Below are 57,671 nucleotides of genomic sequence, written 5' to 3' on the forward strand. Positions count from 1 at the left end.
GTGGCGACGCTGGCCCGCCAGGGTGTCTCAGTGTTCGTCGAGGTCGGTCCGGACGGGTCGCTCTCCTCGCTGGGCCCGGACATCGTGGCCGGTAGCGGGAGCGAGGGGGCGGTCTTCGTCCCGCTCCAGCGGCGGACCGACGAGAGCGTCACGAGCCTGCTGGCGGGGCTCGCCCGCGCGTACGTCAACGGTGCGGCGGTGGACTGGAGTTCGGTGCTGCCGACCGGTACGCCGGTCGAACTGCCCACCTACGCGTTCCGCCACCAGCGGTACTGGCCCAAGGGCGTGCAGACCCCGCCGAACGCCGGCGGGGACGGTACCGGCACGGCCGCCGAGGCGCAGTTCTGGTCCGCCGTCGACGGCGGGGACCTGGGCCGGCTCGCGGACACCCTGGCGATCGAGGACCAGCGGCAGCTCGCCGAGGTGCTGCCCGCCCTGGCGTCCTGGCGCCGCCGGGCGCAGGACCGCTCGGTGACCGCGAACTGGCGGTACCGGGTCGGCTGGGCGCCGGTGGCCGACCCCGCCCCGGCGGAGCTGGCCGGGCACTGGCTGCTGGTGGTCACGCCCGACCAGGCCGAGGAGCAGCTGACGCGGGACTGTGCGCGGGCGCTCGCCGCCCGGGGCGCGGAGGTGGTCACCATGGTGACCACGGAGACCACCGACCAGCAGCGGATGGCCGAGCGGATCGCCGCGACCCTGCCCGAGGCCGGAGTCGCCGGCGTCGTGTCCCTGCTGGCCCTGGACGAGACGCCGCTGCCCGGTCACCCGGTGCTGGCGAACGGCCTCGCCGGGACCCAGACCCTGATCCAGGCCCTCATCCTCCAGGGCGTCCACGCCCCGATGTGGGCGCTCACCCGCGGTGCGGTCGGTGCCACGCCGGACGAGGCGCCGACCAGCCCGGTGCAGGCCCAGAGCTGGGGCCTCGGCCGGGTCGCCACTCTGGAACACCCGGACCACGGCGGCGGGTTGATCGACCTCCCGGCCGAGTTCGACGAGCAGGCCGCGGCGCGGCTCTGCGCGGTGCTCGCCGAGTGCGGCGAGGACCAGGTCGCGATCCGGCCGGCCGGGATCTTCGGCCGCCGGCTCACCCGGGCCCCGCGACCCCGCGACGGCGCGGCGCAGTTCGTGCCGCGCGGCACCGTCCTGATCACCGGCGGGACCGGCGCGATCGGCGGCCACGTCGGGCGCTGGCTGGCCGGCCGGGGCGCCAAGCGGCTCGTCCTGACCAGCCGGTCCGGCGCCGGAGCGGCGGGGACGGCCGCGCTGGCCGCCGAGTTGGCGACGATCGGTGCCCAGGTCGACGTCTTCGCCTGCGACGCGGCCGAGGACGCCGCGCTGGCCGGGGTGATCGCCAGGATCGGTGCGGGCGGCCCCCCGCTGACCGCGGTCATGCACGCCGCCGGTCTGGCGCAGGCGACCGCGCTGGACGACGTCTCGGTGGAGGAACTGGCGACGGTCCTGGCCGCCAAGGCCGCGGGCGCCGCCAGCCTGGACCGGCTGACGGCCGGTCTGGAGCTGGACGCGTTCGTCCTGTTCTCCTCCATCGCCGCCACCTGGGGCAGTGGTCTCCAGGCCGGCTACGCCGCCGCCAACTCCTACCTGGACGCGCTGGCGGAGAACCGGCTGGCCCGGGGCCTGGCCGCCACCTCGGTGGCCTGGGGCCCGTGGGGCGGCGGCGGAATGACCGACGCGGAGGGCGCGGCCCAGATGACCCGCCGCGGTCTGCGCCTGATCGACCCCGACCAGGCGATCCGGGCGCTGGCCCAGGTGCTCGACGGCCGCGACCCGATGATGACCGTCGTGGACGTGGACTGGGCGCGCTTCGCGCCGCCGTTCACGCTGCGCCGGCCCAGCCCGCTGATCGAGAGCCTGCCCGAGGTCGTCGAGGTGCTGGCCGGGAAGGGTGGCGACACCGGTCCGGCCGAGTCGCCGGCCGGGAACGCGCTGGCACAGCAGCTGGCGGAACTGCCCCGGGTGGAACAGGACCGGTTGCTGACCGACCTGGTCCGGACCGAGGCCGCCGCCGTCCTGGGACACCCGAGCATCGAGTCCGTCGAGGCCGACCGGGCCTTCAACGACCTCGGAGCCGACTCGCTGACCGCCGTCGAACTGCGCGACCGGCTGGGCGCGGCCACCGGCCTGCGCCTGCCCAGCACCCTGCTGTTCGACTACCCCACCTCGGCCGCGCTCGCCGACCACCTGCGGGCCGGTCTGACCGAGGAGACCAGTCCGGCCCAGCCCGTGCTGGCCGAACTGGACAAGCTGGAGGGCATGCTCGCCGCACTCGCCGGCGACGACGAATCCACGCTGATCACGAACCGCCTCGAAGTCGTCCTTTCCAAGTGGAAGGAGGCTCGGGCACAGACCGCCGAGACCGGAGTTGCGGAGAAGCTCGAATCGTCAACCGACGACGAAGTCTTCGATTTCATCGGCAAAGAACTCGGAATCCACTGACTCGGCCAACGCCGCGACTTCTTCGACGAGGTGACGTAAGTGAGCGAAGAGAAGCTCCGCTACTTCCTCAAGCGGGTGACCGCTAATCTGCACGAGACCCGGCAACGTTTGCAGGAACTGGAAACGGCCGGTGGTGAGCCCATCGCCATCGTCGGCATGAGCTGCCGCTTCCCCGGCGGGGTACGCGACCCCGAAGCCCTGTGGGAACTGCTGGACGCCCAGCGGGAATCGGTGGCCGGACTGCCCCAGGACCGGGGGTGGGCCTTCGGCGACGCCGACGACCCCGGATCCGGCGCCGCGGAGGTGCAGGCGGGCAACTTCGTCTACGACGCCACCCAGTTCGACGCCGGGTTCTTCGGGATCAGCCCGCGCGAGGCGCTGTCGATGGACCCGCAGCAGCGGCTGCTGCTCGAAGCGGCCTGGGAGGCGTTGGAGCGGGCCGGGATCGACCCCGCGTCGCTGCGCGGTTCGGCGACCGGCGTGTTCGCGGGCGCCTCCGCCTCCGGCTACGGCTGGATCACGGGCAAGCAGGGCGAGCTCGACGGCCACGTGATGACCGGCAACGCCACCAGCATCCTGTCCGGCCGGGTGTCCTACACGCTGGGCCTGGAGGGCCCGGCGGTGACGATCGACACCGCGTGCTCGTCGTCGCTGGTCTCACTGCACCTGGCCGCGCAGGCGCTGCGCTCCGGCGAGTGCTCGATGGCCCTGGTCGGCGGCGCGTTCGTGGCGGCCACCCCGGTGCTGTTCACCGACTTCAGCCGCTCGCTGGGACTGTCTCCCGACGGGCGCTGCAAGACCTTCGGGGCCGGGGCGGACGGCATGGGCGTCGCCGAGGGCGCCGGGGTCGTGGTGGTGGAGAAGCTCTCCGACGCGCGCCGCAACGGGCACCGGGTGCTCGCGGTGGTACGCGGTTCGGCGATCAACCAGGACGGTGCGTCCAACGGTCTGACCGCTCCCAACGGCCCTTCGCAGCAGCGGGTGATCCGCGCGGCACTGGCCAGCGCCAAGCTGTCGACGGCCGACGTCGACGTGGTGGAGGCGCACGGCACGGGCACCCCGCTCGGGGACCCGATCGAGGCCCAGGCGCTGCTCGCCACCTACGGCCAGAACCGGCCGGAGGAGCGGCCGCTGTGGCTGGGGTCGGTGAAGTCCAACATCGGGCACACCCAGCAGGCCGCCGGTATGGCCGGGATCATCAAGATGGTGCTGGCGCTCCAGCACGAGCGGCTGCCGGCGACGCTCCACGTGGCGGAGCCGACCCCGGAGGTCGACTGGTCGGCCGGTGAGGTGGAGCTGCTGGCCGAGCCGGTCCCGTGGCCGGTCGGGGAGCGGGTGCGCCGGGCCGGTGTGTCGGCCTTCGGGATGAGCGGCACCAACGTCCACATCATCCTGGAGGAGGCCCCGACCGGGGACGCCGAGACGGCGGAGACGCCGGCCGGGGACGCCGACGAGGCGGACGCCCTGGACGAGCCGGCTGCGGAGGTGGCGGCGGCACCGGTCGCACCGGCCCTGCTGGAGCTCGACGGGTCCACCGCGTGGGTGGTGTCGGGTCGGTCGGCGCAGGGGCTGACGGCTCAGGCGGGCCGGTTGCGGGAGTGGGTGTCGGCGCGGTCGTCGGTGGATCCGGTGGGTGTGGCGTGGTCGTTGGCGGCGACGCGGTCGGTGTTCGAGCACCGGGCGGTGGTGGTCGGTGGCGGTCGTGAGGAGCTGGTGTCGGGGCTGGGCGGCCTGGTGGCCGGGTCGGGTGCGGCCGGGGTGGTGTCGGGGGTTGCCCGTTCGGGTGGTCGGACGGCGTTCGTGTTCGCGGGTCAGGGTGCGCAGTGGGTTGGCATGGGTCGTGAACTGGCCTTGTGCAGTCCGGTGTTCGCGGCGCGGTTGGCGGAGTGTGGGGCGGCGCTGGCGCCGTATGTGCCGTGGTCGTTGAGTGAGGTTCTGGCGGGTGCCGAGGGTGCGCCCGGTCTGGATGCGGCTGATGTGGTGCAGCCGGTGTTGTGGGCGGTGATGGTGTCGCTGGCGGCGGTGTGGGAGGCCGCCGGGGTTTCGCCCGATGCGGTGGTGGGTCATTCGCAGGGTGAGATCGCGGCGGCGACGGTGGCGGGGATGCTCAGCCTGGAGGACGGCGCGCGGGTGGTGGCGGTGCGGGCTCGGGCGCTGACGAGTCTGTCGGTGCAGGGTTCGATGGTGTCGGTGGTGATGCCGTCGCGGGCGGTGCGGGAGATCGTCGAGGGCTGGGGCGAGCGCCTGTCGGTCGCGGCCGTCAACGGCCCGGCTGCGGTGGTGGTGTCGGGTGAGCCGGAGGCGTTGTCGGAGTTCGAGCGTGAGTTGGCGTCGCGCAAGGTGCTGCGGTGGCGGATTCCGGCGACGGACTTCGTGGCGCATTCGCCGGCGGTGGAGCCGTTGGAGGCGGTGCTGGCGGCGGAGCTGGCCGGGATCGTGCCGCAGGCGGGCCGTGTCCCGATGATCTCGACGGTGACGGGCGAGTGGCTGTCCGGTACCGAGGTGGACGCGGGCTACTGGTTCGCGAATCTGCGGCGGATGGTCCGTTTCGAGGAGGCGGTCCGCACGCTGCTGGGTGGCGGTTACGGCTCGTTCGTCGAGGTCTCCACGCACCCGGTGCTGACGGCGGCGGTGGCGGAGACGGCCGAGGACGCCGGTGTCGCCGACGTCCTGACGGTGGGCACGCTGGAGCGCGACAACGCGGGCGCCTCCCGCCTCCTCACCTCGCTCGCCCAGGCCTACGTCGGCGGTCTCGCGGTGGACTGGAAGACGGTGCTGCCCGCCGCCGAGGTGGTGGAGCTGCCGACCTACGCCTTCCAGAAGCAGCGGTACTGGCTGGAGCCCTCGGCCGCGAGCGTCGTCCCGGTCGGTGGCGACGGTGCGAGTACGGCCGTCGAGGCCAGGTTCTGGGCCGCCGTCGAGGGCGGCGACCTGGCGCACCTCGCCGAGGAGCTGGAGCTGGACGACCGCCGCTCGCTCGGCGAGGTCCTGGAGGCGCTGACCTCGTGGCGCCGCCGCGAGCTCGACCGGTCGGCGACGGAGAACTGGCGCTACCGCGTCACCTGGGCGCCGGTCGCCGACCCCGCTTCGACCGCGCTCACCGGCCGCTGGCTGGTGCTCGCCGACCGGGCCGACGACGAGCTGACGCAGGACTGCGTCCGGGCCCTGACCGCCCGTGGCGCCGATGTCACGGTCGCCGAGGTACCGGCCGGTGTCACGGACCGGCAGGACATGGCCGCCGTCATCGGCGGGGCCCTGCCGGGCGACGAGGTGCCGGCCGGAGTGGTGTCGCTGCTGGCCCTGGACGAGACACCGGTGCCCGAGTACCCGGCGGTCACCCGGGGTTTCGCCGCCACGCTGGCCGTGGTGCAGGCGCTGGGCGACGCGGGCGTCGGCGCACCGCTGTGGGTGCTCACCCGCGGCGCCGTCGCGGCGACGCCGGAGGAGGCGCTGACGAACCCGCTGCAGACCCAGATCTGGGGCTTCGGCCGGGTCGTCGGACTGGAACACCCCGACCGCTGGGGCGGGCTGATCGACCTTCCGGCCGCGTTCGACGAGCAGACCGCAGGACGGCTGGCCGCCGTGCTGGCCGGGTGCGGCGAGGACCAGGTCGCGATCCGTCCGGCCGCGGTCTTCGGCCGCCGGCTCGGCCGGGCCGACCGGCCCCGCGCCCACGCCGAGCAGTGGACGCCCACCGGGACCGTCCTGGTCACCGGAGGCACCGGCGCGATCGGTGGACACGTGGCCGGCTGGCTGGCCGACCGCGGTGCGCAGCGGCTCGTGCTGACCAGCAGGTCCGGGGCCGGCGCCGCCGGTCTGGCCGCGAAGGTCGCCGGACTGGCGGCCCGGGGCAGCCACGTGGACGTCGTCGCCTGCGACGCGGCCGACCGGTCCGACCTGGCCGGGCTGCTCGACCGGATCGCCGCGACCGGCCCCGCGCTGTCCGCGGTGATGCACGCCGCCGGTGTCGTCCAGCACACCACCGTGCACGAGACCGACCTGGCCGAGACGGCCGCCGTGCTGGCCGCCAAGGCCTCGGGGGCCGTCCACCTGGACGAGCTGACCAGGGGCCTGGACCTGGACGCCTTCGTGCTCTTCTCCTCGATCGCGGCGACCTGGGGCAGTGGTCTCCAGCCCGCCTACGCCGCGGCCAACACCTTCCTGGACGGCCTGGCCGAGCACCGCCGGTCCCAGGGCCTGACCGCCACCTCGGTGGCGTGGGGTTCGTGGGGCGGCGGCGGGATGACCGACGAGGCGGGTGCCGCCCAGGGCAGCCGCCGCGGGCTGATCGTCATGGACAAGGACCACGCCGTCCAGGCGCTGGCCCAGGTCCTGGACGGCGGCGAGCCCCAGCTGACGGTCGCCGACATCGACTGGGCGCGGTTCGCCCCGCCGTTCACGCTGCGCCGGCCCAGCCCGCTGATCGAGAACCTGCCCGAGGTCCGGCAGGCCCTGGCCGGTGACCTGCCGGAGGCCGGCGGGGCCGACCCGGCCGCGGGCTCGGACGCGAGCGCGTCCTGGCGGCGGCAGCTGGCCGGCCTGTCGCGCATCGAGCAGAACCGGCTGCTGGTCAACCTGGTGCAGACCCAGGCGGCCTCCGTGCTGGACTACCCGTCGCCCGAGGCCGTCGAGGCCACCCGGGCCTTCAGCGACCTGGGCTTCGACTCGCTGACCTCGGTGGAGCTGCGCAACCGGCTCGGCGCCGCCACCGGTCTGCAGCTGCCCGCCACGCTGATGTTCGACGCGCCCACCCCCACGGCCGCCGCCGAGTTCCTGCTGGTGCAGCTGGCCGGCGTCCCCGACGGCGCGCAGAGTGCTCCGGTGGTGGCGGCGGCGAGTGACGAGCCGCTGGCGATCGTCGGCATGGCGTGCCGCTACCCGGGCGGGGTGACCGGCCCGGAGGCGCTGTGGGACTTGGTGACCGCCCGGACCGACGCCATCTCCGTACTGCCGGAGGACCGGGGCTGGGTCATCGAGGACACCGCCGACGCGGCCGACGGCGGGCCCGTCCGGGCGGGCGGCTTCGTCTACGACGCGACCGGCTTCGACGCGGGGTTCTTCGGGATCAGCCCGCGCGAGGCCGTGTCGATGGACCCGCAGCAGCGGCTGCTGCTCGAAGTGGCCTGGGAGGCGCTGGAGCGGGCCGGACTGGACCCGGCGTCGCTGCGCGGTTCGGCGACCGGCGTGTTCGCGGGCGCCTCCGCCTCCGGCTACGGCTGGAGCTCCGGGCTGGAGGGCGAGCTGGACGGGCACCTCGTCACGGGGATCTCGACCAGCGTGGTCTCCGGCCGGGTGTCGTACGTGCTGGGCCTGGAGGGTCCGGCCGTGACGGTCGACACCGCGTGCTCCTCGTCGCTGGTGGCGCTGCACCTGGCCGCGCAGGCGGTGCGCTCCGGGGAGTGCACACTGGCCCTGGCGGGCGGCGTCATGGTGGCGGCCAACCCGCTGCTGTTCGACCAGTTCAGCCGACAGATGGGGCTGGCGCCGGACGGCCGGTGCAAGCCGTTCTCGGCGGAGGCCGACGGCATGGGCCTGGGCGAGGGCGCGGGCATGGTGGTCGTGGAGCGGCTGTCGGACGCGCAGCGCAACGGGCACCGGGTGCTCGCGGTGATCCGCGGCAGCGCGACCAACCAGGACGGTGCGTCCAACGGTCTGACCGCGCCGAACGGTCCCTCGCAGCAGCGGGTGATCCGCGCGGCGCTGGCGAACGCCGGGGTCCGCGCCGACGAGGTCGACGTGGTGGAGGCGCACGGCACGGGGACCCCGCTGGGCGACCCGATCGAGGCGCAGGCACTGCTGGCCACCTACGGCCAGGAGCGGGGCGGCCAGGGGCCGTTGCGGCTGGGTTCGGTGAAGTCGAACATCGGGCACACCCAGGCCGCGGCCGGTGTGGCCGGGGTGATCAAGATGGTGCTGGCCCTCCAGCACCGGGAGCTGCCGGCGACGCTGCACGCCGCCGAGCGCTCGCCGCACATCGACTGGTCGGCCGGTGAGGTGGAGCTGCTGACCGAGGCGGTGCCGTGGTCGGCCGAGAACCGGGTGCGTCGTGCCGGTGTGTCGTCGTTCGGGATGAGCGGTACCAACGCGCACGTCATCCTGGAGGAGGCCCCGGCTCCGGTCGCCACCGAGGCGGCTCCGGCTCCGGTGGGTCCTGCGGTGGTCGTGCCCGGCGGGTCCACCGCGTGGGTGGTGTCGGGTCGGTCGGCGCAGGGGCTGACGGCTCAGGCGGGCCGGTTGCGGGAGTGGGTGTCGGCGCGGCCGTCGGTGGATCCGGTGGGTGTGGCGTGGTCGTTGGCGGCGACGCGGTCGGTGTTCGAGCACCGGGCGGTGGTGGTCGGTGGCGGTCGTGAGGAGCTGGTGTCGGGGCTGGGCGGCCTGGTGGCCGGGTCGGGTGCGGCCGGGGTGGTGTCGGGGGTTGCCCGTTCGGGTGGCCGGACGGCGTTCGTGTTCGCGGGTCAGGGTGCGCAGTGGGTTGGCATGGGCCGTGAACTGGCCTTGTGCAGTCCGGTGTTCGCGGCACGTCTGGCGGAGTGTGAGGCGGCGCTGGCGCCGTATGTGGACTGGTCGCTGAGTGAGGTTCTGGCGGGTGCGCCGGGTGCGCCCGCTCTGGACGCGGCTGACGTGGTGCAGCCGGTGCTGTGGGCGGTGATGGTGTCGCTGGCGGCGGTCTGGGAGGCCGCGGGCGTCACGCCCGATGCGGTGGTCGGTCACTCCCAGGGCGAGATCGCCGCGGCCACGGTTGCCGGGATGCTCAGCCTGGAGGACGGCGCGCGGGTGGTGGCGGTGCGGGCCCGGGCGCTGACGAGTCTGTCGGTGCAGGGTTCGATGGTGTCGGTGGTGATGCCGTCGCAGGCGGTGCGGGAGATCGTCGAGGGCTGGGGCGAGCGCCTTTCAGTCGCGGCCGTCAACGGCCCCGCTGCGGTGGTGGTGTCGGGCGAGCCGGAGGCGTTGTCGGAGTTCGAGCGTGAGTTGGCGTCGCGCAAGGTGCTGCGGTGGCGGATTCCGGCGACGGACTTCGTGGCGCATTCGCCGGCGGTGGAGCCGTTGGAGGCGGTGCTGGCGACGGAGCTGGCCGGGATCGTGCCGCAGGCGGGCCGTGTCCCGATGATCTCGACGGTGACGGGCGAGTGGTTGTCCGGTACGGAGGTGGACGCCGCCTACTGGTTCGCGAACCTGCGGCGGATGGTCCGCTTCGAGGAGGCCGTCCGCACCCTGCTGGGCGGCGGCTACGGCTCGTTCGTCGAGGTCTCCACGCACCCGGTCCTCACCGCCGCGGTGGCGGAGACGGCCGAGGACGCCGGTGTCGCCGACGTCCTGACGGTCGGCACGCTGGAGCGCGACAACGCGGGCGCCACACGCCTCCTCACCTCACTCGCCCAGGCCTACGTCGGCGGCCTCGCGGTGGACTGGAAGGTCGTGCTGCCCGCCGCCGAGACGGTGGAGCTGCCGACCTACGCCTTCCAGCACCAGCACTACTGGCTCCAGGCCGCTGCGACGGCGTCCCCCGTCGGTGGCGACGGTGCGAGCACGGCGGCGGAAGCGCAGTTCTGGGCCGCCGTCGAGGGCGGCGACCTGGCCCGGCTCGCGGACACCCTGGCGATCGAGGACCAGCAGCAGCTCAGCACCGTGCTGCCCGCCCTGGCGACCTGGCGCCGCCGGGAGCAGGACCGCTCGGTCACGGAGAACTGGCGCTACCGCGTCACCTGGGCGCCGGTCGCCGACCCCGCTCCCGCCCGGCTGTCCGGCCGGTGGCTGGTGGTGCTCCCCGCCGGGGAGACCGACGGCGATGTGGCCCAGGGCTGCACGGCGGCGCTGTCCTCCCGCGGCGCCGAGCCCGTCGTCCTGGAGGTCACGGCCGAGGCCGACCGGAAGCAACTGGCCGAGCGGATCCGCGCGGTGCGGCCGGAGTCCGGCTTCGCCGGGGTGCTGTCGCTGCTGGGCCTGGACGAGACGCCGGTGCCGGAGCACCCGGTGGTGCCCCGGGGCCTCGCCGCGACGCTGAGCCTGGTGCAGGCGCTGGGCTCCGCCGAGGTGGACGCGCCGCTCTGGGTGGTCACGTCCGGTGCGGTGGCCGGTGGGCCGGGCACCGGACCGGCGAGCCCGGTGCAGACGCAGGTGTGGGGTCTGGGGCGGGTCGTCGCCCTGGAACACCCGGACCGCTGGGGCGGGTCGATCGACCTCCCCGGGACGGTCGACGAGCAGGCGGCGGGACGGCTGGCCGCGGTGCTGGCCGGCTGCGGCGAGGACCAGGTCGCGATCCGTCCGGCCGGGATCCTGGCCCGGCGGCTGACCCGCGCCCCGCACCCCCGCCCGGCGGAGCGGCCGTGGACGCCGACCGGGACCGTCCTGGTCACCGGAGGCACGGGCGCGATCGGCGGGCACGTGGCCCGCTGGCTGGCCGGTCGGGGCGCGCAGCGGCTCGTGCTGACCAGCCGGTCCGGCGCCGGCGCCGCCGGGGTCGCCGCACAGGCGGCCGAACTGGCCGCCCGGGGCAGCCGGGTGGACGTCGTCGCGTGCGACGTGAGCGACCGGTCCGGGTTGGCCGGGCTGCTCGACCGGATCGCCGCGACCGGCCCCGCGCTGTCCGCGGTGATGCACACCGCGGGCCTCGGACAGGCCACCACGGTCGAGGACACCGACCTGGCCGAGACGGCCGCCGTACTGGCCGCCAAGGCCGGGGGTGCCGTGCACCTGGACGAGCTGACCAGGGGGCTGGACCTGGACGCGTTCGTGCTCTTCTCGTCGATCTCGGCGACCTGGGGCAGCAGCGTCCAGCCCGCCTACGCCGCGGCCAACACCTTCCTGGACGGCCTGGCCGAGCACCGCCGGGCGCAGGGTCTGCCCGCCACCTCGGTGGCCTGGGGGCCGTGGGGCGGCGGCGGGATGACCGACGCCGACACCGGCGCCTGGATGGCCCGGGGCGGCCTGATGGTCATGGACCAGGACCACGCCGTCCAGGCGCTGGCCCAGATCCTGGACGGCCGCGAGGGCTCCGTCACGATCGCCGACGTGGACTGGGCGCGGTTCGCCCCGCCGTTCACGCTGCGCCGGCGCAGCCCGCTGATCGAGGGGCTGCCCGAGGTCGTCGCGGCGCTGGCCGGGGCGGGGGCCGGTGCGGCCGCCGACCCGGACGCGGGCGCGCCCCTGCGGGAGCAACTGGCGGGCCTGACCCGGGCCGAGCAGAACCGGACGCTGGTCAAGCTGGTCCAGGCGCAGGCGGCCGCGGTGCTCGACTACGCGTCCCCCGAGGCCGTCGAGGCCACCCGGGCCTTCAGCGACCTGGGCTTCGACTCGCTGACCTCGGTGGAGCTGCGCAACCGGCTCGGCGCCGCCACCGGCCTGCAGCTGCCGGCCACGCTGCTGTTCGACTGCCCCACCCCGGCGGTGCTGGCCGAGTACCTCTGGAACGAGGAGTTCCGGGACGGGTCCGGTCCGGTGTCCCTGGTGGAGGAGGTCGACCGGCTCGGGTCGGTGCTGACCGGGGCGGCGCCGGACGAGAAGACGCATCAATTGATCACCGATCGCCTGCAGGAGCTCCTTTCCCAGTGGATGGAGGTTGGTGCTCCCACGGAAACCCAGGCGGTCGCGGAGAAGATCGGGTCCGCGACGGACGACGAGATATTCGAGTTCATCCACAAGGAACTCGGCAGGTAAGTGGTTGTCCGTGTGCGCGGATGGCAGGCATGCGTTTCACAGACTGGAATGGTGAGATCCGATGGCGAACGAAGAGACTCTCCGCGACTACCTCAAATGGGTGACGACCGATCTCTACAACACGCGTCAGCGACTGCGTGAGGTGGAGGAACGCAGCCACGAACCGATAGCGATCGTCGGAATCGGCTGCCGGTACCCCGGTGGAATCCAGGCTCCGGAGGACTTCTGGAATCTGCTCTCCACCGGCCGGGACGGGGTCGCCGGAATTCCGACCGACCGCGGCTGGAACATCGAGGAGCTCTACGCGGAGGACCCGGACGGCATATCGCAGGTGCGCGAGGCCGGGTTCATCGCGGACGCCAGCGGATTCGACGCGGGGTTCTTCGGTGTCAGCCCGCGGGAAGCGGTGGCGATGGACCCGCAGCAGCGCGTGCTGCTGGAGGTCTGCTGGGAGGCGCTGGAGCGGGCGGGCATCGACCCGACCTCGCTGCGCGGCTCGCTGACCGGTGTGTTCGCCGGCGCCGCGCTGTCCGGCTACGGCTTCGGCACGGACGAGGACCTGGACGTCCACCTGATGACCGGGACGTCGACCAGCGTCATCTCCGGCCGGGTGTCGTACTCGCTGGGCCTGGAGGGCCCGGCGGTGACGGTGGACACCGCCTGCTCGTCGTCCCTGGTGGCGCTGCACCTGGCCGCCCAGGCAGTGCGCTCGGGCGAGTGCACGCTGGCCCTGGCCGGCGGCGTCACGGTGACCGCCATCCCGATCATGTTCACCCAGTTCTCCAAGCAGCTCGGGCTGGCCCACGACGGACGCTGCAAGGCGTTCTCGGCGGAGGCCGACGGCATGGGCATCGCCGAGGGCGCGGGCATGGTCGTCCTGGAGAAGCTGTCCGACGCCCGGCGCAACGGGCACCCGGTGCTCGCGGTGATCCGCGGCTCGGCGATCAACCAGGACGGCGCCTCCAACGGCCTGGCCGCGCCGAACGGCCCCTCGCAGCAGCGGGTGATCCGCGCGGCGCTGGCCAACTCCCGGCTGTCGGCCGCCGACGTGGACGTGGTCGAGGCGCACGGCACGGGCACCACGCTGGGCGACCCGATCGAGGCCCAGGCGGTGATCGCCACCTACGGCCAGGGCCGCCCGGAGGACCGTCCGGTCTTCCTTGGCTCGGTGAAGTCCAACATCGGGCACACCCAGGCCGCGGCCGGCGTCGCGGGCGTCATCAAGATGGTGCTGGCGCTGCAGAACCAGCGGATGCCGCAGACCCTGCACGCGCAGGAGCCGTCGCCGCACATCGACTGGTCGGCGGGTGACGTCCGGCTGCTGAACGAGGCCGAGTCCTGGCCCGCCGGCGAGCGGGTGCGCCGCGGTGGCGTCTCCTCGTTCGGCGTCAGTGGCACCAACGCGCACGTCATCATCGAGGAGGCCCCGGCCGAGGAGGCCGAGCCGGCGGAGGCCGTCGACGCCGGCGCGCCGGCCGAGCCCGGCGCCCCGGAGGGCGGGGCGCCGGTCGTCGCGGAGGTCGTGGCACCGCTGGTGTCGGGCGCCGAGGCGTGGCTGGTGTCGGGCCGCTCGGCGGACGGGCTGGTCGCCCAGGCGGACCGGCTGCGCGACTGGATCGCCGCGCGACCGGCCCTGGAGCCGGCCGCGGTGGCGCGGTCACTGGTGACCACGCGCGCGGCCTTCGAGCACCGGGCCGTGGTGCTGGGCACCGACCGGGCCGGACTCATGGGCGGCCTGGGCCAGTTGGCCGGCGGTCAGCAGACCGCCTCGGTCGTCGCGGGGGTGGCGCACGCGAGCGCGCGGGCGGTCTTCGTCTTCCCGGGCCAGGGCTCGCAGTGGCTCGGCATGGCCACCGAACTGGCGGCCGGCAGCCCGGTGTTCGCCGCGCGGCTGGCCGAGTGCGCGGCGGCGCTGGCGCCGTACGTGGACTGGTCGCTCGCCGACGTGCTGGCCGGCGCCGAGGGCGCGCCCGCGCTGGAGGCGGCCGATGTCGTGCAGCCCGTGCTGTGGGCGGTCATGGTCTCGCTGGCGGCGGTCTGGGAGGCCGCCGGCGTGACCCCCGAAGCGGTGGTGGGCCACTCGCAGGGCGAGATCGCCGCGGCCACCGTCGCGGGCATGCTGAGCCTGGAGGACGCGGCCAAGGTCGTCGCGCTGCGGTCCCGGGCGCTGCGGGCGATCACCGGCATCGGCGGGATGCTGTCGGTGACCGAGCCGGCCGCCCGGGTGGAGGAGCGGCTCGGACGCTGGGCGGGCCGGCTCTCGCTGGCCTGCGTCAACGGCCCCTCGGCGGTGGTGGTCTCCGGCGAGGCGGCCGCCCTGCGGGAGCTCCAGGAGGAGCTGAAGGCCGACGGCGTGCGCGAGCGGATGGTCGCGGTCGACTACGCCTCGCACTGCGCGCAGGTGGAGCGGCTGGAGGAGGAGATCACCTCCCTGCTGGCCGGGGTGACGCCGCGCGCCGGGCGGATCCCGATGATCTCGGCGGTCACCGGCGAGATGCTGACCGGCGAGGAGCTGGGCGCCGGGTACTGGTACGCGAGCCTGCGGGCCACCGTCCGGTTCGAGCGGGCGGTGCGGACCCTGGCCGGCCTCGGCCACCAGGTGTTCATCGAGGTCTCCCCGCACCCGGTGCTGATCGCGCCGATCACCGACACCCTGGAGGAGGCCGCCGTCGACGCCGGCCCGGCCGTCCAGGCCGGGCGGGTCTGCGGCACCCTGCGCCGGGACGACGGCGGGGCGCTGCGCCTGCTCACCTCGCTCGCCGAGGCCTTCGTGGCCGGGGTGCCCGTTGACTGGGCGCGGGTGCTGCCCGCCGCCGACCAGGTGGAACTGCCCACCTACGCCTTCCGTCACGAGCGGTACTGGCCGAAGGGCATGCTCGCGCTGCCCGGCGCGGCCAGGGCCGGGAGCGGCGACCCGGCCTCGCTGGGCCTGGGCACCGTCACCCACCCGCTGCTGCGCGCCGTGGTCGAACTCGCCGGCGACGCCGAACTGGTGTGCACCGGACGGCTGTCGCTGCGCACGCACGCCTGGCTCGCCGACCACGCGGTCGGCGGCGTGGTGCTGCTGCCCGGCACCGGCTTCGTCGAGATGGTGGTGAGCGCCGGCCACCAGGTGGGCTGCTCGCTGCTGGAGGAGCTGACCCTGCAGTCGCCGCTGGTGCTGCCCGCGGACGGCGCCGGTGTCCAGGTCCAGGTGGTGGTGACCGCGGCCGACGCCGAGGGCCGGCGCCAGGTGGACGTGTTCTCCCGCCCCGACCGCCCCGAGGAGGAGCAGGTCTGGGTGAAGCACGCCGCCGCGGTGATCGCTCCCGCCCCGGCCGCCGCCGAACCGGAGGAGGACCTCACGGTCTGGCCGCCGCGCGGGGCCGAGGCGCTCGACATCAGCGACCTGTACACCGTGCACCTGGCCGACATCTACGGACCGGCGTTCCAGGGCCTGCAGGCCGTCTGGCGCCGCGGCGAGGACATCTTCGCCGAGGTGGCCCTGCCGGAGGAGGCCGGGGACCCGGCCTCCTACGGGCTGCACCCGGTCCTGCTGGACGCGGCGCTGCTCGCGGGCGTGGTCGCCGAGGCGGCCGAGGCGCAGGAGTCCGGCGACGCCCAGCAGGGCCAGATCCGGATGCCGTTCGCCTGGACGGGCGTCGCGCTGCACGCCGCCGGGGCGCCGGTCCTGCGGGCCCGGCTTCGCCGGGACGCCCAGGGCAGCCTGACGCTGACCGCGGCCGACGCCACGGGCCGGCCGGTGGTGACGGTGGACTCGCTGATCACCCGCCCGGTCTCGCCGGAGCAGCTGCAGAGCGCCGACGACTGGATCCGCGACGCGCTGTTCACCGTGGAGTGGGCGCCGCTGCCGCAGGGCGCGGTGCAGGAGGGGCCGTGGGCGCTGGTCGGCGCCGACCGCTTCGCCGTGGCCGAGCAGCTGGCCGCCGCCGGGATCCCGGTGCACGGCTACCCCGGCATCGCCGAACTGGCCGCCGCCACCGCCGAGGGGGAGGTCTCGCCCCGCGTGGTGATCGCCTGCGTGAGCGGCGAGGGCGTCGACGGGACGGCCGTGGCCGCCCGTCAGGTCGCCGGCGAGGCCCTGGAGCTGGCGCAGGACTGGCTGGCCGCGGCCGAGCTGGAGCCCGCGCAGCTGGTGGTCGTCACCCGTGGCGGCGTGGCCGTGCAGGCCGGCGACGCGGTGGCGGACCCGGCCGTGGGCGCGGTCTGGGGCCTGCTGCGCTCGGCCCAGCTGGAGAACCCCGGCCGGTTCGTCCTGGCCGACCTCCCCGCGGACGGCGGTGACGGCGAGGTGGCCGCGCTGCCGGCCGTGCTGGGCAGCGGAGAGCCCGAGGTGGCCGTCCGCGAGCGGAAGGGCTACGGCCGGCGCCTGACCCGCCCGGCGGGCGACCTGGTGGTCCCCGACCGGACGGCGGCGGAGCGGCCGGCCGACCAGGACCCGCGGACGGTGCTCGTCACCGGTGGCACCGGAACGCTCGGCGGTGTGGTCGCCAAGCACATGGTGGCCACCGGACGGGCCGGCGGGGCCGTGCTGCTCAGCCGCTCCGGCCCGGGCGCCGCCGGGGTGGCCGCGCTGGCCGCCGAGGTGGCCGAGCTGGGCGGGTGGGTCCGGGTGGTCGCGTGCGACGTGGCCGACCGGGACGCGCTGGCCGGAGTGCTGGACTCGCTGCCGGCCGACTGCCCGCTGGGCTCCGTGTTCCACGCCGCGGGCATCATCGACGACGGCATGGTCGACTCGCTGAGCGCCGAGCGCGTGTCGGCGGTCATGCGTCCCAAGGTGGACGCGGCCTGGCACCTGCACGAGCTGACCCAGGGCCTGGACCTCGACCACTTCGTGCTGTTCTCCTCGGTCGCGGCCGCGTTCGGTGGTGCGGGACAGGCCAACTACGCGGCGGCCAACGCCTTCCTGGACGCGCTGGCGGGCGCCCGGCGGGCCGCCGGACTGGCGGGCACCGCGCTCGCCTGGGGCCCGTGGATGCCCGAGGCCGGTATCGGCCGCGGCCTGGACGAGGTGATGCTCCGCCGGATGACCGGTTCGGGCCTCGCCGCGCTGAACGAGCAGGAGGGTCTGGTCCTGCTGGACCTCGCCCTGGAGCGGGCCGAGTCCATCCTGGTCCCGGCCCGGCTGGACAAGGCCGGCCTGCGGGCGCAGGCGGCCGCCACCGGCATCCCGCCGCTCTGGCAGGTGCTCGCGGACGACTTCATCCCGCGCCGGGCGGCCGTCACCTCGGCCGCCGGGGCGACCGGCGCCGGCGCCGCGGACGTGCTGCGCCAGCAGCTGGCCGGGCTGCCGGGCACCGAACGCGACCGGGTGCTGCTGGACCTGGTGCGCACCCACGCCGCGGCGGTGCTCGGACACGCCTCGGGCGACGCGATCGAGGCCGGCCGTCCGTTCACCGACCTGGGCTTCGACTCGCTGATCGCGGTCGAGTTCCGCAACCGGATGAACCCGGCGACCGGGCTGCGGCTGCCCGCCACCCTGGTCTTCGACTACCCCAACCCGGTCGCACTCGCCGCGCTGCTGCGCGAACAACTCGCCGGCGACCTGTCCGACGTCGTGGACCTCGGCGGTCCCGCGGCGACGGCGGCGCTCGCCATGGACGAGCCGGTCGCGATCGTCGGCATGGCCTGCCGCTTCCCGGGCGGCGCGACCAGCCCGGAGGAGCTGTGGCAGATGCTGGCCACCGGCACGGACGGGCTGTCGACCTTCCCGACCGACCGCGGCTGGGACCTCGACTCCCTCTACAACCCGGACGTGGACAACGTCGGGACCTCGTACACGCAGGTCGGCGGGTTCGTCCAGGAGGCCAGCGGCTTCGACGCCGGCTTCTTCGGGATCAGCCCCCGCGAGGCGCTGGCGATGGACCCGCAGCAGCGGCTGCTGCTGGAGACCTCCTGGGAGGCGCTGGAGCGGTCCGGCATCGACCCCGCGACGCTGCGCGGCAGCCAGACCGGCGCGTTCGTCGGCGGTTACGGCTCCTCGTACCTGGCCGTCACGATGGCCGACGAGGAGGAGGTGGAGAGCCTCGGGGCGCACCTGATGACCGGGAACGCGGCCAGCGTGCTGTCCGGCCGGGTCTCCTACGTGCTGGGCCTGGAGGGCCCGGCGGTGACCATCGACACGGCCTGCTCGTCCTCGCTGGTGGCCCTGCACCTGGCGGCCCAGGCGCTGCGCCAGGGCGAGTGCACGCTGGCGCTGGCCGGCGGCGTCACGATCATGGCGAGCCCGGACGGCTTCCGCGCGTTCTCGCACGCCCGCGGTCTCGCGGAGGACGGGCGCTCCAAGGCGTTCTCGGACGCGGCCGACGGCATGGGCATGGCCGAGGGCGCGGGCATGCTCGTGGTCGAGCGGCTCTCCGACGCCCGGCGCAACGGGCACCCGGTGCTCGCGGTGCTGCGCGGCTCGGCGATCAACCAGGACGGCGCGTCCAACGGTCTGACCGCGCCGAACGGCCCCTCGCAGCAGCGGGTGATCCGCGCCGCGCTGGCCAACTCCCGGCTCTCCACGGCCGATGTGGACGTGGTGGAGGCGCACGGCACGGGCACCACGCTGGGCGACCCGATCGAGGCGCAGGCGCTGCTGGCCACCTACGGCCAGGAGCGCGGCGACCGCGGGTCGCTCTGGCTGGGCTCGGTGAAGTCGAACCTCGGACACACCCAGGCGGCCGCCGGTGTCGCCGGGGTGATGAAGATGGTGCTGGCGCTCCAGCACGAGCAGCTGCCGCGGACGCTCTACGCGGACGTGCCCTCCTCGCACGTGGACTGGGAGGCCGGTGACATCAGGCTGCTGAACGAGCCGGTGCCGTGGCCGACCGGGGAGCGGGTGCGCCGGGCCGGTGTGTCGGCCTTCGGCATCAGCGGCACCAATGTGCACGTCATCGTGGAGGAGGCCCCGGCCGAGGAGCCCGAAGCGGTGGAGACCGTGGACGGGCCGGCCGAGGACGTCCGGTCCGCCGCGGTGGTGGAGCTGGACGGGCCGGCCGCGTGGCTGGTCTCTGGCCGGACGGCCGAGGGGCTGACCGCCCAGGCGGGCCGGCTGCGGGAGTGGGTCGCGGCGCGGCCGGACCAGGTGTCGGCCGAGGTGGCCTGGTCGCTGGCGACGACGCGGTCGGTCTTCGAGCACCGGTCGGTGGTGGTCGGTACTGACCGCGCGGAGCTGGTCGCGGGCCTGCAGAGCCTGGCCGCCGGTGCGCCGTCGGGTGCGGTGGTGTCGGGTGTGGCCCGCCCGGGTGCGCGGGTGGTCTTCGCGTTCGCCGGTCAGGGCTCGCAGTGGGTCGGCATGGGGCGTGAACTCGCCTCGTGCAGCCCGGTGTTCGCGGCGCGCCTCGCGGAGTGCGAGGCGGCGCTGGCGCCGTACGTCGAGTGGTCGCTGAGCGACGTCCTGGCGGGTGCCGAGGGTGCCCCCGCACTGGAGGCGGCGGATGTCGTCCAGCCCGCCCTGTGGGCGGTGATGGTGTCGCTGGCGGCGCTCTGGGAAGCCGCGGGCGTCACGCCGGACGCCGTGGTCGGTCACTCGCAGGGTGAGATAGCGGCGGCGACGGTGGCCGGGATGCTGTCGCTGGAGGACGGTGCCCGGGTGGTGGCGCTGCGTTCCCGGTCGCTGAAGGTGCTGGCCGGGCTCGGCGGGATGCTGTCGGTGAGCCGGAGTGCCGCGGTGGTCGAGGAGCGGATCGCCCGCTTCGGTGAGCGGCTGTCGCTGGCGGCGGTCAACGGCCCTTCGGCGGTGGTGGTTTCGGGTGAGCCCGAGGCCCTGGAGGAGCTGAAGGCCGAGTTCGAGGCCGAGGGCGTGCGCGCCCGGATGGTCGCGGTGGACTACGCCTCGCACTCGGCCCAGGTCGACCGCCTCGAAGCGGAGATCACCGAGGTCCTGGCCGGTATCACGCCGCGCCGGGGCCGGATCCCGATGGTCTCGGCGATGACCGGCGAGACGCTCACCGGTGAGGAGCTGGACCCCGCCTACTGGTACGGCAGCCTGCGCGCGACGGTCCACTTCGACCGCGCGGTGCGCACCCTGGCCGGTCAGGGCTACCAGGTCTTCGTCGAGTCCACTCCGCACCCGGTGCTGCTCGGTGCGATGAACGACACCCTGGAGGAGGTCGCCCAGGCGGCCGGGCCGGGCGCCGTGACGGCTGCCGTCTGCGGCACGCTGCGCCGCGACGACGGCGGCGCCCAGCGCCTGCTGGTCTCGCTCGCCGAGGCCTTCGTCCAGGGCGCGACCGTCAACTGGCGCGAGGTGCTGACCGAGGCCGAGCCGGTCGAGCTGCCCACCTATGCCTTCCGCCACCAGCGGTACTGGCCGCAGGGCGCCCTGGCGCTGGCGGCGGCCGGACCGGTCCTCGGTGGGGACGGGGCGAGCACGGCGGCGGAGGCCCAGTTCTGGGCGGCCGTCGAGGGCGGGGACCTCACGCAGCTGGCCGACACGCTGGCCTTCGACGGCGGTCGTCCGTTCAACGAGGTGCTGCCGGCCCTGGCGTCCTGGCGGCGCCGGGAGCAGGACCGGTCGGTGACGGCCGGCTGGCGCTACCGGGTGAACTGGGCGGCGATCGCCGAGCCCGATGCCCGGGTGCTGTCCGGCACGTGGGTGCTGGCGGTGCCGGCCGGTGCGGGCGAGCAGGCGTGCGCTGCCGCGCTGGCGGCGCGTGGCGCGGAGGTGGTCGTGGTCGAGGTCCCGGCGGGTGCCGTGGACCGGGCCGAGGTGGCCGCGCTGCTGGCCGGCGCGGTCGAGCCGTCGGCGGTGGCGGGTGTGCTGTCGCTGCTGGCGCTGGACGAGGCGCCGGTCGCGGAGTTCCCGGTGGTGGCCGGTGGTCTGGCCGGGACGCTGGCGCTCGTCCAGGCGCTGGGCGACGCCGGGATCGGCGCGCCGCTCTGGCTGGCGACGCGCGGCGCCGTGGCGGCCGGTCCGGGTGAGGCACTGGCCAGTCCGGTGCAGGCGCAGGTCTGGGGGCTGGGCCGGGTCATCGGTCTGGAACACCCGGAGCGCTGGGGCGGGTTGGTCGACCTGCCCGAGGTGCTGGACGAGCGTGCGGGTGTGCGGCTGGTCGCGGTGCTGGCCGGCTGCGGCGAGGAGCAGATCGCGATCCGGACGGCCGGGATCCTCGGCCGCCGGCTGTCGCGGGTCCCGCAGCGCGGCTCCGAGCGGAGCTGGGCGCCGCGCGGCAGCGTACTGATCACCGGCGGCACCGGCGCCATCGCCGGGCACGTGTCGCGGTGGCTGGCCGGCCTCGGTGCCGGGCGGCTGGTGCTGACCGGTCGCTCCGGTCCGACGGCCGCCGGGGTCGCGGCGACGGTCGCGGACCTCGCCGCCCGGGGCATGGACGTCGACGTGGTGTCCTGCGACGTGGCCGACCGCTCGGCGCTGGCCGGGCTGGTCGACTGGATCGGCGGGACCGGACCGGCGCTGTCCTCGGTGTTCCACACGGCCGCCGTCCTGGACGACGGCGTGGTCGACCGGCTGTCGGTGGAGCGGCTGGAGACGGTGCTGGCCGCCAAGGCGGCGAGCGCGGTCCACCTGGACGAGCTCACCGCCGGCCTGGACCTGGACGCCTTCGTGCTGTTCTCCTCGGCCGCGTCCACGCTGGGCGGGCCCGGGCAGGGCAACTACGCGGCGGCGAACGCCTTCCTCGACGCCCTGGCGGAGAACCGCCGCAGCCGCGGCCTGGCCGGTCTCGCGGTGGCCTGGGGCCTGTGGGGCGGCGGCGGACTCGCGGATTCCAACGAGGCGATCCGGTCGCGGATGCGCCGGATCCCGATGCCGCCGATGGACCCGCAGCTGGCCGTCCGGGCGCTGGCCGAGTCGCTGGACGGCCCGGAGGCCGTCGTCACGGTGATGGACGTCGACTGGCGGCAGCTCGGCACCGCGCCGGGCACGGCCGACGTGCTGGACATGCCGCTGGTGCGTGACATGCCCGAGATCCGCCGGCTGGCCGCCGACCGGGCGGGCGCCGCGGACACCACCCGCAACGACGGCGAACTGGCCCATCGGCTCGCCGGGTTGGGCCGGGCCGAGCAGGACCGGGTGCTCACCGACATGGTCCGGGCACAGGCCGCCGCCGTGCTGGGCCACTCCTCGGCGGAGATGGTGCAGGCCAGGCAGGCGTTCAAGGACCTGGGCTTCGACTCGCTGACCGCGGTCGAGCTGCGCAACCAGCTGAACGCGGCGACCAGGCTGCGGCTGCCCGCCACGCTGGTGTTCGACTACCCCACCCCGGTCGCCATGGCGGAGTTCCTGCGCGGCGAGCTGGTCGGGGAGCAGACGGGCGGGACTCCCGCCCCGGTGGCCGCCGTGGTGGCCCCGGTAGTGGACGAGCCGCTGGCGATCGTCGGGATGGCCTGCCGCTTCCCCGGCGGTGCGGGCACTCCGGAGGAGTTCTGGCAACTGCTGGCCTCGGGCGGCGACGCGGTGGGCGGCTTCCCGACCGACCGCGGCTGGGACCTCGACGGCTTCTTCGACCCGGACGGGGGGACGGCGGGGACGTCGTCCACCCAGTCGGGCGCGTTCCTGCGCGGCGCCGCGGAGTTCGACGCGGGCTTCTTCGGGATCTCGCCGCGCGAGGCGCTGGCGATGGACCCGCAGCAGCGACTGATGCTGGAGACCTCGTGGGAGGCGCTGGAGCGGGCGGGCATCGACCCGGCCTCGCTGCGGGGATCGTCGACCGGTGTGTTCGCCGGCGGCTTCGGGTCCGGCTACGCCATCGGCATGGCGTTGACGGGCCAGGACTCCTCGGGCGTCGAGGGCCACCTGATGACCGGCAACTCGACGAGCGTGCTGTCCGGCCGGGTCTCCTACGTGCTGGGCCTGGAGGGCCCGGCGGTGACCGTGGACACCGCGTGCTCGTCCTCGCTGGTGGCGCTGCACCTGGCGGCCCAGGCGGTGCGCTCGGGCGAGTGCTCGCTCGCGCTGGCCGGCGGTGTCACCGTGATGGCGACGCCGTTCTCCTTCGTCGAGTTCTCGCGCCAGCAGGGTCTGGCGACGGACGGCCGGTGCCGGGCGTTCTCCGAGGACGCCAACGGGACGGGCTGGGCCGAGGGCGCCGGCGTGCTGGTGGTGGAGCGGCTGTCGGACGCGCAGCGCAAGGGCCACAAGGTGCTCGCGGTGATCCGCGGTTCGGCGATCAACCAGGACGGCGCCTCCAACGGCCTGTCCGCGCCGAACGGCCCGTCGCAGCAGCGGGTGATCCGGGCGGCGCTGGCCAGTGGCCGGCTGACCGCCGCCGACGTCGACGTGGTCGAGGCGCACGGCACCGGTACGACGCTGGGCGACCCGATCGAGGCGCAGGCGCTGCTGGCCACCTACGGCCAGGAGCGGGCCGGCGGGCAGCCGCTGTGGCTGGGGTCGGTGAAGTCCAACATCGGGCACACCCAGGCGGCCGCCGGTGTGGCGGGCGTGATCAAGATGGTGCTGGCGCTGCAGAACGAGCGGCTGCCGCGGACGCTGCACGCCGAGGTGCCGTCCTCGCACGTGGACTGGACGGCCGGTGACGTCAGGCTGCTGACCGAGTCGGTGCCGTGGCCGTCCGACGGGCGTCCGCGCCGAGCGGGTGTGTCGGCGTTCGGGATCAGCGGGACCAACGCGCACGTCATCGTCGAGGAGGCGCCGCCTGCCGTCGAGGCTTCCGCGACGGTGTCGGCTCCGGTGGTGTCGGGTGCCGGCGCGTGGATCGTCTCGGGCCGGTCGGCCGAGGGGCTGACGGCCCAGGCGGGCCGCCTGCGCGAATGGATGTCGGTGCGCTCCGACCTGGCGCCGGTGGATGTCGCGTGGTCGCTGGCGGCGACCCGGTCGGCGTTCGAGCACCGGGCCGTGGTGCTCGGGGTCGGGCGCGACGAGCTGATGGCGGGGCTGGGGAGCCTGGCCACCGGGGCCTCTTCGGGTTCGGTGGTGTCGGGTGTGGCGCGGGCGGATGCCCGGGTGGGTCTGGTCTTCGCCGGTCAGGGCTCGCAGTGGGTCGGGATGGGCCGGGGCCTCTACGAGGGCAGCGCGGTCTTCGCCGAGGTCTTCGACCGGGTGTCCGGGCTGCTGGAGCTGGAGTTGGGCGTCTCGGTCCGGGACGTCGTGCTCGGCGCCGAGGGCGTCGACGAGGCGCTGGCGAACCAGACGCTGTACGCGCAGGCCGGGCTGTTCGCCTTCGAGGTCGCTGTCGCGGCGGTGCTGGAGGCCGCGGGCGTGACGCCGGACGCGGTGGTGGGTCATTCGGTGGGCGAGGTCGCGGCCGCGTATGTGGCCGGGGTGCTGTCGCTGTCCGAGGCCTCGCGGCTGGTGGCGGCGCGGGCGCGGTTGATGCAGGCGCTGCCGGCGGGCGGGGCGATGGCGGCGGTCAACGTCCCGGAGGCCGAGGTGCTGGCCGAGCTGGTGCCCGGTGTGGTGATCGCGGCGGTCAACGGCCCGGAGTCCGTGGTGGTTTCGGGTGAGGTCGAGGCCGTCGATCAGGTGGTGGAGCTGTGGCGGGAGCGGGGCCGCCGGGTGCGGCGGCTGCGGGTCTCGCACGCCTTCCACTCCCCGGCGATGGACCCGGTGATCGACGAACTCACCGCCGTCTCGGCCGGGTTGGAGTACCACCGCCCGAACATGATGTGGGCGGGCGCGCTCACCGGTGAACTGGTCACCGAGCCCGAGGCGGGCTACTGGCCGGCGCAGACCCGCCAGGCGGTGCGCTTCGCCGACGCGGTCGCCGCGCTGGCCCGCGAGGGCGTCTCGGTGTTCATCGAGGTCGGCCCCGACGGATCGCTCTCCTCGCTGGGCCCCGACGCCGTGGCCGGTATCGGGAGCGAGGAACCCGTCTTCGTCCCGCTCCAGCGGCGCGACGAGCAGGGGGTGACCGGCCTGCTGGGCGGTCTCGCCCAGGCCTTCGTCAACGGCGCCGGGGTGGAGTGGAGTTCGGTGCTGCCGACCGGTACGCCGGTCGAGCTTCCCACCTACGCGTTCCGGCACCAGCGGTTCTGGCCGGAGGGCATCCTGGCCCTGCCGGTCGCCGGTGGGGACGGCACCAGCACCGAGGCGGAGGCCCGGTTCTGGGCGGCCGTCGAGGGCGGGGACCTCACGCAGCTGGCCGACACGCTGGCCTTCGACGGCGGGCGTCCGTTCAACGAGGTGCTGCCGGCCCTGGCGTCCTGGCGGCGCCGGGAGCAGGACCGCTCGCTGACCGCCAACTGGCGTTACCGGACCGCCTGGTCGGCCGTCGCCGAGCCCGACTCCGGCGTGCTGTCGGGGACGTGGCTGGCGGTGGTGCCGGCCGGAGCGACCGAGCAGGCATGCGCGGCCGCGCTGGCGGCGCGTGGCGCGGAGGTGGTCGTGGTCGAGGTCCCGGCGGGTGCCGTGGACCGGGCCGAGGTGGCCGGGCTGCTGGGCGCGGCGGTCGAGCCGTCGGCGGTGGCGGGTGTGCTGTCGCTGCTGGCGCTCGACGAGACGCCGGTGCCGGGCCACCCCGCGGTGACCGGCGGCATGGCCGCCACCCTGGCACTCGTCCAGGCGCTGGGCGACGCCGGGATCGGCGCGCCGCTCTGGCTGGCGACGCGCGGCGCCGTGGCGGCCGGTCCGGGTGAGGCGCTGGCCAACCCGCTCCAGGCGCTCGTCTGGGGGCTGGGCCGGGTCGTCGGCCTGGAACAGCCGGACCGCTGGGGCGGGTTGGTCGACCTGCCGGAGGTGCTGGACGACCGGGCCGGTGCCCGACTGGTCGCCGTGCTCGCCGGCTGCGGCGAGAACGAGATCGCGATCCGGACGGCCGGGATCCTCGGCCGCCGGCTCACCCGGGCCGCCCAGCTCCGCGGCAAGGACCGCTGGGCACCGCGCGGCAGCGTGCTGATCACCGGCGGCACCGGCGCCATCGCCGGGCACGTCGCCCGGTGGCTGGCCGGTCGCGACGCGCCCCGCCAGGTGCTGACCAGCCGTTCCGGCCCCGCCGCGAGGGGGGCGGCGGCGCTCGCCGCCGAGCTCGCGACGGCCGGCTCCGCGGTCGACGTCGTCGCCTGCGACGTGACCGACCGCTCGGCGCTGGCCGGGCTGGTGAGCTGGATCGGCGGGACCGGTCCGGCGCTGTCCTCGGTGCTGCACACCGCGGCGGTGCTGGACGACGGTGTCGTGGACCGGCTCTCGGTCGAGCGACTGGAGACGGTGCTGGCCGCGAAGGCGTTGAGCGCGGCCCACCTGGACGAGCTCACCGCGGACCTGGACCTGGACGCCTTCGTACTCTTCTCCTCGGTGTCCTCGACGATCGGCGCCGCCGGTCAGGGCAACTACGCGGCGGCGAACGCCTACCTGGACGCCCTGGCGGAGAACCGCCGGGGCCGGGGGCTGGCCGCGCTCACCGTCGCCTGGGGTGCCTGGGCCGGCGGTGGCATGGCGGAGTCCAGCAGCGTGGTGCAGGCCCGGGTCAAGCGCGGCCCGATGCCGGCGATGGACCCGCAGCTCGCCGCCCGCGCCCTGGGCGAGGCCCTGGAGGGCCCGGACGCCCTGGTGACGGTGATGGACGTGGACTGGGCGCTGCTGGCGTCCGGGCCGGGCGCGGCGGACCTGCCGAAGCGCCCGCTCGTCCGGGACCTGCCGGAGATCCGGCAGCTGGCCTCGGCCGGCGGGAGCGCGGCGGCCGTGGTCCACGCCGAGGGAGAGCTGGCCCACCGGCTGGCCGGGCTCGCCCGGGCCGAGCAGGAGCGGGTGCTCACCGAGGTGGTGCGGGCCGAGGTCGCGGTCGTGCTGGGGCACGCCTCGGTCGACGCGGTCGAGGACCGGCGCGCCTTCAAGGACCTGGGCTTCGACTCGCTGACCGCGGTCGAGCTGCGCAACCGCCTGGGCGTGGCGACCGGCATCCGGCTGCCCGCCACGCTGGTGTTCGACTACCCGACCCCGGTGGTCCTCGCCGAGTTCCTGCGCGGCGAGCTGACCGGGAGGGTGGCGGACGCCGCCGCTCCGGTGTCCACCGCCGTGGCGGTCGCGGCGGCGGACGAGCCGCTGGCGATCGTCGGGATGGCCTGCCGCTTCCCGGGGGGTGCGGGCAGCCCGGAGGAGTTCTGGCGGCTGCTCGCCTCGGGCGGCGACGCGGTGGGCGCCTTCCCGACCGACCGCGGCTGGGACCTGGAGGGCTTCTACGACCCGGAGCGCGGCAACGCGGGGACGTCCTACACCCGGTCGGGTGCCTTCCTGCGGGACGCGGCCGAGTTCGACGCGGGCTTCTTCGGGATCTCGCCGCGCGAGGCGCTGGCGATGGACCCGCAGCAGCGGCAGCTCCTGGAGACCTCGTGGGAGGCGCTGGAGCGGGCGGGCATCGATCCGGCCTCGCTGCGGGGATCGTCGACCGGTGTGTTCGCCGGCGGCTTCGCCTCGGGCTACGGCTTCGGGGTGACGCTGGCGAGCCAGGGCGACTCCGGCTCCGAGGGCCACGTGATGACCGGGAACGCGACGAGTGTGCTGTCCGGCCGGGTCTCCTACGTGCTGGGTCTGGAGGGCCCGGCGGTGACGGTGGACACGGCGTGCTCCTCGTCGCTGGTGGCGCTGCACCTGGCCGCGCAGGCGGTGCGCTCGGGCGAGTGCTCGCTCGCGCTGGCCGGCGGTGTCACCGTGATGGCGACGCCGGGGACGTTCATCGACTTCTCGCGGCAGCAGGGTCTGGCGGCGGACGGCCGCTGCCGGGCCTTCTCCGAGGACGCCGACGGGACCGGCTGGGCCGAGGGCGCGGGCATGCTCGTGGTCGAGCGCCTGTCGGACGCGCGCCGCAACGGGCACAAGGTGCTCGCGGTGCTGCGCGGCTCCGCCGTCAACCAGGACGGCGCGTCCAACGGTCTGACGGCGCCCAACGGTCCGTCGCAGCAGCGGGTGATCCGGGCGGCGCTGGCCAGTGGCCGGCTGACCGCCGCCGACGTCGACGTGGTCGAGGCGCACGGGACGGGGACCACGCTGGGTGACCCGATCGAGGCGCAGGCGCTCCTGGCCACCTACGGCCAGGAGCGGCCGGAGGGGCGGCCGTTGCTGCTCGGCTCGGTGAAGTCCAACATCGGGCACACCCAGGCGGCCGCCGGTGTGGCGGGCGTGATCAAGATGATCCTCGCCCTCCAGCACGAGGAGCTGCCGCGGACGCTGCACGCCGAGGTGCCGTCCTCGCACGTGGACTGGTCGGCGGGTGAGGTCAGCCTGCTGACGGAGCCGGTGCCGTGGCCGTCGGACGGGCGTCCGCGTCGTGCGGGTGTGTCGGCCTTCGGGATGAGCGGTACCAACGCGCACGTCATCGTCGAGGAGGCGCCGCCTTCCGTCGAGGCTACCGAGACGGTGTCGGCACCGGTCCTCTCGGACGCCGGTGCGTGGCTGGTGTCGGGCCGGACGGCCGAGGGGCTGACGGCCCAGGCGGGTCGGCTGCGCGAGTGGATGGTGGCGCGGCCGTCGGTGGATCCGGCGGATGTCGCGTGGTCGCTGGCGGCGACGCGGTCGGCGTTCGAGCATCGGGCCGTGGTGCTCGGAGCCGAGCGCGGCGAGCTGATGGCGGGGCTGGGGAGCCTGGCCGCCGGGGCCTCGTCGGCCTCGGTGGTGTCGGGTGTGGCACGGCCGGGTGCCCGGGTGGGTCTGGTCTTCGCGGGTCAGGGTTCGCAGTGGGTCGGGATGGGCCGGGGGCTCTACGAGGGCAGCGCCGTGTTCGCCGAGGTCTTCGACCGGGTGTCCGGGCTGCTGGAGTTGGAGTTGGGCGTCTCGGTCCGGGACGTGGTCCTGGGCGCAGAGGGCGTCGACGAGGCGCTGGCGCAGCAGACGCTGTACGCGCAGGCCGGTCTGTTCGCCTTCGAGGTCGCTGTCGCGGCGGTGCTGGAGGCCGCGGGTGTGACGCCGGACGCGGTGGTGGGTCATTCGGTGGGCGAGGTCGCGGCCGCGTATGTGGCCGGGGTGCTGTCGCTGTCCGAGGCCTCGCGGCTGGTGGCGGCGCGGGCGCGGTTGATGCAGGCGCTGCCGGCGGGCGGGGCGATGGCTGCGGTCAACGTCCCGGAGGCCGAGGTGCTGGCCGAGCTGGTGCCCGGTGTGGTGATCGCGGCGGTCAACGGCCCGGATTCCGTGGTGGTTTCGGGTGAGGCCGACGCGGTGGACCACGTGGTGGAGCTGTGGCGGGAGCGGGGCCGCCGGGTGCGGCGGCTGCGGGTCTCGCACGCCTTCCACTCCCCGGCGATGGACCCGGTGATCGACGAACTCACCGCTGTGACAGCCGGGTTGGAGTACCACCGGCCGAACCTGACGTGGGCGGGCGCGCTCACCGGTGAACTGGTCACCGAGCCCGAGGCGGGCTACTGGCCGGCCCAGACGCGGGGAGCGGTGCGCTTCGCCGATGCGGTGGCGACGCTGGCCCGCCAGGGTGTCTCGGTGTTCGTCGAGGTCGGCCCGGACGGGTCGCTCTCCTCGCTGGGCCCGGACGCGGTGGCAGGCGTCGACGGTGACGAGGCCGTGTTCATCCCGCTCCAGCGGCGCGACGAGCAGGGGGTGACCGGCCTGCTGGGCGGTCTCGCCCAGGCCTACGTCAACGGCGCTGCGGTGGACTGGAGTTCGGTGCTGCCGGCCGGTACGCCGGTCGAGCTGCCCACCTACGCGTTCCGGCACCAGCGGTTCTGGCCGGAGGGCGTCCTCTCGCTGCCGACGGCCGCGCCGGCGGTCGGCGGGGACGGTACGAGCACCGAGGCGGAGGCCCGGTTCTGGGCGGCCGTCGAGGACGGCGACCTGGCGAGCATCGCCGACACGCTGGCCATCGAGGACCAGCACCGGCTCGGCGAGGTGCTGCCGGCGCTGGCGTCCTGGCGGCGCCGGGAGCAGGACCGGTCGATGACCGCGAACTGGCGCTACCGGGGTGGCTGGGCGGCGATCGCCGAGCCCGACGCCCGGGTGCTGTCCGGCACCTGGCTGGTGGTCGTGCCGGCCGGAGCGGCCGAGCAGGCGTGCGCTGCCGCGCTCGCCGACCGTGGTGCCGAGGTCGTCACGGTCGAGGTCCCGGCGGGTGCCGTGGACCGGGCCGAGGTGGCCGGGCTGCTGGGCGCGGCGGTCGAGCCGTCGGCGGTGGCGGGCGTGCTGTCGCTGCTGGCGCTCGACGAGACGCCGGTGCCGGGCCACCCCGCGGTGACCGGCGGTCTGGCCGCCACCCTGGCGCTGGTCCAGGCCCTGGGCGACGCCCGGATCGGCGCGCCGCTCTGGCTGGCGACGCGCGGCGCCGTGGCGGCCGGTCCGGGTGAGGCGCTGGCCCACCCGGTGCAGGCGCAGGCCTGGGGGCTGGGCCGGGTCGTCGGCCTGGAACAGCCGGACCGCTGGGGCGGGTTGGTCGACCTGCCGGAGACCGTCGACGAGCGGGCGGGTGCGCGACTGGTCGCGGTGCTCGCCGGCTGCGGCGAGAACCAGGTCGCGATCCGGACGGCCGGGATCCTCGGCCGCCGGCTCACCCGGGCCGCCCAGCCCCGCGGCACCGCCCGGTGGACACCGCGCGGAAGCGTGCTGATCACCGGCGGCACCGGCGCCATCGCCGGGCACGTGTCGCGGTGGCTGGCCGGCCGCGAGGCGGAGCGGCTGGTGCTGACCGGTCGTTCCGGTCCGGCGGCCGCCGGGGTCGCCGCGACGGTCGCGGACCTCGCCGCCCGGGGCATGGACGTCGACGTGGTGTCCTGCGACGTGACCGACCGCTCGGCGCTGGCCGGGCTGGTGGAGTGGACGGGGAAGACCGGTCCGGCGCTGTCCTCGGTGCTGCACACGGCCGCCGTCCTGGACGACGGTGTCGTGGACCGGCTGTCGGTGGAGCGGCTGGAGACGGTGCTGGCCGCGAAGGCGGCGAGCGCGGTCCACCTGGACGAGCTCACGGCCGATCTCGACCTGGACGCCTTCGTGCTGTTCTCCTCGGCCGCGTCCACGCTGGGCGCCGCCGGGCAGGGCAACTACGCGGCGGCGAACGCCTTCCTGGACGCCCTGGCGGAGAACCGCCGCAGCCGCGGCCTGGCCGCGCTCACCGTCGCCTGGGGTGCCTGGGCCGGCGGCGGAATGGCCGGGTCCAGCAAGGTGGTCCGGGCGAGGGTCGAGCGGGCCCCGATGCCGGCGATGGACCCGCAGCTCGCGGTGCGCGCGCTGGGCGAGTCGCTGGACGGCCCGGACGCCGTGGTCACGGTGATGGACGTCAACTGGGCCGAGCTGGTGGCCTCGCCGGGCCCGGTGGACCCGCGGGAGATGCCGCTGGTGCGGGACCTGCCCGAGATCCGCCGGCTGGCCGCGGCGGGTGCGAGCGGCGGCGCGGTCCGCGAGGAGGGCGGACTGGCCCGGCAGCTGGCCGGGCTCGGCCGGGCCGAGCAGGAGCGGGTGCTCACCGAGGTGGTGCGGGCCGAGGTGGCCGTCGTGCTGGGGCACGCATCGGCCGACGCGGTCGAGGACCGGCGCGCGTTCAAGGACCTCGGCTTCGACTCGCTGACCTCGGTCGAACTGCGCAACCGGCTGAACGGTGTGACGGGGCTCCGGCTGCCCGCCACGCTGGTGTTCGACTACCCCACCCCGAACGCCCTTGCCGCGTGGCTGCGAACCGAGGTTGTCTCGGACGAAGCGGTGTCGGTGCCGGTCCTCGCGGAGCTCGACCGGCTCGAAGCCGCCCTCCGCACCGGGTCGATGGCGGACCAGGTGCGGGAGGAGGCCACCGACCGGCTGCGCCGGCTGCTGGACGCCATCGGTGACCAGGCAGCCGACAAGAGCAAGGAACGGCGCGAAGCGGAACTCCGGGAAGCGACCGACGACGAGCTGTTCGCTCTCGTCGACGAACTGGAGTGACGCCTGCCAGGCCCTGACGGGCTCCGTTCGAACCCGGGCTGCCCCGCACACGCCGTGCGGGGCAGCCCGCCCCTGACTCTGCCGAAAAACACCATTGCTGGGAGATGACCGTGTCCGACGAGGACAAGCTCCGTAGTTACCTGAAGCGGGCCATCGCAGACGCCCAGGACGCCCGCGCCCGACTGCGCGAGGTGCAGGAGCAGACGGCGGAGCCGGTGGCGATCGTCGGAATGGCGTGCCGCTTCCCGGGGGGTGCGGACACCCCCGAGGAGTTCTGGGAGCTGCTGGCCTCGGGCGGTGACGCGGTGGGCGCCTTCCCGACCGACCGCGGCTGGGACCTGGACGGCGTCTACGACCCGGACGGCGAGCGCGAGGGCACCTCGTACGTGGCGCAGGGGGCGTTCCTGCGGAACGCGACCCGGTTCGACGCCGGGTTCTTCGGCATCTCACCGCGCGAGGCCATGGCGATGGACCCGCAGCAGCGGCTCCTGCTGGAGACCTCGTGGGAGGCGCTGGAGCGGGCGGGCATCGACCCGGCGACCCTGCGGGAGAGCGCGACCGGGGTGTTCGCGGGCGGCTTCGCGTCCAACTACGGGATCGGGGTCTCCTGGTCCGCCGAGGCCGGGTCCGGCGTCGAGGGCCACCTGATGACCGGCAACGCGACCAGCGTGCTGTCCGGCCGGGTCTCCTACGCACTGGGCCTGGAGGGCCCGGCGGTGACCATCGACACCGCTTGCTCGTCCTCGCTGGTCGCACTGCACCTGGCGGCCCAGGCGCTGCGCTCGGGCGAGTGCACGCTGGCCCTGGCCGGCGGTGTCACCGTCCTGGTGTCGCCGGGGACCTTCGTGGAGTTCTCGCGGCAGCAGGGGCTGTCGGCGGACGGCCGGTGCCGGGCGTTCTCCGAGGACGCGGACGGCACGGGCTGGGCCGAGGGCGTGGGCATGCTCGTCGTGGAGCGGCTGTCGGACGCGCGCCGCAACGGGCACCGGGTGCTCGCGGTGCTGCGCGGCTCGGCGGTGAACCAGGACGGCGCGTCGAACGGTCTGACCGCGCCGAACGGGCCTTCGCAGCGGCGGGTGATCCGCGCCGCGCTGGCGAACGCGCGGCTGTCGGCCGCCGACGTGGACGTGGTGGAGGCGCACGGCACGGGGACCACGCTGGGTGACCCGATCGAGGCGCAGGCGCTGCTGGCCACCTACGGCCGGGAGCGGCCGGAGGGCCGGCCGTTGTGGCTGGGCTCGGTGAAGTCCAACATCGGGCACACCCAGGCGGCCGCCGGGGTGGCGGGCGTGATCAAGATGGTGCTGGCGATGCAGCACGAGGAGCTGCCGAAGACCCTGCACGCCGAGGTGCCGTCCTCGCACGTGGACTGGACGGCCGGTGAGATCGAGCTGCTGACGGCGCCGGTGCCGTGGCCCGCCGGGGAGCGGCCGCGCCGGGCGGCGGTCTCCTCGTTCGGGATCAGCGGCACCAACGCGCACGTCATCGTGGAGGAGGCGCCGGCTCCCGAGACGGCCCGGGCCGAGGCCGTGGCACCGGTGCTGGCGGGTGCCGGTGCGTGGCTGGTGTCGGGCCGGACGGTCGAGAGTCTGACGGCGCAGGCAGGCCGGCTGCGCGCCTGGACGGTGGCGCGTCCGGAGCTGGCGCCGGTGGACGTGGCGTGGTCGCTGGCGGCGACGCGTTCGGCGTTCGAGCACCGGGCCGTGGTGGTGGGCACCGAGCGGGCCGAACTGGTCGGTGGCATCGAGAGCCTGGCCGCCGGGGTCTCCTCGGCCGCGGTGGTGTCGGGCGTGGCGCGGCCGGGTGCCCGGGTGGGTCTGGTCTTCGCCGGTCAGGGTTCGCAGTGGGTCGGCATGGGTCGGGGTCTGTACACGGCGAGCACGGTCTTCGCCGAGAGCTTCGACCGGGTGTGCGGGCTGCTGGAGCTGGAGTTGGGCGTCTCGGTCCGGGACGTCGTGCTCGGCGCCGAGGGTGTGGACGAGGCGCTGGCGCAGCAGACGCTGTACGCGCAGGCCGGGCTGTTCGCCTTCGAGGTGGGCGTCGCGGCGGTGCTGGAGGCCGCGGGTGTGACGCCGGACGCGGTGGTGGGTCATTCGGTGGGCGAGGTCGCGGCCGCTTATGTGGCCGGGGTGCTGGCGCTGCCGGACGCGGTGCGGCTGGTGGCGGCGCGGGCTCGGTTGATGCAGGCGCTGCCGAACGGCGGGGCGATGGCGGCGGTGAACGCGCCGGAGGCCGAGGTGCTGGCCGAGCTGGTGCCCGGGGTGGTGATCGCCTCGGTGAACGGGCCGGAGTCGGTGGTGGTCTCCGGCTCGGTCGAGGCCGTCGATGAGGTGGTGGAGCTGTGGCGGGAGCGGGGTCGCCGGGTGCGGCGGCTGCGGGTCTCGCACGCCTTCCACTCCCCGGCGATGGACCCGGTGCTGGAGGAACTCACCGCCGTGGCCGATGGGTTGGAGTACCACCGGCCGGCTGTGCTGTGGGCGGGCGCGCTCACCGGTGAGCTGGTCACCGAGCCCGAGGCGGGCTACTGGCCGGCGCAGACCCGCCAGGCGGTGCGCTTCGCGGATGCGGTGGCGACGCTGGCCCGCCAGGGTGTCTCGGTGTTCGTCGAGGTCGGCCCGGACGGGTCGCTCTCCTCACTCGGCCCGGACGCGGTGGCGGGGATCGACGGGGACGAGCCCGTGTTCGTCCCCCTCCAGCGGCGTGACGCGGAGGGCGTCGCGAGTTTCGTCACGGGTCTCGCCCGCGCCTTCGTGCACGGCGTGCCGGTGAACTGGAGTTCGGTTCTGCCGGCCGGGAAGCCTGTCGAGCTGCCCACCTATGCCTTCCGTCAGCAGCGCTTCTGGCCGGAGGGCGTGGTGCCGCTCACGCCGCCGGCGGCGGGCGGCGGCGACGGTGCGGGCACGGCGGGGGAGGCGCGGTTCTGGGCGGCCGTCGAGGACGGGGACCTGGCGAGCATCGCCGACACGCTGGCCATCGAGGACCAGCGGCAGCTCGCCGAGGTCCTGCCGGCGCTGGCGTCCTGGCGGCGCCGCGAGCTGGACCGCCTGGTGACCACGGACTGGCGCTACCGGACGGCCTGGTCGGCCGTGGCGGAGCCCGACGCGCGGGTGCTGTCGGGGACGTGGCTGGTGGTGGTGCCGGCCGGCGCGGGCGAGCAGCCGTGCGCGGCCGCGCTGGCCGCCCGTGGTGCGGAGGTCGTCGTGGTCGAGGTCCCGGCCGGGGCCGTGGACCGGGCCGAGGTGGCCGCGCTGCTGGCCGCGGCGGTCGAGCCTTCCGGCGTCTCCGGTGTGCTGTCACTGCTGGCCATGGACGAGACGCGCGTGCCGGACCACCCGGGGGTGACCGCCGGGCTGGCGGCCACGCTGGCGCTCGTCCAGGCGCTGGGCGACGCCGGGATCGGCGCGCCGCTCTGGCCGGCGACGCGCGGCGCCGTGGCGGCCGGTCCGGGTGAGGCGCTGGCCCACCCGGTGCAGGCGCAGGTCTGGGGTCTGGGCCGGGTCGTCGGTCTGGAACACCCCGAGCGCTGGGGCGGGTTGGTCGACCTGCCCGAGGTGCTGGACGACCGGGCCGGTGCCCGGCTGGTCGCGGTGCTGGCCGGTGCCGAGGAGAACGAGGTCGCGATCCGGGCCGACGGGATCCTCGGCCGCCGGCTCAAGCGGGCCGGGCAGACTCGCGACCGGGACCGCTGGTCGCCGCGCGGCAGTGTGCTGATCACCGGCGGTACCGGCGCCATCGCCGGGCATGTGTCACGGTGGCTGGCCGAGCGCGGAGCCGAGCGGCTGGTGCTGACCAGCCGCTCCGGCCCCGCGGCCGCCGGGGTCGCGGCCACGGCCGCCGAACTGGCCGCCCGGGGTACGGGAGTGGACGTCGTGGCGTGCGACGTCGGCGACCGGTCGGCGCTGACCGGGCTGCTGGCCCGGATCGGGGAGACCGGTCCGGCGCTGTCCTCGGTGCTGCACACCGCCGCGGTGCTGGACGACGGCGTGGTCGACCGCCTCTCGGCGGCGCGCCTGGCGTCCGTGCTCGGGGTGAAGGCCGAAGGCGCGCTGCTGCTCGACGAGTTGACCGCCGACCTCGATCTCGACGCCTTCGTGCTGTTCTCCTCGGCCGCGTCCACGCTGGGCGCCGCCGGTCAGGGCAACTACGCGGCGGCCAACGCCTACCTGGACGCCCTCGCCGAGAACCGCCGCGGCCGCGGCCTGCCGGGCCTGTCGGTCGCGTGGGGCGCCTGGGGCGGCGGCGGGTTCGCCGAGTCCAGCGCGGCGGCCCGGGCGCGGGTCGAGCGCGGCCCGATGCCGCCGATGGACCCGCAGCTCGCCGCCCGCGCGCTGGGCGGGGCACTGGAGGGGCCGGACGCCGTCGTCACCGTGATGGATGTCGACTGGGCCCAGCTGGCGTCCGCGCAGGGCACGGCGGACCTGCGGGAGGCACCGCTCTTCCGCGAGCTGCCGGAGGTCCGCCGGCTGACCGCCCGGGGCGCCGGGAGCGGGGACGGCACCCGGACCGAGGGTGAACTGCCCCGGCGACTGGCCGGGCTCACCCGGGCCGAGCAGGAGCGGGCGCTCACCGACATCGTCCGGGCCGAGGTGGCCGTCGTGCTCGGGCACGCCTCCGCGGACGCGGTCGAGGACCGGCGGTCGTTCAAGGACCTGGGCTTCGACTCGCTGACCGCCGTCGAACTGCGCAACCGGCTGGGCGTGGCGACCGGCATCCGGCTGCCCGCCACCCTGGTCTTCGACTACCCCACCCCGCTGCTGCTGGCCGGCTACCTGCGGGGCGAACTGACCGGGGACGCGGCCGGACCGGGGCCGGTCCTCGTGGCGGCCGCGGCCGTGGACGAACCGCTGGCGATCGTGGGCATGGCCTGCCGCTTCCCGGGCGGGGCCGGCAGCCCCGAGGAGTTCTGGGAGCTGCTGGTCTCGGGCGGTGACGCGGTGGGCGCCTTCCCGACCGACCGCGGCTGGGACCTGGACGGTGTCTACGACCCGGACGGCGAACGCGAGGGCACCTCGTACGTGGCGCAGGGCGCCTTCGTGCGGGACGCCACGGAGTTCGACGCCGGGTTCTTCGGGATCTCGCCGCGCGAGGCGCTGGCCATGGACCCGCAGCAGCGGCTGCTGCTGGAGACCTCCTGGGAGGCGCTGGAGCGGGCGGGCATCGACCCGGCGGCGCTGCACGGCAGTGCGACGGGCGTCTTCGCCGGCGGCTACGCGTCCGGGTACGGCTTCACCCTGGCGGGTGAGGGCGGGGCCGGTGTCGAGGGCCACCTGCTGACCGGGAACGCGACCAGCGTGCTGTCCGGCCGGGTCTCCTACGTGCTGGGCCTGGAGGGCCCGGCGGTGACCATCGACACCGCGTGCTCGTCCTCGCTGGTCGCACTGCACCTGGCGGCCCAGGCGCTGCGCTCGGGCGAGTGCACGCTCGCGCTGGCGGGTGGTGCCACGGTGATGGCCACGCCCGGCATGTTCATCGACTTCTCGCGGCAGCAGGGGCTGTCGGCCGACGGCCGCTGCCGGGCGTTCTCCGAGGACGCCGACGGGACCGGCTGGGCCGAGGGCGCGGGCATGCTCGTGGTCGAGCGCCTGTCGGACGCGCGCCGCAACGGGCACAAGGTGCTCGCGGTGCTGCGCGGCTCCGCCGTGAACCAGGACGGCGCGTCCAACGGTCTGACGGCGCCGAACGGCCCGTCCCAGCAGCGGGTGATCCGGTCCGCGCTGGCGAACGCGCGGCTGTCGGCCGCCGACGTGGACGTGGTGGAGGCGCACGGGACGGGGACCACGCTGGGCGACCCGATCGAGGCGCAGGCGCTGCTGGCCACCTACGGCCGGGAGCGGCCGGAGGGGCGGCCGCTGCTGCTGGGGTCGGTGAAGTCCAACATCGGGCACACCCAGGCCGCCGCCGGCGTGGCGGGCGTGATCAAGATGATCCTCGCCCTGCAGTACGAGGAGCTGCCGAAGACGCTGCACGCGGACGAGCCCTCCTCGCACGTGGACTGGTCGATGGGTGAGGTGCGGCTGCTGGCCGAGTCGGTGCCGTGGCCGGTGGGGGAGCGGCCGCGCCGGGCGGCGGTCTCCTCGTTCGGGATGAGCGGGACCAACGCGCACGTCATCGTCGAGGAGGCGCCGGCGGTCGTCGAGGCCGCCGAGGTGGTCGAGGCCGTGGCGCCGGTGGTGTCAGGGGCCGGTGCCTGGCTGGTGTCGGGCCAGTCGGCCGAGGGGCTGACGGCGCAGGCGGAGCGGCTGCACGCGTGGGTGTCGGCGCGGCCGTCGGTGGAGCCGGCAGAGATGGCGTGGTCGCTGGCGACGACGCGGTCGGCCTTCGAGCGCCGGTCGGTGGTGGTCGGTACCGAGCGCGCGGAGCTGGTCGCGGGCCTGCAGAGCCTGGCGGCCGGTGTGCCGTCGGGGTCGGTGGTGTCGGGTGTGGCCCGCTCGGGTGCGCGGGTGGTGTTCGCGTTCGCCGGTCAGGGCTCGCAGTGGGTCGGCATGGGCCGTGAACTGGCCCTGTCGAGCCCGGTGTTCGCGGCACGGTTGGCGGAGTGCGAGGCGGCGCTGGCGCCTTATGTGGACTGGTCACTGGCCGATGTCCTGGCGGGTGTGCCGGAGTTGAAGGCGGCGGATGTCGTCCAGCCGGCGTTGTGGGCGGTGATGGTGTCGCTGGCGGCGGTCTGGGAGGCCGCCGGTGTCAAGCCTGCTGCGGTGGTGGGGCATTCGCAGGGTGAGATCGCGGCAGCCACGGTGGCTGGGATGCTGTCGCTGGAGGACGGCGCCCGGGTGGTGGCGCTGCGTTCGCGGTCGTTGAAGGTCCTGGCGGGCCTGGGCGGCATGTTGTCGGTGAGCCGGAGTGCCGCGGTTGTCGAGGAGCGGATCGCCCGGTTCGGTGAGCGTGTTGCCCTGGCGGCGGTCAACGGCCCGTCGGCGGTGGTGGTTTCGGGTGAGCCCGAGGCCCTGGAGGAGCTGAAGGCGGAGTTCGAGGCCGAGGGCGTGCGCGCCCGGATGGTCGCGGTGGACTACGCCTCGCACTCGGCGCAGGTCGACCGCCTCGAAGCGGAGATCACCGAGGTCCTGGCCGGTGTCGCGCCGCGCCGGGGCCGGATCCCGATGGTCTCGGCGATGACCGGGGAGACGCTGACCGGTGAGGAGCTGGACGCCGCCTACTGGTACGGCAGCCTGCGCGCCACGGTGCACTTCGACCGCGCGGTGCGCACGCTCGCCGGTCAGGGGCACCAGCTGTTCGTCGAGGTGACTCCGCACCCGGTGCTGCTGGGCGCGATGAACGACACGCTCGAAGAGGTCGCCCAGGAGGCCGGCCCGGGCATCGTGCCCGCCGCCGTCTGCGGCACGCTGCGCCGCGACGAGGGCGGCGTGACCCGGCTGGTCACCTCGCTCGCCGAGGCCTTCGTGCAGGGCGCTCCGGTGGACTGGCGCACCGTCCTCCCCGCCGCCGAGCGGGTCGAGCTGCCGACGTACGCCTTCCAGCGCGAGCGGTACTGGCCGCAGGGGATGCTGCCCCTGTCGCCGGTGGGTGCGGGCCGGGACGCGGCGTCGCTGGGCCTGGGCGCGGTGGACCATCCGCTGCTGGGCGCGGCGGTCGAACTGGCCGGCGGCGCGGGCCTGGTCTGCACCGGGCGGCTCTCCGTGCGCACCCACCCCTGGCTGGCCGACCACACGGTGGGCGGGACGGTGCTGCTGCCGGGGACCGGCTTCGTCGAGCTGGTGGTCCGGGCCGGTGACCAGGTGGGCTGCGGCCTCCTGGAGGAACTGACGCTCCAGGCCCCGCTGGTCCTGCCCGCCGACGGCGGCGGGGTCCAGGTCCAGGTGGTGCTGGCCGAGGCGGACTCCGAGGGCCGCCGCGCGGTCGAGGTGTTCTCCCGCCCCGACGTGTCCGACCCGCAGCAGGACTGGACGCGGCACGCGAGCGGAGCGGTGGCCCCGGCCCCGGCGGAGCGGCCGGCCCCCGGGGAGTTGTCGGTCTGGCCGCCGGAGGGCGCGACCGCGCTCGACGTCGGCGAGGTGTACGCCGTCCGGCTGGCGGAGGTGTACGGTCCGGCGTTCCACGGGCTGCGGGCCGCCTGGCGGCGCGGTGAGGACGTCTTCGCCGAGGTGGCGCTGCCGGAGCCGGTGGCGCGCGAGGCGGGTGCGTTCGGGCTGCACCCGGCGCTGCTCGACGCGGCCCTGCACGCCGCGCTGCTGGAGGACACGGCCCCGGCGGACGCGGACGGCGGGCCGGGCGAGGTCCGGATGCCGTTCGCCTGGACGGGCGTCGAGCTGCACGCGAGCGGGGCGACCGTCCTGCGGGCGCGGCTGCGGCGGGACGCCCGGGGCGCGCTGGCGCTGACGGCCGTGGACCCGGCGGGCTCCCCGGTGGTGTCGGTGGAGTCGCTGGTGAGCCGGCTCCTGTCGGCCGCGCAGCTGCGGGCCGCCGACAGCGGGGTGTCGGACGCGCTGTTCGTGGAGGAGTGGGCCCCGGTGGCCGAGGTCCCGGTGGCCGAGGTGCCGACCGGGGACTGGGCGCTGATCGGCGCCGACCGGTTCGGTCTGGTCGAGGCGCTGGCCGCGGCCGGTGTGCCGGTCCGGTCCTTCACCGGTCCGGCGGAGGCGGCCGAGGCCGAGCCGCAGGTCGTGCTGGTCTGTGCGGGGGCCGAGGAGGCCGAGGACGGCGACGTGGCCGGGGCCGCCCGCCGCCGCACCGCCGACGCGCTGGCGCTGGCCCAGGAGTGGCTGGCCGAGGAGCGCCTGGAGAACGCCCGGCTGGTGGTCGTCACCCGGGGCGGCGTGGCCGCCGGGGAGGGCGAGGCCGTGGCCGACCTGGCCGCCGCCGCCGTCCGGGGTCTGCTGCGCTCGGCGCAGTCGGAGAACCCCGGCCGGCTGGTCCTGGTGGACCTGCCCGCCACCGGTACGGCCGAGCGGATCGCCGTTCTCCCGGGCGTCCTCGCCACCGGCGAACCGGAGCTGGCCCTCCGTGACACGGCCGTGCTGGGCCGGCGGCTGGGCCGTCCGTCCGGCGCTGGAGCAGCGGTTGAACGCCTCGCGGGCCGCACGGCCGACGGCCCGCGGACGCTCCTGGTGACCGGTGGGACGGGCACCCTGGGCGGCCTGGTGGCCCGGCACCTGGTGGTGACCGGGCAGGTCAACGGCGTCGTGCTGACCAGCCGTTCGGGCCCCGCCGCCCCCGGCGTGGCCGCACTGGCGGCCGAGCTGGCGCAGCTGGGCGCCCCGGTCCGGATCGTGGCGTGCGACGTGGCGGACCGGGACGCGCTGGCCGCGCTGCTGGCCACGATCCCGGCCGACCGCCCGCTGGGCTCCGTCTTCCACGCCGCCGGGATCATCGACGACGGCGTGATCGGCACCCTCACCGCCGACCGGCTGGCGGCGGTCATGCGGCCGAAGGTCGATGCCGCCTGGCACCTGCACGAACTCACCCGGGACCTGGACCTGGCGCACTTCGTCCTGTTCTCCTCGGCCGCCGCCGTCTTCGGCGCACCGGGGCAGGGCAACTACGTCGCCGCCAACTCCTTCCTGGACGCGCTGGCCGGGTACCGCCGGGCCGCCGGCCTGGCGGGCCTGTCGCTGGCCTGGGGCCCCTGGGTGCACGAGGCGGGCATCGGCCGGGAGCTGGGCGAGCGGCTGCTGACCCGGATCAGCCGGTCCGGGGTCGCGGCGCTGGGCGCGGACGAGGGCCTGGCCGTGCTGGACGAGGCGCTCACCCGCGGCGAGGCCGTCCTGGTGCCGGCCCGGCTGGACCTGGCGGACCTGCGGGCGCGGGCCGCCCGCAGCGGGGACGTCCCGCCGCTGTGGCGGGCGCTGGCCGGTGGCCGGGTCCGGCGGGCCGCCGCCGCGGCCGGGACGGGGGCCGAGGCCGGCGAGGCGCTGCGGCACCGGCTGGCCGGGCTCTCCGGCCAGGACCGTGACCGGGCGCTGCTGGACCTGGTCCGGGCGCACGTGGCCGCGGTGCTCGGGCACGCCTCCGCCGAGGCGGTCGAGCCCACCCGGGCCTTCACCGACCTGGGCTTCGACTCGCTGACCGCGGTGGAGCTCCGGAACCGGCTGCGGACCGAGACCGGGCTGCGGCTGCCGGCCACGCTGGTCTTCGACCACCCCACCCCCGTCGCGCTGGCCGCGCTGCTGCGCGGCGAGCTCGCGGGCGGCCTGCCCGCCGCGGCCCCGGCGGTCCGGCCGTCCGCCGCGGTGGCGGACGAGCCGATCGCGATCGTCGGCATGGCCTGCCGGTTCCCCGGCGGCGCCGCCGGCCCGGAGGAGCTGTGGGAGCTGCTGGCCTCGGGCCGGGACGCGATCGGCCCGTTCCCGCAGGACCGCGGCTGGGACCTCGACGCCCTGTACGACCCGGACACCGAGCACGCCGGGACGTCCTACACCCGCGAGGGCGGCTTCGTCCGGGACGTCAGCGGTTTCGACCCGGCGTTCTTCGGGATCTCGCCGCGCGAGGCGCTGGCGATGGACCCGCAGCAGCGGCTGCTCCTCGAAGTGTCCTGGGAGGCCTTCGAGCGGGCCGGGATCGACCCGGCCGCCCTGCGCGGCAGCCTGACCGGCGCCTTCGTCGGCGGCTACGGGTCGGGGTACGCCGGGATGAGCCTCGAAGGCGAGTCCGAGTTCGAGGGCATCGACGGCCATGTGATGACCGGGAACGCGACCAGCGTGCTCTCGGGCCGGCTGTCCTACACCTTCGGCCTGGAGGGGCCCGCCGTCACGATGGACACGGCGTGCTCCTCGTCGCTGGTGGCGCTGCACCTGGCCTGCCAGTCGGTCCGGGCGGGGGAGTGCTCGCTCGCGCTCGCGGGCGGCATCACCGTCATGGCGGCCCCGGACGGCTTCATCGCCTTCTCCCAGGCGCGCGGGCTGGCCGTGGACGGCCGGTCCAAGGCGTTCGCCGCGTCCGCCGACGGGATGGGCATGGCCGAGGGCGTCGGCATGCTCGTGGTGGAGCGGCTGTCCGACGCGCGCCGCAACGGGCACCCGGTGCTCGCGGTGGTGCGCGGTTCGGCGATCAACCAGGACGGCGCGTCCAACGGCCTCACCGCCCCCAACGGGCCTTCGCAGCAGCGGGTGATCCGGGCCGCGCTGGCCAGTGGCGGGCTGACGGCTGCCGACGTGGACGCGGTCGAGTCGCACGGCACGGGCACCAAGCTCGGCGACCCGATCGAGGCCCAGGCGCTGCTGGCGACCTACGGGCAGGACCGCCCCGAGGACCGTCCGGTCTGGCTGGGGTCGGTGAAGTCCAACCTCGGGCACACCCAGGCGGCCGCCGGGGTGGCCGGGGTGATGAAGATGCTGCTGGCGCTCCAGCACGAGGAACTGCCGCGGACGCTGCACGTGGACGAGCCGTCCCCGCACATCGACTGGTCGGCCGGGCACGTGCGGCTGCTCACCGAGCCGGTGCCGTGGCGGGCGAACGGGCGGCCGCGCCGGGCGGGCGTCTCCTCGTTCGGGATCAGCGGCACCAACGCGCACATCATCCTGGAGGAGGCACCGGCGGCCGGGGCGGCCGACGCCGTCGAGCCCGCGGCGCCGGCGCCGTCCGGGGCCGGCGCGTGGGTGCTGTCGGGCCGCTCGCCCAAGGCGCTGGCGGGCCAGGCGGGCCGGCTGCGCGAGTGGGTGGCGGCCCGGCCCGGGGCGGAGCCGGCCGATCTGGCCTGGTCGCTGGTCGCGACCCGGTCGCTGTTCGAGCACCGGGCCGTGGTCGTGGGCGGGGACGGCGCGGAGCTGGCGGCCGGGCTGGAGAGCCTGGCGGCGGGCGTGTCCGCGGGGTCGGTGGTGTCGGGGGTGGCCCGGGCCGACGCGCGGCCGGTGTTCGCCTTCCCCGGCCAGGGCTCGCAGTGGGTCGGGATGGGCCGTGAACTGGCCGCGGTGAACCCGGTGTTCGCGGCGCGCCTCGCGGAGTGTGAGGCGGCGCTGGCGCCGTATGTGGACTGGTCGCTGGGTGAGGTCCTGGCGGGCGCCGAGGGCGCGCCGGAGCTGAAGGCGGCGGATGTCGTCCAGCCCGCGCTGTGGGCCGTGATGGTCTCGCTGGCGGCGGTGTGGGAGGCCGCCGGGGTGGCGCCCGAGGCGGTGGTCGGCCACTCGCAGGGCGAGATCGCCGCGGCGACCGTGGCGGGGATGCTGTCGCTGGAGGACGGCGCCCGCGTCGTGGCGCTGCGTTCTCGGTCGTTGAAGGTCCTGGCGGGCCTGGGCGGCATGTTGTCGGTGAGCCGGTCGGCGGCCGTGGTGGAGGAGCGGATCGCCCGGTTCGGTGAGCGGCTGTCGCTGGCGGCTGTCAACGGGCCGTCGGCGGTGGTGGTTTCGGGCGAGCCCGAGGCGCTGGAGGAGCTGAAGGCGGAGTTCGAGGCCGAGGGCGTGCGCGCCCGGCTGGTCGCGGTGGACTACGCCTCGCACAGTGCGCAGGTCGAGCGGCTGGAAGCGGAGATCACGTCCGTGCTGGCCGCGGTGGAACCGCGCCCGGGCCGGATCCCGATGGTGTCCGCGATGACCGGGGAGACGCTCACCGGTGAGGAGTTGGACGCCGCCTACTGGTACGGCAGCCTGCGCGCCACGGTGCACTTCGACCGGGCGGTGCGCACGCTCGCCGGCCAGGGGCACCGGGTGTTCGTCGAGGTCTCCCCGCACCCGGTGCTGCTCGGCGCGATGACCGAGTCCCTGGAGGAGGTCGCGCAGCAGGCGGGCGCGGCCGCCGTGCCCGCCGCCGTCTGCGGCACCCTGCGGCGTGACGACGGTGGCGCCCAGCGCCTGCTGACCTCGCTCGCCGAGGCCTTCGTGAACGGCGCGGCCGTCGACTGGACGGCCGTCCTCCCGGCCGGCCGGCGGGTGGACCTGCCGACGTACGCCTTCCGGCACGACCGCTTCTGGCCGAAGGTCCCGTCGGCGCTGCCGGCGGGCGGCCCGGCCACCGGCCGGGACGGGGCGGCCACACCGGCCGAGTCCGCGTTCTGGGCGGCCGTCGAGGGCGGCGACCTGGAGCAGCTCGCGGACACCCTGGCGATCGAGGACGGACGCGAGCGGCTCGGCGAACTGCTGCCCGCGCTGACGACGTGGCGGCGCCACGACCTGGACCGCTCGACCACCGCGAGCTGGCGCTACCGGATGGGCTGGGCGCCGGTCGCCGAGCCCGACCCGGGCGTGCTCACCGGCACCTGGCTCGTCGCGGTGCCCGAGGCGGACGCCGCCGGCGACCTGGCGCAGGGCTGCGCGGTCGCGCTGGGTGTGCGCGGGGCCGAGGTCGTGCCGGTCGAGGTCCCGGCCGGGACGACGGACCGTGCCGTCCTGTCCGCGCTGCTCGCCCGGGCGCTCCGGGAGGCGGGCGCGGAGCCGTCCGGCGTGACCGGCGTGCTGTCGCTGCTGGCGCTGGACGGGACACCGCTGCCGGACCACCCGGTGGTGACCGGCGGGCTGGCCGCCACCCTGACCCTCATCCAGGCACTCGGCGACGCCGGGATCGAGGCACCGCTCTGGCCGGCCACCCGCGGCGCGGTCGCGGCCACGCCCGGCGAGCTGCCGACCGCTCCGGCGCAGGCACAGGTCTGGGGCCTCGGCCGGGTCGTCGGCCTGGAACACCCGGACCGCTGGGGCGGTCTGATCGACCTGCCCGAGGTGCTGGACGACCGGGCCGGCGCCCGGCTGGTCGCGGTGCTCGCCGGCTGCGGCGAGGACCAGGTCGCCATCCGCCCGGCCGGGATGCTGGGCCGCCGGATGAGCCGGGCCGCCGGGGTGCGGGCCGGTGAGGACCGCTGGACCCCGCGCGGCAGCGTGCTGATCACCGGCGGCACCGGCGCCATCGCCGGGCACGTGGCCCGCTGGCTGGCCGAAGGGGGCGCGCCCCGCGTCGTGCTGACGGGCCGTTCCGGCCCGGCGGCCGCCGGCGTCGCGGCCACGGTCGCCGAACTGGCGGAGCGCGGCACCGCGGTGGACGTCGTCTCCTGCGACGTGAGCGACCGCGCGGCGCTGGCCGGGCTGGTGGACCGGATCGGGAAGACCGGTCCGGCGCTGTCCTCGGTGCTGCACACCGCCGCTGTCCTGGACGACGGCGTGGTCGACCGCCTCACCCCGGCCCGACTGGAGACGGTGCTGGCCGCCAAGGCCGCGAGCGCCGCCCACCTCGACGAGCTGACCGCCGACCTGGACCTGGACGCCTTCGTGCTGTTCTCCTCCGCGGCGTCGACCCTCGGCTCCGCCGGGCAGGGCAACTACGCGGCCGCCAACGCCCACCTCGACGCCCTGGCCGAGAACCGGCGGGCCCGCGGGCTGACCGGTCTGTCGGTGGCCTGGGGTCAGTGGGGCGGCGGCGGCCTGGCGGAGTCCAAGGAGGCGATCCGGGAGCGGATGAAGAAGCTCCCGATGTCGGCGATGGACCCGCAGCTGGCGGTCCGGGCCCTGGACGAGTCGCTGCGCGGCCCCGACGCCGTGGTGACGGTGATGGACGTGGACTGGGCCCTGCTGGCGCAGACCGCGGTGGACCTGCCGAAGGCCCCGCTGGTGCGGGACCTGCCGGAGGTCCGCCGGATCGCCACCACCGCCGCCGCCCGGCCCGCCGAGGCGGCCGGCGCGGGGGAGGGCGAGCTGGGCCGGCGGCTGGCGGGCCTGGACCGGGCCGAGCAGGAGCGGCTGCTGTCGGACCTCGTACGGGCCGAGGCGGCCGTGGTCCTGGGCCACGCGTCGGCGGACGGCGTCCAGGCCCAGCAGGCCTTCAAGGACCTCGGGTTCGACTCGCTGACCGCGGTGGAGATCCGCAACCGGTTGAACACCGCGACCGGACTGCGGGTGCCCGCTACGTTGATTTTCGACTACCCCACCCCGGTGGCGGTGGCCGCCTGGCTGCGCACCGAACTCGCCCCGGACGAGGCGGACTCGGTGCCGGTGCTCGACGACCTCGACCGGCTCGAATCCAGCCTGTCCGGTCCGGCACCCGACCAGGACACGAGCGAGCGAATCACGAGGCGGCTGCAGAGCATTCTGTCGAAGTGGATCGAGAAGCAGGGCGAAGCGGAATCCGGCAGCGGCGAGGTTGAACTCGAATCGGCGACACCCGACCAGGTGTTTGAGTTTCTCGACAAGGAACTTGGTCTGTCCAACTAGTTACTTCGCGCTAATTGACGGCATGTTTTGGTAAGGGGTCACTGTGGATAACCAAGAGAAACTCTTCGACTACCTCAAGAAGACCGCGGCCGAGCTCCAGGAGACGCGCAAGCGCCTGCACAAGCTGGAGGCCGGCGAGTACGAGCCGCTGGCGATCGTCGGCATGGCGTGCCGCTACCCGGGCAACGTGGAGACCCCGGAGGACCTCTGGGAGCTGCTGGCGGCCGGCGGTGACGCGGTGGGCGAGTTCCCCACCGACCGCGGCTGGGACCTGGAGAGCATCTACGACCCGGACCCGGAGAAGTCCGGCCGGTCGTACACCCAGTCCGGGGCCTTCGTGAAGGACGCCAGCGGATTCGACGCCGCGTTCTTCGGGATCAGCCCGCGGGAAGCCGTCGCGATGGACCCGCAGCAGCGCCTGCTGCTCGAAGTCGCCTGGGAGGCGCTGGAGCGCGCGGGAATCGACGCGGGAACGCTGAAGGGCAGCCGGACGGGCGTCTTCGTCGGTGGTTTCACCTCGAACTACCTGGTGAACCTGGAGCTGGCGGAAGGGGGCACTGCCGGGCTGGAAGGCCACATGATGACCGGCAACCTGACCGCCGTGCTCTCCGGCCGGGTCTCCTACGTCATGGGCCTGGAGGGCCCCGCCGTCACGGTGGACACGGCGTGCTCCTCCTCGCTGGTCGCGCTGCACCTGGCCTGCCAGGCGATCCGCGCCGGGGAGTGCTCGATGGCACTCGCCGGCGGTGTGACCGTGCTGGCGCAGCCCGGCATGTTCGTCGAGTTCTCCCGCCAGCAGGGCCTGTCGGTGGACGGCCGCTGCCGCGCCTTCTCCGACGACGCGAACGGCACCGGCTGGGCCGAGGGCACCGGCATGCTCGTCGTGGAGAAGCTCTCCGACGCGCGCCGCAACGGGCACAAGGTGCTCGCGGTGATCCGTGGCTCGGCGATCAACCAGGACGGCGCGTCCAACGGTCTGACCGCCCCCAACGGCCCCTCGCAGCAGCGGGTGATCCGCGCCGCGCTGGAGAGCTCCCGGCTGTCCGCCGCCGACATCGACGCGGTGGAGGCCCACGGCACGGGCACCAAGCTCGGTGACCCGATCGAGGCCCAGGCGCTGCTGGCGACGTACGGCCAGGAGCGCGGCGGCGGGCAGCCGCTCTGGCTGGGGTCGGTGAAGTCCAACCTCGGACACACCCAGGCCGCCTCCGGGGTGGCCGGCGTGATCAAGATGGTGATGGCGCTGCGCAACGGCCGGCTGCCGCGGACGCTGCACGTCAACGAGCCCACCCCGCACGTCGACTGGTCCGCCGGTGAGGTGGAGCTGCTGACCGAGTCCGTCCCGTGGCCGGCCGGCGAGCGGGTCCGCCGCGCGGGCGTGTCGTCCTTCGGCGGCAGCGGCACCAACGCCCACCTGATCCTGGAGGAGGCACCCGCCGAGGAGGACGCGGCCGAGCCGGTGGAGGCCGCGCCGCGGGTCGTCTCGGGCGCCGGCGCCTGGCCGGTGTCGGGCCGCTCGGCCGAGGGGCTGGCGGCGCAGGCCGGCCGGCTGCGGGACTGGGTGGCGGCGCGGCCGGAGGCGGAGCCCGCGAACGTGGCGTGGTCGCTGGCGACCATGCGCGCGACCTTCGAGCACCGCGCCGTGGTCGTGGGCGGGGACCGCGCGGAGCTGGCGGCCGGGCTGGAGAGCCTGGCCGACGGCGTGCCCAGCGGCGCCGTCGTCGCGGGCGTGGCCCGGGCCGACGCGCGGCCGGTCTTCGTCTTCCCCGGTCAGGGTTCGCAATGGCTCGGCATGGGCCAGGAGTTGGCGCGGTCGAGCCCGGTGTTCGCGGCGCGCCTCGCGGAGTGCGAGGCGGCGCTGGCGCCGTATGTGGACTGGTCGCTGGGTGAGGTCCTGGCGGGCGCCGAGGGCGCGCCGGAGCTGAAGGCGGCGGATGTCGTCCAGCCCGCGCTGTGGGCCGTGATGGTCTCGCTGGCGGCGGTCTGGGAGGCCGCCGGGGTGGCGCCCGAGGCGGTGGTCGGCCACTCGCAGGGCGAGATCGCCGCGGCGACCGTGGCGGGGATGCTGTCGCTGGAGGACGGCGCCCGCGTCGTGGCGCTGCGTTCGAAGTCGTTGAAGGTGCTGGCCGGGCTCGGCGGGATGTTGTCGGTGAGCCGGAGTGCCGCGGTGGTGGAGGAGCGGATCGCCCGGTTCGGTGAGCGGCTGTCGCTGGCGGCGGTCAACGGCCCTTCGGCGGTGGTGGTTTCGGGTGAGCCCGAGGCCCTGGAGGAGCTGAAGGCGGAGTTCGAGGCGGAGGGCGTGCGTGCCCGGCTGGTCGCGGTGGACTACGCCTCGCACAGTGCGCAGGTCGAGCGGCTGGAAGCGGAGATCACGTCCGTGCTGGCCGCGGTGGAACCGCGCCCGGGCCGGATCCCGATGGTGTCCGCGATGACCGGGGAGACGCTGACCGGTGAGGAGTTGGACGCCGCCTACTGGTACGGCAGCCTGCGCGCCACGGTGCACTTCGACCGCGCGGTGCGGACCCTGGCGGGCCAGGGGCACCGGGTGTTCGTCGAGGTCTCCCCGCACCCGGTGCTGCTCGGCGCGATGACGGAGTCGCTGGAGGAGGTCACCCAGGAGGCCGGGCCGGGCGCCGTGCCCGCCGCCGTCTGCGGCACCCTGCGCCGTGACGACGGCGGCGCGACCCGTCTGGTCACCTCCTTCGCCGAGGCCTTCGTCAGCGGCGCGGCCGTCGACTGGGCCGCCGTGCTCCCGGCCGGACCGGGAGTGGACCTGCCGACCTACGCCTTCCAGCACGAACGGTTCTGGCCCAAGGGCACGCTGGGCGAGCTGCGCTCCGCGCGCCCGGGAGGCGGCGACGCGCTGTCGCTCGGCCTGGGCGCGGTGGGCCACCCCATGCTCGGCGCGGTGGTGGAACTGGCCGGTGGCGCGGGCCTGGTGTGCATGGGCCGGGTGTCGCTGCGCACGCACGCCTGGCTGGCCGACCACGCCGTCGGCGGCGTCGTCCTGCTGCCCGGCACCGGCTTCGTGGAGCTCGCGGTGCGCGCCGGTGACCAGGTGGGCTGCGGCCTGCTGGAGGAACTGACGCTGCACGCACCGCTGGTGCTGCCCGCCGACCGCGGCGGGGTCCAGCTCCAGGTGGTCGTGGCCGCGCCCGACGCCCAGGGCCGCCGCGGGGTCGAGGTGTTCTCCCGCCCCGAGGAGACGGCCGCCCCGCAGGCCTGGGTCCTGCACGCGAGCGGTGTGGTCGCCCCCGCCACCGCGGCCGGGCGGACCGACGAGGACTTCCTGGTGTGGCCGCCGAAGGACGCCGCACCGGTGGACATCACCGACGTGTACGCGGTGCACCTCGCCGAGGTGTACGGCCCGACGTTCCACGGCCTGCGGGCCGCCTGGCGCCGGGGCGAGGACGTCTTCGCCGAGGTGGCGCTGCCCGAGGAGGCGGCGGCCGAGGCCGGCGCGTTCGGCCTGCACCCGGCGCTGCTCGACGCCGCCCTGCACGCCTCGCTGCTGGCGGAGCCGGTCGTCGAGGCCGAGCCGGGCCAGGTGCCGATGCCGTTCGCGTGGACCGGCGTCGAGCTGCACGCCGGTGGCGCGTCGGTGCTGCGGGTGCGGCTGCGCCAGGACGCCCAGGGCGGGGTGTCGCTGACCGCCGCGGACGCCACCGGCGCACCCGTGGTGTCGGTGGGGTCGCTGGTGAAGCGACTCGTCGCGATGGACCAACTGCGCTCCGCGCAGAACGAGTTGAACGACTCGCTGTTCGTCCAGGAGTGGACCGAGGTGCCCGCCGGCGCCGCCCCGGCCGGCGAGTGGGCGCTGATCGGCGCCGACCGCTTCGGGCTGGTCGACGAGCTGGGCGCCGCCGCTGTGCCGGTGCGCGCCTTCGCCGGCATCGCCGAGCTGGCCGCCGCCGTCGAGACGGGCGAGGCCGCTGCCGGCACCGTCCTGCTGTGCGCGGACGCCCTGCTCGGCGGGGACGCGGACCAGGGCGCCGGCCTCCCGGACACGGTGCGCCGGGCCGGTGCCGAGGCACTGCGGCTGGTGCGCGAGTGGCTGGACGAACCACGCCTGGACGCCGCGCGGTTGGTGGTCGTCACCCGGGGCGCCGTGGACGCCGGCGGCGAGGCGGTGACGGACCTGGCGGCGGCCTCCGTACGGGGGCTGCTGCGGTCCGCCCAGGCCGAGAACCCGGGCCGGCTGGTCCTGGCCGACCTCCCGGCCGTCGAGGCCGGCGCCCGAAGCGCGCTGCTGACCACCGTGGTCGGCGGCGACGAGCCCGAGCTGGCGATCCGCGGCGAGGCCGCCTACGGCCGGCGCCTGACCCGCCCCTCGGGCGAGCTGGAGCCGGTCATCTGGCCGGCCGACCCGGTGGCCGACCCGGCGGCGCGTTCGCTGCTGGTGACGGGCGGCACCGGGACGCTGGGCGGGCTGGTCGCCAAGCACCTGGTGGCGACCGGCCGGGCCGGTGGTGTAGTGCTGACCAGCCGCTCCGGCCCGGCCGCCGCCGGAGCCGCCGCGCTGGCGGCCGAGCTGGCGGAGCTGGGCGTCTGGGTCCGGATCGTCGCGTGCGACGCGGCCGACCGGGACGCGCTGGCCGAGGTGCTGGACCGGATCCCGGCCGAGAACCCGCTGGGCTCCGTGGTCCACTCGGCGGGCGTCGTCGACGACGGCGTGATCGCGTCGCTGACGCCGGAGCGGCTGGCGGCCGTCATGCGGCCGAAGGTCGACGCGGCCTGGAACCTGCACGAGCTGACGGCCGGGCTGGACCTGGAGCGCTTCGTCCTGTTCTCGTCCGCGGCCTCCACCTTCGGCGCGGCCGGCCAGGCCAGCTACGTGGCGTCGAACTCCTTCCTGGACGCCCTGGCCGGGTACCGCCGGGCCGCCGGCCTCGCGGGGATGTCGCTGCAGCTCGGCCCGTGGATGCACGAGGCGGGCATCGGCCGGAACCTGGACCGGACCTCGCTGTCGCGGATCGACCGCGGCTTCGTCCCGCTCGGCGCCGAGGACGGCCTGGTCGTCCTGGACGTGGCGCTGGCCCGGGACGAGGCGGTGCTGATGCCCGCCCGCCTCGATCTGGCGGCGCTGCGGGCGCAGGCCGCCGGCAGCGCGGACGTCCCGCCGCTGTGGCGCACGCTGGCCGGGGTGTCCGTCCGGCGCACGGCCGTCTCGGCCGCCGCCACCGGCACCGGCGCCGACGCGGCCGAGGCGCTCCGGCGCCGGCTCGCGGCGGTCTCCGGCCCCGAGCGGGACCGGGTGCTGCTGGACCTCGTCCTCGCCCATGTCGCCGCCACGCTGGGGCACGCCTCGGCGGACGCGATCGACACCGGCCGCCCGTTCACCGACGTCGGCTTCGACTCGCTGACCGCCGTCGAGCTGCGCAACCGCCTGAACGCCGAGACCGGCCTGCGGCTGCCCGCGACGCTGGTCTTCGACTACCCCACCCCGACCGCGCTCGCCACGCTGCTGCGCGGCGAGCTGGCGGGCGACCTGCCCGCCGTCGCGGCACCCGCCGCGCCGGTGGCCACCGGCGCCGCGGACGAGCCCATCGCGATCGTCGGCATGGCCTGCCGCTTCCCCGGCGGCGCGGCCAGCCCGGAGGAGCTGTGGCGCCTGCTGGCCTCGGGCTCGGACGCGATCGGCCCGTTCCCGCGCGACCGCGGCTGGGACTTGGAGAGCCTCTACCCGGACACCGACCCGCACGGCGAGTCGTACACCCAGGCCGGCGGCTTCGTCCAGGACGCCAGCGCCTTCGACGCGGGGTTCTTCGGGATCTCGCCGCGTGAGGCGCTGGCGATGGACCCGCAGCAGCGGCTGCTGCTGGAGACCTCCTGGGAGGCGTTCGAGCGGGCCGGGATCGACCCCGCGACGCTGCGCGGCAGCCAGACCGGCGCCTTCGTCGGCGGCTACAGCTCCCGGTACGCGACCGACGTCCAACTGGAGGGCACCGAGGTCGTCGAGGGCCACCTGGTGACCGGGAACGCGACCAGCGTGCTCTCGGGCCGGCTGTCCTACACCTTCGGCCTGGAGGGCCCGGCGGTCACGGTGGACACGGCGTGCTCCTCCTCGCTGGTGGCGCTGCACCTGGCCGCCCAGGCGCTGCGTTCCGGTGAGTGCTCGCTCGCCCTGGCCGGCGGGGCCACCGTCACCGCCACCCCCGGGGTGTTCGTGGCCTTCGCCAAGGCCGGCGGCATCTCGATGGACGGGCACTGCAAGTCCTTCGCCGCGGCGGCCGACGGCTCCGGCTTCGCCGAGGGCGCGGGCATGCTCGTGGTGGAGCGGCTGTCGGACGCGCGGCGCAACGGGCACAAGGTGCTCGCGGTGATCCGCGGTTCGGCGATCAACCAGGACGGCGCGTCCAACGGTCTGACCGCCCCCAACGGCCCCTCGCAGCAGCGGGTGATCCGCGCGGCGCTGGCCAGCGCCCGGGTGTCGCCCGCCGACGTGGACGTGGTGGAGGCGCACGGTTCGGCGACCACGCTGGGCGACCCGATCGAGGCACAGGCGCTGATCGCCACCTACGGCCAGGACCGGCCGGAGGGCCGGCCGTTGTGGCTGGGGTCGGTGAAGTCGAACATCGGGCACACCCAGGCCGCGGCCGGTGTGGCCGGGGTGATGAAGATGGTGCTGGCGCTGCAGAACGAGCAGCTCCCGCAGACGCTGCACGTGGACGAGCCGACGCCGCACGTGGACTGGTCGGCGGGCGAGGTGCGGCTGCTGACCGAGCCGGTGGCGTGGCCCACCGGCGAGCACGTCCGCCGGGCCGGTGTGTCCGGCTTCGGGATGAGCGGTACCAACGTGCACGTCATCCTGGAGGAGGCGCCGGCCGCGGTCGCCGAGGAGGCGGACGCCCTGGACGAGCCGGCGGGTGAGGCCGGGGCGGTGGCGGTGCTGGAGCCGGCCGGGCCGGTGGCGTGGCCGGTGTCGGCGCAGTCGTCGGAGGCGTTGGCGGGTCAGGCGGATCGGCTTCGGGAGTGGGTGTCGGCGCGGTCGTCGGTGGATCCGGTGGGTGTGGCGTGGTCGTTGGCGGCGACGCGGTCGGTGTTCGAGCACCGGGCGGTGGTGGTCGGTGGCGGGCGTGAGGAGCTGGTGTCGGGGCTGGGCGGCCTGGTGGCCGGGTCGGGTGCGGCCGGGGTGGTGTCGGGGGTTGCCCGTTCGGGTGGTCGGACGGCGTTCGTGTTCGCGGGTCAGGGTGCGCAGTGGGTTGGCATGGGCCGTGAACTGGCCTTGTGCAGTCCGGTGTTCGCGGCGCGGTTGGCGGAGTGTGGGGCGGCGCTGGCGCCGTATGTGCCGTGGTCGTTGAGTGAGGTTCTGGCGGGTGCGCCGGGTGCGCCCGGTCTGGACGCGGCTGATGTGGTGCAGCCGGTGCTGTGGGCGGTGATGGTGTCGCTGGCGGCGGTGTGGGAGGCCGCCGGGGTTTCGCCCGATGCGGTGGTGGGTCATTCGCAGGGTGAGATCGCCGCGGCGACGGTGGCGGGGATGCTGTCCCTGGAGGACGGCGCGCGGGTGGTGGCGGTGCGGGCTCGGGCGCTGACGAGTCTGTCGGTGCAGGGTTCGATGGTGTCGGTGGTGATGCCGTCGCGGGCGGTGCGGGAGATCGTCGAGGGTTGGGGCGAGCGCCTGTCGGTGGCGGCGGTGAATGGCCCGGCTGCGGTGGTGGTGTCGGGCGAGCCGGAGGCACTGTCGGAGTTCGAGCGTGAGTTGGCTTCGCGCAAGGTGCTGCGGTGGCGGATTCCGGCGACGGACTTCGTGGCGCATTCGCCGGCGGTGGAGCCGTTGGAGGCGGTGCTGGCGGCGGAGCTGGCCGGGATCGTGCCGCGGGCGGGCCGTGTCCCGATGATCTCGACGGTGACGGGCGAGTGGTTGTCCGGTACGGAGGTGGACGCCGCCTACTGGTTCGCGAACCTGCGGCGGATGGTCCGCTTCGAGGAGGCCGTCCGCACCCTGCTGGGCGGCGGCTACGGCTCGTTCGTCGAGGTCTCCACGCACCCGGTGCTGACGGCGGCGGTGGCGGAGACGGCCGAGGACGCCGGTGTCGCCGACGTCCTGACGGTGGGCACGCTGGAGCGTGACAACGCGGGAGCCACACGCCTCCTCACGGCGTTCGCGCAGGCCTACGTCGGCGGTCTGTCGGTGGACTGGAAGGTCGTGCTGCCCGCCGCCGAGGTGGTGGAGCTGCCGACCTACGCCTTCCAGCACCAGCACTACTGGCTCCAGTCCGCCGCAGCGCCGTCCCCGCTGGGCGGCGACGGTGCGAGCACCGCCGCGGAGGCGCAGTTCTGGGCCGCCGTCGAAGGCGGCGACCTGGCCCACCTCACCGAGGCGCTGGCGATCGAGGACCAGCAGCTCATCGAGGTGCTGCCCGCGCTGGCGTCCTGGCGTCGCCGCGAGCGGGACCGCTCGGTCACGGAGGCCTGGCGCTACCGGGTGACCTGGTCCCCGGCGACCGTCCCCGGTGGCCTCGCCCGGCTGTCCGGCCGGTGGCTGGTGGTGCTCCCCGCCGGGGAGACCGACGGCGATGTGGCCCAGGGCTGCGTGGCCGCGCTGTCCTCCCGCGGCGCCGAGCTCGTCTTCGTCGAGGTCCCGGCCGGGACGGTCGACCGGGCGGTTCTCGCCGCCCTGCTCGGCGAGGCGCTGCGGGGCACCGGAGAGGTGTCCGGCGTGCTGTCGCTGCTCGCGACCGACGAGACCCGTCTGCCGGACCACCCGGTGGTGACCGTGGGCCTGGCCGTCACGCTGGGCCTGGTGCAGGCGCTGGGCGACGTCGAGGTCGTCGCGCCGCTCTGGGTCCTCACCCGGGGCGCCGTGGCCACCGCCCCGAACGAGGTGCTGACCAGCCCGCTGCAGTCCCAGGTCTGGGGCTTCGGCCGGGTCGTCGGACTCGAATACCCGGACCGCTGGGGCGGGTTGATCGACCTCCCACCCGTCCTGGACGAGCGGACCGGCTCGCAGCTGGTGGCCGTACTCGCCGGCTGCGACGAGAACCAGGCCGCGCTCCGCCCGGCCGGGATCGTGGGCCGCAGGCTCACCCACGCCCCCCAGCCGGCGGCGGCCGGGACGTGGCGGCCGACCAACGGCACCGCGCTGATCACCGGCGGTACCGGTGCGCTCGGCGGGCACGTGGCCCGCTGGCTGGTCGGACGCGGTGTGGAGCGCCTGGTGCTGACCAGCCGGTCCGGCGCCGGCGCCGCCGGTGTCGCCGCGCTCGCGGCCGAACTGGCCGCCCGGGGCGCCCGGGTGGACGTGCTGGCCTGCGACGCGGCCGACCGGTCCGAGCTGGCCGGCCTGCTCGACCGGATCGCCACGACCGGACCCGCGCTGGGCACCGTGGTGCACACCGCGGCGGTGCTGGACGACGGCGTGATCGACGGCCTCTCGGCGGCGCGCCTGGAGTCCGTGCTCGCGGCCAAGGCCGCCGGTGCGGCCTACCTGGACGAGCTGACGGCCGACCTTGACCTGGACGCCTTCGTGCTGTTCTCCTCCGTGGTGGCCACCACGGGCGGCCCGGGTCAGGCCAACTACGGTGCGGCGAACGCCTACCTGGACGCCGTGGCCGAGAACCGGCGCAGCCGCGGCCTGGCCGCGCTCGCCGTGGCCTGGGGCCCGTGGGCGGCCGGCGTGGCGCAGGGCTCCGAGGCGGCCCGGCAGCGGCTGGCCCGCAACCAGTGGGAGGGCGTGATGGACCCGGACCTCGCGGTCCGGGCCCTGGGCGAGGCACTGGACTGCCGCGACACCGTGCTGACCGTCACCAACATCGACTGGTCCGTCATCCTCGCGCAGCCGCAGCAGGCGGCGAGCCTGCTGACCGTCCCCCTGATGCGTGACCTGCCGGAGATCCACCGGCTGGCCGCCCTGCTGGCCGAGGTTCCGGCCGCGCCGGTCGAGCAGGACCTGGTCCGCCGACTGGCCGGGATGAGCCGGGCCGAGCAGCGCCGGGTGCTGACCGAACTCGTCCAGGCCAAGGCCGCCCACGTGCTCGGCTACGCCTCGCCCGAGGCGGTCGAGACCAACCGCGCCTTCAGCGAACTCGGCTTCGACTCGCTGACCGCGGTCGAGCTGCGCAACGACCTCAGCTCCGCCACGGAGCTACGGCTGCCCGCGACCCTGCTGTTCGACTACCCGACCGCGGCCGCGCTGGCCGACTACCTGGAGGCGGAACTGCTGGGGGCGGCGCCGGACGGCGCCGGGACGCCGGCGGCCGTGCCGGCCACGATCGCGGCCGACGAGCCGATCGCGATCGTCGGGATGGCCTGCCGCTACCCCGGCGGCGTGGTCGACCCCGACGGGCTGTGGGCGCTGCTGGCCTCCGGCGGGGACGGGATATCCGGCTTCCCGGACGACCGCGGCTGGGACCTGGAGGCGCTCGGCGAGTCCTCGTACGTCAGGTCCGGCGGGTTCGTCCAGGACATGAGCGGGTTCGACGCCGGCTTCTTCGGCATCAGCCCCCGCGAGGCGCTGGCGATGGACCCGCAGCAGCGGCTGCTGCTGGAGCTGTCCTGGGAGGCGGTGGAGCGGGTCGGCATCGACCCGGAGTCGCTGCGCGGCAGCGCGACCGGCGTCTTCGTCGGCGGCTACACCTCCGGCTACGGCTACGGCGCGGACATCGAGGGCATGGCCCACCTGATCACCGGCAACGCCACGAGCGTGCTGTCCGGCCGGGTCTCCTACGCGCTCGGGCTGGAAGGCCCGGCGGTGACGATCGACACGGCCTGCTCGTCGTCCCTGGTGGCGATGCACATGGCCG

At 75.5% G+C, this 57,671-nt stretch carries 5 protein-coding genes (2 of these 5 cut by a window edge); all 5 read left to right on the top strand.

What is annotated here, in order from left to right:
• Positions 1 to 2,454, top strand: the 3' end of a protein-coding gene (locus OG618_RS27605) for a type I polyketide synthase (protein WP_329490240.1). 11,889 nt of this gene lie to the left of the window's left edge; only the last 2,454 of its 14,343 coding nucleotides appear in the window; its start codon lies beyond the left edge, outside the window; it ends in the stop codon at positions 2,452 to 2,454.
• A 108-nt stretch (positions 2,455 to 2,562) separates the two neighbouring features.
• Complete coding sequence (locus tag OG618_RS27610; RefSeq protein WP_442906958.1) at positions 2,563 to 12,108, top strand: type I polyketide synthase; 9,546 nt, start codon at positions 2,563 to 2,565, stop codon at positions 12,106 to 12,108.
• Between the two features lie 61 nt (positions 12,109 to 12,169).
• Positions 12,170 to 31,849, top strand: coding sequence for a type I polyketide synthase (locus tag OG618_RS27615; RefSeq protein ID WP_329490242.1), 19,680 nt, complete (start codon positions 12,170 to 12,172; stop codon positions 31,847 to 31,849).
• Positions 31,850 to 31,959: 110 nt separating this feature from the next.
• Positions 31,960 to 46,929, top strand: a complete 14,970-nt coding sequence (locus OG618_RS27620; RefSeq protein WP_442906959.1) for a type I polyketide synthase — start codon at positions 31,960 to 31,962, stop codon at positions 46,927 to 46,929.
• 43 nt (positions 46,930 to 46,972) lie between these two features.
• Positions 46,973 to 57,671, top strand: partial view of a type I polyketide synthase gene (locus tag OG618_RS27625; RefSeq protein ID WP_329490244.1) — the 5' portion only. It continues 5,945 nt past the right edge of the window; 10,699 of the gene's 16,644 nt are visible here — the first part of the coding sequence; its start codon is at positions 46,973 to 46,975; its stop codon lies off the right edge, out of view.

The sequence above is a fragment of the Kitasatospora sp. NBC_01246 genome, from assembly GCF_036226505.1.
Lineage (GTDB): Bacteria > Actinomycetota > Actinomycetes > Streptomycetales > Streptomycetaceae > Kitasatospora.

Coding starts and splice junctions, on each gene's coding strand:
- OG618_RS27615 (WP_329490242.1), top strand. CDS start 12,170: ATGGCGAACGAAGAGACTCTCCGCGACTACCTCAAATGGGTGACGACC.